The organism is Clostridium senegalense JC122, assembly GCF_000285575.1.
Lineage (GTDB): Bacteria > Bacillota > Clostridia > Clostridiales > Clostridiaceae > Clostridium_J > Clostridium_J senegalense.
This window is the reverse complement of record NZ_HE611050.1, coordinates 57,672-104,394: the sequence shown is the minus strand read 5'-3', so window position 1 is coordinate 104,394 and position 46,723 is coordinate 57,672. Positions and strand designations below refer to the sequence as shown.

Genomic DNA, 46,723 nt, shown 5'->3' with positions numbered 1-46,723 from the left:
CTAGTAACTGTTCACTATTAACTCTTAACTAAAATAATCTGTTAGTTTTAGTTATTGATAAAATATTAATTTGAGTTTTCTTATTTGATAAATGAATAAGTTTAAAATTTAATTTGGAACCCTATAAAATTAACAAGGAACCTTTAAAATAATTATTGAAAGGTTCCCTGTTATTAAAAAATTATTAAATTAAAATAACAAAAATTTTCCTTTACCATAGTTCTTCCCAACTGAAAGAACAATCGAGTTGAGTACTATTACTAGATGTTACCTGAAGAGTTAAAGTTTCACCAGGAGCGAGAGTAATATTTAATGAATTTAAAAATAGTTGAGAACCCGAATTTATTGGACTTTCAAAAGAAAATATTTGTATTCCACCAGTGGCAGAAGTTTGAGTTGTAGAATATTGAATAACACTAGTATTTGCATTGATTGGAGTATAGGAAAGTGTAGTTCCAAAAGTAGCATTTCTAACTAACTTGAATAGAACAGCTCTTTCTCCTTGAACACTAGTAGAAACAAAATCTAAACGTATGCGAGTTCTATTAACTTTACTAGCAAAAGTGGAGGTGTTTAAAATAGTCAATCCATTTTGGTTTGTCGGTGTGCTTAAAGAAACTGAATTAGCAGCAGAATTTCTAGTAATTATTGCTTGAGAATAACCATCACCTTCACAAAATGCCATTGCAGATGGTGTTTTTAATACTACATTAGACGTATTACCACTATTAACAACTTTAGCTGTTAAAGGAAAACTAGGATTATAAACAGATGGTACTATAGCTGTGTTAGGGTACTGAATTCTATGGACTAATATAGGTTGACCAGTTGTAGTGGAAGTAACGTAATAGTTTATTACGCCAAATCCAAGCCATTGAAATTGAATTGTATATACATTACCCTTTGTAGGATCAAGTGTCATACCAGAAGGTCCAGTACCATTCATTTTATCTACATTCCAATTAGCTTGTGAAATCCAATTTGAGGTACCATTTTGTATACGTAGAATTGAAAAGTCAGTACCATTATATCCAAAATAAAAACCGTCTGTATCATCGCCTAAACCTATAATTTGTTGGCTATTAGTAACACCAGTTGTAAATACTGCAGTAAAACGTGCTAACCCACCTAATCCAGGAGAGTATCGTAGTACTCTTCTAGTTGCTATTTTGGAAGAACCATTATTGGCAGTACTTGTACTTAATATTGCCATAGAGTCTCCTTGAGTTGCAGTTCCTCCATTAGCAGTAGTAGTTATTATATAATCAGAATTAATGTTGTAATTAAAAGTCCAACCAGCCATAGGTGTCAATGCTATTGTTCTTAAGTCACTAAATGCTGTCAAGGGTATGCTGTAAGGATTATTAGTTCCATCAGTATTTGATAATTGAGTAATCAAATTACCATCTGAGTCAGTTTGAATAGCTACAGGTTGGTTTGAGTTAATTCCATATATTTGTGTTTTTAATTCTTGTGGAACATTGGAAGAAACCAATGAGTTTACCATATATATCAACTCCGTATTTATACTATATAATTTAATATTATTATCTCATTATTTTATAGTATATTTATATAGAATATGTAGTGTTACATAATTCAGATTTAAGAACAATTAATTTAAGATACAAATTCTATTTTAAGACTAAAGAATATTATATTCACAATATATGGAAAATAATTCATGATAACATTACATTTGTTCATCAATGTGAAGTATGTTTCATGACATAATCTTGTTGAAGTGGGAATTAAAATGTTCTTTGAAATTTTAATTAATATACGACTTCAATTAAAAAAGAGGTAAAATAATTATATTTATATTGAAATTTTAAATATGATAAAAATAAAATAATAACTTCGTAAATTTAACAAGGAATCTTTAAAATAATAATAAAAGATTCCTTGTTATTAAAAGTTATTAAATTAAAATTTAAACAATAAAAATCTTGTTTACCATAGCTCTTCCCAACTAAAAGAGCAATCAATTTGAGTAAGCAAACCAGAGGTAGCCCTAAGACTTAAGGTTTCACCTGGAGCAAGAAGAATATTTAATGAATTCAAAAATAATTGAGAGCCTGAATTTGCTGGAACTTCAAAAGTGAATATTTGAAGCCCACCAGTAACAGATGTTTGAGTTGTAGAATATTGAATAACACTGGTATTAGCATTGATTGAAGTATATGTCAATGGAAGTCCAAAAGTACCATTTCTAATTAAATCAAATCTTACATCACCAGTACCTTGAATGCTAGTGGAAACAAAATCTAAACGTATACGAGTTCTATTAGTTTTACCGACAAAAGTAGAAGTGTTTAACAAAGTTAGTACATTTAGTTGTGTTGGTATCAGTGAACCAGTGGAACTAGAAATAGAATTTCTAGTGATTATTGCTTGAGAATAGCCATCACCTTCACAAAATGCCATTGCAGATGGTGTTTTTAATACTACATTAGACGTATTACCATTATTAACAACTTTAGCTGTTAAAGGGAAACTAGGATTATAAACAGATGGTACTATAGCAGTATTAGGATATTCAATTCTATGGACTAATATAGGTTGACCAGTTGTTGTGGAAGTAACATAGTAATTTATTATGCCAAATCCAAGCCATTGAAATTGAATTGTATATACATTACCCTTGGTAGGATCAAGTGTCATCCCAGAAGGACCAGTACCATCCATTGTATCTACATTCCAGTTAGCTTGTGAAGTCCAGTTTGAGGTACCATTTTGTATACGTAGAATTGAAAAGTTAGTACCGTTATATCCAAAATAAAAGCCATCTGTATCATCGCCTAGACCTATAATTTGTTGACTATTATTAACACCAGCTGTAAATGCTGCAGTAAAGCGCGCTAAAGCCCCTAATCCAGGAGAATATCGTAATACTTTTCTAGTTGCTATTCTTGCAGAACCATTATTGGCAGTGCTAGTACTTAATATTGCCATAGAGTCTCCTTGGGTTGCAGTTCCTCCATTAGCAGTAGTAGTTATTATATAATCAGAATTAATGTTGTAATTAAAAGTCCAACCAGCCATAGGTGTCAAAATTATTGTTCTTAAGTCATTAAATGCTGTCAAAGGTACACTATAAGGGTTATTAGTTCCATCAGTATTTGATAATTGAGTAAGTAAATTACCATTTGAGTCAGTTTGAACAGCTATCGGTTGATTTAAGTTACTTCCATAGATTTGTGTTTTTAATGCTTGTGGAACATCGGAAAAGACCAGTGAATTTGCCATATATATCAACTCCGTATTTATACTATATAATTTAATATTATTATCTCGTTATTTTATATTATATTGATATAGAATATAGAGTGTTACATAATTAAGATTTTAGAAAATGTAGAGTAAATATAGGGAAACAAGCTCCAATTTAAATTTATTCAATAACTTTAAAATATTTTTATACAAGATGCAGTGTTGAATTCTAAGTGATTCAGAGCATGTCTCACTATTTTAGGTATCCAAGTTTTGGAATAGATAACTTTAAGAGTCAACTTGGAACCCTATAACAAAACTAAAGTATAAAATATGTTAATTTAATTTTAAACTTTAATTTAGAAAATTGAATTATATTTTTATTATAAAGCGGGTTACAACCAATATATGTCCTTAAAAAATATAGTGTGATATTTCAAAATATGTTACAATATGGATAATATATATTTCATTAAATTTTATTTATATATTATGTAAGGATTATCTATATGAGGTGGTGCAGAATAAAAATGAAAACTCAAAATAAAAAACTTATATATCAGTGTTTATTTTAGTAGCAATAGATCAGATTATTAAAATAATAATCAACAACAAGTTTTTTGATAAAAAATTCCCTATATTACCGCCCTTATTATATTTTAAACCTATGTTCAATAGGGACTATTCATGGTTTAATTCTATGTTACAATTAGGTGTTGGTAAATATATACACATTTTAATAGTAGTAATTATGAGTATATTAATATATCAGCTTTATCAATATTTAAATAAACAATTTGGAAATAACAAAATTATTAATATTATGTATGCATTTATATTTTCTGGTGCTATATGTTCATTGATTGACAAGGTTTTTTGGAATGGAAGTTTAGATTACATATCATTAAATGTTTTTTTACCTTCGATTTAAAAGATGTATATATTAATGTTTTTATAGGATTAGTAATTTTATCATTAATTTTAAAAAATAAGGTTTTAAGCCAAATTGATGATGATATAGTAAAAGATTTTACTAAATATGTTTTAAGAAAATTATAAGCAGAAGTTTCATAATTTTTATTTAATGTAGTAAGAGAAAATTTTATAGCCATTTCATCCTAGGTGTAAAACTAAGCCTAAAAATTCCAAAATTATAGTGTCGAAAAGTAATAATGAAAAAATTAAAATGCTAGTCTGTGAAAATTTTAAAGAAACTCTAAATATATTTTTATCTGATTTTTATGACTACCCGGAGAAGCGACGTCCTTGTCTGATGCACCGGCTAATCCGTCCTTGGATTAGGTCAGAAAAATCAAACAAAAATCTATAAGGGTTTCTAAATCGATTTTCAATGAATAGCTTATTTCAATTTTTTATTATTAAATAATGTAGTAATAAGTTAAAAGAAAGATATTTTATTGGAATAAAATGGCTTAGCTTTACGAATATGACTATTTCATAGTGATATTTCTTAGATAATGATAATGCTGGATTAAAAGAAAAATTTACCGTTTTTGGTGGAGAAGTATTAAGTAACAATACAATGGTTAAATGTTTTAGGTGTATAAAGTGCGGTAAAATAATAATCGATTTATATGATTGTAAATTATAAAACGTAGTATTATAAAAAAAGAATATGCGTATTTTTATGTGGTGTTTTAGTGGAAATGTGAAAAGAAAACAATCCATATAATGAATAGGGGGGGAGTATGGAAGAGCAAGATTTAACATTTAAAACTAGTGAAGGAATATTCAATTACAGGGTTGGCGCAATTATAATAAGAGATAAAAAAATACTTATGGTTAAAAATGATAATGCGCCTTATTATTATTCAGTTGGTGGAAGAGTAAAATTAAATGAAACATCTGAAGAAGCTGTTGTTCGTGAGACATTTGAAGAAACTGGTATTAAATTTCAAATTGATAGGCTGGTATTTGTTCATGAACACTTTTTTCATGAAGAAATGACAAAGGAACGTTATCATGAAATTGCCTTTTTCTATTTGATGAAAGAAAACACTAATATGGATTTTGTTTGTAAAAGCTATGGAGGACAAGGTGAAAAAGAATATTTGTATTGGCTTCCGATTGAAGATTTAGAGCAATATCACCTGTTTCCTGAGTTTTTTAAAATAAAATTATCAGGAAATATGACTGGTATTGAACATATTGTTTCAAAGGAATAACATTGCATGTTACAAGAATAAACTTAAATAAAGGATTTTTATATTTAACAACTAAAAATAGAGTAATTTTACTAAGTAACATATTATTCAGAAGTGGATTTTACCATATTTTTACGTTATAATAAGAAAAAGGATGGAGTAGGTGTTGAAATTTACTTTAGATTTGATTTACCATTTACATAATAAATTAGACGAAATAAAGAGGAGAGAAAAATGAAAAAATTTGATATTAAAAGCATAGTTGTAGGCTTAGCGATTGGTATAATAGGAGCTTCAGTTGTTTTTACAGTAGGAAAAATAAAAACAAATACTAAGGCTTCTGATGTTTTTGTAACAGAAGAAAAGAAATCAACAACTATTACCAATGATCAGCTTTCTACTATTCCTGTAGCAGAAGGTATAAAATCAGCAGCTATTACTAATGATAAGGTTTATTTTAATAAAAATGAGATAAAGCTAAAAGATCCATTAATTACAATTGTAAAAGATGGAAGTTCTGAAGCTAAATTATATATTCCTATGAGCGAATTTCTAGAATATATGAATTTTAAAGTTGAACAGAATAGTAAAGATAGTTCTGTAAATTTGACTATGAACGGTGAGAATAGCCCAAAAGACATGGAGGTTGCATCTGATATTTCAAAAAATGAAGCAGATGCAAAAGCTATAGAAATCATACAGAAAACAGGAAATTGGGGGTATATTGAGACATATTTGCCACATATGACTGCTGATGGTATCGAAAGAGTTGTAGAAATATATAACTCAAAGCATATAAATTCATCTGAACATAAAAAAGCATCTGATTACATAAAGAAGTAAATTTCTTGTTGTGAAAAATTGAGATTTGAACTAATATAACTTGAATAGATTTATATGATAAAAAGTATCAATAATAAAAATTAAATATAAAAATAATAAATTAAAATATCGCATTATTCAAAGTTATATATTCTCATTAAGGGAGAGATATTAAGATGAATTTACGATATTTTTTATGTCTCAATTTAAATAAAGTGTAAATGTGATAAATCAATGAAAGGGATTATTAAAGTATGATTGATAGGAAAGATTTAGAATTGATAGAGGAAGCAAGAAAAGTTATTAATAAGAATTTTGACGAAGTTAATGAAAACCATACGGTAGGTGCGGCGTTACGTTGCAAAAATGGTAATATATATGTTGGAGTAAATGTATACGCAATTCATGGTTCATGTGCTGAATATATAGCAATTGGTTCGGCAATTACATCAGGCGAAAGGGAATTTGATACTATTGTTGCAGTAAGGTCTCCAAAGAAAAATAATGCTTTAATTCCTCCATGTGGGAATTGTAGGCAGTTACTTATGCAATATGCTCCTGATATTAAAGTTTTATTGCAAACTTCAAATGGCATAGAAAAAGTATCTATAGAAGAATTATTACCACATTCTTCATATTAATATTTTATTTATTAAAAGGAAAAATAAAAATATGCAAGATAACTATTTTCTATTACGAGAAATTTTATTATAATGCAGTTTATATAAGTTGCGAATTTGAGGTGAAATGTTATGAATCAATATACAAAAGAAGAATTAAAGGAAGCACTAAGAGTTGTATCATCAACTATTAGTAGGTGTGAAAAAATACAACCAAAATTTGAGAAGGGAACATCTCAACATACACTTCTTAAGAATAGGATAAAAGCTATGTATATTTCAAAATCATTAATAACAGATGAAAATGTTATAGAGAAATATACAAAAGAAGAATTAATAGAAGCATTACGTCCAGTGTCTTCAGTTATAAGTAAATGTGAAAAAGCACAGATGAAATTTGATGAGGGTACTTCTAACTATAAGCGTTTTAATAATATAATAAATGCTATGTATATTTCAAAAGCATTTATAACAAGTGAAATCAAAGAAAGAGATTAGCTTTTAAATTTGTAGTAAAAGTATGAGTGACTATAAGTTGGATAGTATAGAACAAAATCGTTAATATTAGAAAGTGCAGAGTAAGTTACAAAGATAAAGGAGTATATAAAGTTGAAATATAATTAAGGCAAAATAATTGCAGTTGTGAGATGTATAAATATATGTAAAATACACTAAATCTAAAACTGAGGGGTGGGAAAGATGGATAAATTTCAAAGAGGCATTGTTATAATTACCTTTGCTTTTTTGGCAATATATATAGTTTTTTCAATAGTGAATGTTGAAAAATCCTCTAAGTGGATAAAGTGGTATTCACAAATGGATGTGGAGGAACAGAAAAAATATGATCCTCGAATAGCTATATACCGTTTAAAAAAAATGCTTGCTATAATGTCAGCAGTGGGTATATGTGGATTTTTGCTGTCTTGGTTTATTAAACCTGTAATCTCAATTGTAACGTTTGGAGTAATTGTGGTTATGCTTGTTTTTACTATTGGTTATATTGGACGAAAGAATTGCTTACTGGTAGAAAAAAAATAAGATTATAGTAGCAAAAATTCAATTTGTTAAGGAGCTTAAAAATAAATATAAAACAATATATTAAAATACCGTATTATTTAGAAATGAATATACGGTATTTTTAATGCAAGAATTTTATAAAGTGTTAAGTAAAATGTTCTTTGAAAATTGATTAATAGGGCATGAAAAATAAAACTACCTTAAAGGTATAGGAAATCAATGCAATAAGATGGTAAATATGATAAACTTTTCTTGTGAGTTAAGACAAGATTGTAATTAACTATGAAGCAAAGTTTATGAATATCATTGGGGGATGTATATGAGGAGTAGTATAGAAATTGTAAAAAAATTATACTCTGAGGAACCTGCAATAAGGGATATGGAAGATTACACTAATAAGAAATTGAAAATTTGGGAAAACGAAGTAGTTTCTCATTTTCCGATTAAATCACAAATTCTTGATATAGGTTGTGGAATGGGGAGAGAAGCATTTTGTTTGTATGATAGGGGATTTAAAATTACGGCTATCGATATTTCTGAAAAGGTTATAGAACCTGCAAAAAAAATTGCTTTAGAAAGTAAAAGAGATATTGAATTTTTGTTAACCAATGGATTAGACTTACCTTTTGAAAGTAATACTTTTGATGTTGTAATAATATGGTCACAGACTTTCGGTCTTTTTTACGATGAGGATAATAAAATACATATTTTAAAAGAATGCAGTAGGGTTTTGAAAAGTAATGGAATACTTAGTTTTTCTGGACATGATAAAGAATTTTTAAAAGCAAAATGTCCACAATATCTTAATGGAAAGAAGTTTTTTCCCTATGCAAATACAGATTGTTATTGGGAAGCATTTACCACTGATGAAATGATAGATTTGGCTCAAAAGGCAGGATTTTCAATTATAGAGTGTAAAAGAGGTATAGTTTATAAAGAAGAGGATGGTCCTATACTTCATTGCGTTTGTAGAAAATGAGCAGAATAAAGTGTTAAGTTAATTCACGTTATGAAAATAAAGCGAAATAAGTATTAAAATTTGTTCTTTTAAAATTGAATAATGCGGTATTTACAAAATATGTTATAATTAATTCGTAATAATAAAATAAAGTTAAGTAAAGAAGGTGAATTCATGAAGATATTTTTATGTATGCATCCAAAGAATCGCTTATCCTCTGTGCAACTATAAAATTAATATTGTACAGAGGAGTGTATACTAAATGAATAGATTAAATAAACCAGTTATTACAAAAGAAACAATTAAAGCAATGGAGGATATGTCATTTTTTATCCATGCTAAGATTTTTGATGATTTGTTAATTGTCGCACAAAAACAAACAAATTGTTTTGTATTAAATACAAGTGATGGGTTGATAATAATAGATGCTATTTGGCCATCAGAAAAAGCTTTTAAAGCAATAGTAGATGCGATTAAAGATGTAGGGTGGAATCCTGATACAATAAAAAAACTGGTTTTGACACATGGTCATGTTGATCATACAGGATGTGGGAAATGGTTTGTTGAAAAATATCATGCTGATACATATCTTTCTAAAGCAGATGATATTTTTTGGAGAGAACATCCAACAAAACATGATAGGCCGGAAACGTGGAAAGATTACAAAATTGATGTTTATGTTCAGGATGGTGATATCATAACATTAGGTGATAAAACAATATATGTTTACGGTACTCCTGGTCATACTCCTGGAGGATTAAGCTACATATTCCCTGTAAAGGAAAATGGAGAGACATATATGGCAGCTTTATGGGGAGGTACGACGCCACCATGGACAAAAAATGAAGTAAAACAATATCTCAAGTCATTGGATTACTTTATCAGTGAAGCAATGCTTAAAAAAGTTGATGTGGCTTTAAGCAATCATACAGCTGTAGACAATGGATTGGAACGTATTATGTATTCAAAAGCAAGAATGGACTATATGCCCAATATTTATATTATTGGGCAGGATGGATTTCAAAATTATTGTCAGGTATTTCGTACATTGAGTTATGATATGCTTGAAAAATTATAATCATAACACGAAATCGACAAATCTCAATTTGTTAATGAACTTAAAAAGTAAATATAAATAATATATTAAAATACCGTATTATTCAAATGAATTCTACGGTGTTTTTACATGGCGATTTAAATATAAAATAAAGTAAAAATAGAATATATTTTTGAATTTTGAAAACTGATATATTTACAAAATATGTTATGATTTATTTGTAACAATAAGATAATCTTAGGTGAAAATTATATATAGATATATAATTCATAATTTGGAGGTGAATATTATGGATAACTTGCTTTTTATTGGATATGAGTTTTTAACAGGGTTTGTTCCATTTATTGTGATATTATTCATATTGAATAATATGAATAAACGTAAGGGTATAGTAACATCAAAAATTCATAATGGAATTATTATTGCTTTTGCAATTTATATAATTTCAGTATTTTATTTTACAGGAACAGGAACTTTATATGATATACTTTATCATCACTTTAAAAGAAAGCCAAACCTAAATTTTATCCCATTTTCTAATGAAATTGATATAATTGGATATTTACAAAATATATTACTTTTTATACCGTTTGGTATTCTAGTTCCTTTTTTATGGAGAAAATATGATAAAGTATTTTATATTTTTATATCAGCATTTTCATTTTCAATGTTTATAGAAATTACTCAATTATTAAATAATAGAAGTACTGATGTTGATGATTTAATATTGAATACTATAGGTGGACTCATTGGATATGGTATATATAAAATATCTGTTCGTATAATAAAAAGTAAAAATGAGTCATTTCATTACTTTAAATGGGAGCCTATCATATATATAACTGCAATTTTTATGGGACGTTTTCTTTTATTTAATGAATTTGGGTTTGCGAAGTTACTTTATGGATTTTAAATTATTAGATAAAATTCAATTAAAATTGACTTAATTATAGGGAAACAAGCTCTAGTTTAAATTTGTTGAATAACTTTAAAATATTTTTATGAAAAATATAGTGTTCATTCTAAATGATTCGGAGCATGTCTCACTATTTTATGCATCCAAGTTTTGGAATAGATAATTTAAAAGGTTAACTTGGAACACCATAGGCATAAAGCTAAGCCTAGGGTGTTCCAAATGCATAGTGTTAAAAAGTAATAATGAAAAAATTTAAAATGCTAGTCTGTGAAAATTTCAAAAAAACTCTAAATATATTTTCTAAATCAATTTTCAATGAATAGCGTATTTAAATTCTTTATTATTACATAATGTATTAAAAGATTAAAAGAAAAATATTTTATTGGAATAAAGTGGCTTAGCTTTACGCACAGCTTGGAACACTATAGAAAAAATATATAATATATGGAGGTGGGAAATATGACTATTAAAATGCAACGTTATATTTTTGTAATAGTGTTATTGATAGGAACAATATTAAATATTTTTTGTTTAGTTAATATAATTCCTACAAATTATTATAAAATTTCATTTATGATAGTAAGTTTTGTTTTAGCGATTATCATTATAACTAATTTATTCACAACTTTACCACCAAAGGAAAAATCTACATATATTAAAGATTTGGCTAGAGCAGAAAAAATACAAGCAATTATTACTGCAGTGTTGATATTTTCATGGATAATAACAATTGTTTGCGTTATGAAGTTTTAAACATAATATTTTTTTCTTATAAAACACCGTAAAATTTTATTTTTAATAACGGTGTTTTTTTGTTTTGTTTTAATTATAAGATAAAAATATAAAGGAAAAAGTTAAAATAGAAGTGTATAAAATTAAATATTTTACATATTTACAAAAATTAAGTGAACCTTTTAGCACATATATACGTCTAATTAGTGTAAAGCAAAAAAGTAGCGCTACAATTTGCGAGGAAAGGTAGGAAGTCAATTGAATAAACAGGAATTTATAGATAAAGTTCTTGAGGCTGAATCTACTTTATATCATGTATCTAAATCAATTTTGATTCATGACCAAGATTGTGAGGATGCAGTGCAAGGAGCAATTTTAAAAGCTTATAATAAGTTAAATAAATTAAAGGAAGAACAATATTTTAAAACATGGCTAGTTAAGATACTTATAAATGAATGTTATAGTTTAAAACGTAAGCAATGTTCAACAGTGTCTTATGAAGAGTATTTTGAATTTGACAAGGTTGATGATAAGAAGGACTATAGCGATTTATACTTAGCCATTCAAAACTTGCCAGAGCGTATTCGTATTACAATTGTTCTTTATTATGTAGAAGGATATTCTGTAAAAGAGATTAAGAAAATTTTGAAGATACCTGAAGGAACTGTAAAAAGTAGATTAGCAAAAGGGCGTAAATTATTAAAAATAAAATTAGAGTATATGGAGGAAATCTATGAATAATTATAATTGGAAGGATGCCTTTCCAAATACACCGAAAAGTTTTAAAAATAAGGTAAATACAACGTTAAATAGTTTATGCAATGAAGAGGAGATTGATGAAATGAAAGTTAAAACATTATATAAAAAGCCATCATTTAAAAGAAGGACAGTAGTTGCATTAGCAGCTGCTATGATAATAGGAACAACTGTATTTGCAGGAGGAAAAATATTTTCTATAAATTCACAGGGAAGTAATATACCAACTTATACTACTATGCCAACAGAAGAAAAAATACAAAATGATTTTGGTTTTAATCCTAAGTTAGTTAATGAATTTAGTAATGGATATACATTTAAAAATGGGTATACTACAACTGATGAAGGCTTAGACATAAAAGGTAATTCCGTGGCAAAGAGTAAATCGCTTGATTTTGATTATGAAAAAGATAATAATAAAGTAAGTCTTTCTATGCAAAATGTAATATTAGGAAAAGCTTTAGAGGATAAAACTGCTGTTGATAATTATAATAATATAGAGATATATTATAATTCATATACTAATAAGTTTGTTCCAGAAGATTATAAAATGACAGAACAAGATAAACAGGATGAAAAATCAGGTAAATATGTATTTAGTTATGGTTCTGATAAGGAAGAGATTTCTGAGGTTCAATATTTAGAGTGGAAACAAGATGGTATTTATTATTCTTTCTTAGCAATGGACTGTGATATATCACAAGATGAATTAGTTGAAATGGCTCACGAGATTATAGATGCAAAATAGGAAACCATTTATAAATTTTGAAAAGTAGCTAAATTTTCTGTATAAGGTAGAAGCTATAATGAATTTAAATATCATTATAGCTTCTTTTTTATATGAAGATAGTAGGAATAAAAATACGTTGTATGATTGATTTAAGTAAGCATATTCTAATAAAACAAGTAGTTATGCATTATAAAAATATGTTATTATTAATTAATAATGTTAAAATATTATAGGAAGGTAGGGGTGAAATATGACATGTAAAGAATGCTATAGTAATAATTCAAGGGTAACACCACTTTTAAAGCCACAGCATTGTTTAGAAAATCATACTCAATATATATGTTCAACATGTGGAAGATGCATATGTATTCATAAAGATGATAAAAGAGATGTTTATAGATGGAGTTTTCCATTTAAAACATTAGAAATTGCTAAACTATATTTGAAAACAGCTGAAGTAATTTGTAAAGATGTCTGTGGAATATATGAAATTATAGGAAAAAATAATAGGATTTTTTATAAAATATTTCATACTAAGAAAGATTTAGAAAAATATTTATTAAAAAACAGGGACAAAGTATGTAATGATAATAATCCTATTTATATATCCAAAGAATACATGGAAAATTCCAATGCTCAAATTCGTAAGTTAAATAATTATGAAATAAAAGCTTATCTTAAAGAACAAGAACAATTTAAAAAGAAATAAATATATAATTAACATAGTATAAAGAAAAGATTGCATTTTATAGTGCAATCTTTTCTTTATATTAATCATTACAGTACTGCAATGGAAGAGCTGACTTAGTTATGTTTAATAGAGTTTGCAGAGCAGGGGATATCCATTTGTCTTCATGGTAGATTACCTGGGTGAAAAATTCAAAAGCAGGACCATGCCAGTTTAATTCAACAAGTTCACCTTTAAATAGTTCTTCTTTAACTGTAATTTTAGGTAAAAGTATTATTCCCAAGCCACTGATTGCAAGTTGTTTCATTGCTTGAATGCTACCAATTTCCATAATTGATTTAGGTTTTAAATTAAGATTATTAAGTATGGCTAATATAGTTCTTCGATAGCTACACTCTTCTTCAGCTAAGATAAAAAGGTGGTCAGCAATATCTTCAGGATATACTTTAAAAAGTTTTGTAAGAGGATGATTTGGGCTTGTAAGTAATACTAAAGACTCAGGTATGGCAAGGTCAACAATAAAGTCTGAAGTTTTTATTAAGCGATCTAGACAAAAGGCTACATCAATTTGATTATCCAGTAAAAGCTCCTCATATTCTGTAGATTTAATAGTTTTTAATATAATTTCAATATCAGGAAACTTTTCATGAAAATCTTTAAGAAGGATATGTAAACGGGTTGTGCATAATGATTCTAATGCACCTATTGTTACTACACCTTTTGGAATTGGTTGCTTTTTTACTGTATTTTTAGCTTCTTCACACATAGCAACTATTTCTTTTGCGTAAACAAGAAATTTTTTTCCTTCATAAGTGAGAGAAATATTTTTTTTAATACGTTCAAATAAACGAACACCTAGTTCACTTTCAAGTAATTGTATTTGAGAGGTAACAGTAGGTTGGGTATATCCAAGTACATCTGCTGCTCGAGTGAAATTATTTAAATCCGCTACAGTAATGAATGTATTAAGTTGGCGAAGTTCCATAGCAATATCCTTTCTATCCATAAATTTTTTATATGACTATCATTTATTATATCAATTTTTATTTTTGATTGCTATGAGTTATTATCTTATCAAAGGCATAACATATTATAAAATGTAGGGGGAATTAAACATGAAACTAAATGCAGTAGTAAAATGGCTTGGAGAAGGAGTGGTATTTGAAGGTACAACTCCAGAAGGAGCAAAGTTTGTAATGGCAGGTCCAAAGGAAATGAATAATGGAAAAGTTCTAGGACCAAAACCAATTGAAGTACTTCTTCATGCAGTTGCAGCATGTACAAGTGTAGATACAGTTGCAATGTTACAAGCTAAAGGTGCACAGATTTCAGAGTATGAAGTAATTGTTAATGGAGAAAGAGGAGCAGAGGCTCCAAAACCTATAGAAGAAATTAACCTTCTATATAACATAAAAGGAAAGGGTATGACACCAGAGATGATAAAAGATATACTTGAAATTGCATTTAATGTGGAAAGTGGAGTTGCTAATACTTATAAGTCTAATATAACTTGGGATTTTAATCTTATTGAAGAGTAATATTACTTTTAGTTAAGAAAATTTAAAATTAAAATGGCAATCAAAAAGCGAACAATTCATAAGAGTACCGTATTATTTAGAGATAAATACTACGGTATTTTTATATTATTTTCAATAATTTTAGACATATAAATTATACAATATTAGGTGGATTTACAAAAATATGATATAATTTTCTTAAAATTTAATCTAATCAGAAAAGTCGTGGAGGAGTAATGAATATGAAAATTAAGCTTAAAAAAATCCTAAATGGACATATATCGAATTCTTCTAAATTTGAAGTTGAAAATTTAGATTTATATGGAGATGAATTTAAAGAAAGTTTAAATAAATATTTAGTAGAATTCACAGTAGGAATATTAGACCCTGATGTTAGAGGAAAGAAACCAGATAAATTTATTGAAAAACTTTTTAATGGAAGATTAGGAGACTTTTCTAAAAGATATATAAAGTTAGCATATGATAATGATAAAGTAGTTGGGTTATTGATAGGTTTACCACAAGGAGAAAAAGAATTATATGTTTATTCACTGCATATAACACCAAATTATCGTAATAGGGGAGTAGGTTCTATTTTACTAGCTACATGTATAAATGATATGTATGCAAATAATATAAATTGTATTACTTTAGATGTTCATAGCAATAATAAGCCTGCTTATAATTTGTATAAAAAGTTTGGTTTTGAGGAATTTAATTAAAAATAAATTTTATAGTTCAATTTGTATGGGCATTGAAATAGATTAAGTTTTTAAACTGTATGGGGGAATATTATGTTGATAGATGAAAAAATTGTAGAGTGTGAAACTAAATATATACAATGTTTCTCAGATTCTTATGAAGATAAAAATAGAATTAGATTTCGTGATAATGAGTTGAAGGATATGTATTATCATAATTATACTTATATAAAAAATTCAATGAGTGAAAATGAACTAAGAAATATCATAAAAAATGAAATTTCATTAAGACTATGTGAAGAAGAGAATTATTGCAATATTCTTTCAAATTATAATATTAATAGTTCACTGATTTCTAGTTTGAAATATGATTCAGAAGTATCTATAAATGGATATTATATTTTTGATAATGAATATTTTTCAAAATTGAAAGCTATACCAGATTGTATAGTAAAAAAAGTTAGTAATGAAAAAATGGTAAATGATATTTTGTATTGTGATTTACAACATGATGAGAAAACACTTGGAAAAGACTTTTGTACAAGGAGAAGTTATAGACGTGGAAAAGTATACATTTCTGATAAAGGAGTTAATTCTTATCTTTGTTATCATAATGGACAAGTAATAGGCAATTGTGATTTATTCATATATAAAGGAATTGCCAAAATTGAAGATTTTGCTGTTATTCCTAGATATCAACGTAAGGGATATGGAACAACAATTTTAAAGAGCTTAATTAATACAGCTATAAAGGAAAAATGTCATACTATATATCTTATTACTGATGAGGAGGATACTGCAAAAGAAATGTACAAAAAAATTGGTTTTAGCAAAATAGGCGAAAGAATAGATTTGTTTCTTAAGTTGCATTAAGAAGTGAGCTATGGTAAAAAAAGTTAATAGATTTTAAAAAACTGATTAATATTATATTTTTATTAGTTTTATAGGGAGTTGACATTGAAAAAATGAACTATTTAATTAGAAGAGTAGAAAATAAAGAATTGGATAAAGCATTTTCATTAATTTGGAATGTATTTTCAGAATTTGTTGCACCAGATTATAGTAAAGAGGCCGTAGATAATTTTAAAAATAATTTTATTGAAAGTGAAGAATTTAAAGAACGTTTTAAAAATGGTAAACAATTTATGTATGGAGCATATTTAGAACAAGAAATTACTGGGATTATATCAGTAAGTGAAAATAATCATGTATCATGTGTTTTTGTAGACAAAGAGTTTCATAGAAAGGGTATTGCAACAAATTTGTTCAATTATATGATTACAGAACTAAGAAAAAAGAAAGTTGAAAAAATAACATTGAATGCTTCGCCTTATGCAGTGCCTTTTTATCATGAAATAGGATTCAAAGATTTAAGCAAGGAACAAAATTTTCAAGGGATTGTATTTACACCAATGGAATTTATATTATAAGGATGTGTTTAGTTACAAAATGTAAATTAATTAGTTTAATATAATAAAAAATAATTATAAAAATGGGGGTAATTTAATATGAAGAAAAAGTTTGCATTTTTACTTATGGGAGGTCACTATAATCCAACAGAACATAAAGCTTGTTTTGAGACTGAAAAACAAATCACTTATATTTTTACTGTTAGAAATTTTAAAGAGGCATGCGAGAAGCTTATTCTTTTAGAAAAAGAAGGAGTTGGAGCAATTGAATTATGCGGTGCCTTTGGAGCGGAAAAAGTTGAAAAGATGATAGAACTTACAAATAATAAAATAGCTATTGGTTATATTACGCATAAGGCTGAGCAAGATAATTTATTTGAGAAGTTTTTTGGAGAATAAAAGATAAGAATTATATAATTGTTGAATTTGAATTTTATAGAGCAAGTTAAAATATTGTAGTTAAATAGGGGGCATTTACGTGGATATTTTATCATTAAAAGATATTCAGAATATTCAAAAAGAGTTGCAAGATAAACATAAAGAAAAATGGCATGCTCTTACACCAGAGTATGGGAGAAGTTGTTTATTGTGGATGATGGAAGAATTCGGCGAAATTGTTTCTGTTATAAAAAAGTGTGGAGAGAATGATATTATGAATAATGCAACTGTCAGAAATGCATTTATCGAGGAGTTTGTTGACGTTATGATGTTTATGAATGATGCATTATTATGTTATGGTATATCAGCAGAAGAATTATCATCTGCATATATTAAAAAATATCATAAGAATATGGGACGTAACTGGAATGAAGAACATGCTAATTATTTACAAGAAATCAAATAGAATTGCGAGTGAGGCTATTATAAGATTTATATAGAAAATATATTAATTATAGATATAATTTAGTACAAATTTTAACACTCATAGATTAATGTACTTATTCAAAATTCTACAAGTTAAAATAGATTTATGGTCTTAACTTAAGAAAATATTAAATGAGAGGTTGTGGGATACTTATGACAGGGAATGTAATGATTATAATTACAGGTGCACCTGCAACAGGAAAAACAACTTTAAGTAATGAATTAGCTAAAAAATATGGTTTGCCTAAAATAAATAAAGATGAAATTAAAGAGTTATTATTTAAAAGCTTAGAAGTAAAAGATTCAAAATGGACGACAGAATTAGGTATTGCTAGCTTTGAATTAACATATTTTTTTTAGTGAAAAGTTAGCTCAAACAGGTAAAGTGTTTATTGTTGAAGGAAATTTTGATAATAAATATGCTAGCAACATTTTCAATTCTATAAAATCAAAATATATGTATAAAGTAGTGCAATTATATTGTTATGCTAATTGTGAAATTTTATATGAAAGATTTATAAATCGCAATTTATCAGGTGATAGACATCCTGGTCATATAAGAGTTATAAATGGAATAGATGATTTTAAAGATAAAATAATTAATAGAAATTTCAAGTTAGATATTGAAAATAGCATTAACTTAGATATAGATACAACTAATTTTGCAGAGGTTGATTTTCAAGAAATTTTTCAAGTAGTTGATATAAATATAAGATAAGGTTTTAGAAGTTATTTGATTCAATATCACATTAATATATAACAATAAGGATATAAAAAATACACATTATTATTGGTATCATATTTGGGGAAATAGTTCACTAAGAGATTGTACGATAATATCTCATAAATCATGTAGCAAAATGAGAGAAGAAAAATTAATTGACTAATGTATAATTAGCAATTTAAGGGGGAAATAAATATATTTATTTGGGTAGGTGCATTATTGCCAAAAGAATATGAAAAAAAAGTTAGAGATAGATGTAATATCTATAATTGCAATATAGGATTAGATGATGTTACATTTTCTTTACCTCAACATATTTCATTGAAGATTTCATTCCAGTGTAAAGAATATTTAAATGCAATTAAAATAATAGAAAATACGCTAAGTGGAATGGGGCCACTAGCAGTTGATGTAATAGGAATTAATAGAATTCCATCGATTATTTGGTTAACTATTAAGGAAAATGAAAAGTTAAAAAGTATACATGATAATCTTGATGAAGCTTTGCTATATAACTTAAATATTTATCAGCATGAATTTGACAAGGATTTTAAATTTCATTCAACATTGTATTTAGATAAGAATGAGGAAAAATTAACAGAGATGTTTAATTTACTTAATGAAGAAGAATTTAATGATAAGTTGGTAATTAATAGTTATGCAATTGGTGTTTCCGAAGATGGAAAACCAGGTACTTTTAAGATTATAAAAATAATAAAATAAGACTTATGGAAGTACTATTTTCAATGAATAGCTTATTTAAATTATTTATTATCACATAATGTGGTAATAAATTTAAAAAAATATTTTATTAGAATAAAGTAGCTTAGCTTTACACTCATATTTAAGTGAAGAATATTTTTTATAAACAAAATTATATAAGCAAAAATCTAAATCTAAAAATTCTAAAATTATAGTGTTAAGGGGTAAATTTTAATGGATATGAAATGGAATTTAGATAGAATATATACTTTTTAAAACGCAGAGAAATTTTAACTAATAGATAGGTGGAGTTAGTGTGGATATAATTTATGTAACTGGCAATAATCTTAAATTTGAAATTGCAAAAAAGGTTTTTGAAGGCAGTAATATAAACTTAATTCAAAAAAAATTAGATACACCTGAGATACAAAGCTTTAATGTTTGTGATGTTGCTGCGTATTCAGCTAAATGGGCAAGTGAAAAACTAAACAGTTCAGTTATAGTAACTGATGCAGGATTTTACGTCAATTCATTAAGAGGCTTTCCAGGACCTTATATAAAATATATTAATAATTGGTTAAGTGCAGAAGATATTTTAAGAATGTTAGAGAATAAAGAAGATAGAAGTATTTGTATTAGAGAATGTTTAGCATATTGTTCAAAAGACGGTGAAATTAAAGTTTTTGAACATGAAACTAAAGGAGAAATTATAAAGAAAATTACATGTGAAAGGGGATCTAGCATTGACAAAATTGTTATACCAGAAGGATTAAATTGTACATTGTCAGAATTAACAGAAGAGGAATCAATAGCATTTTGGAGTAGAAATAGCAATGATAAAGATTTTAAAAAATGGATTGAGACATATTAAAATTAAAAAGTAATATACAAATATGATAGATTAGTAATTTAAAAGACACAACTTAAATATATATATAATAAAACTAAATATAAGAGTTGTGGAGTGAGTTTATGAAAAAAAAGGCGGGGCTAGCATTTATTTTATTAATAATAGTATCAACATTTATTTTTGTAAATGCAAAAAAACAAGATTATGGAGTAGGCTCAAATGTTTCAAATGCAAAGTTAGAATTAAAACTTAAAGGTTTAAAAGGTGCAAAAGATTTTGTTAAAGATAATTTAGATAATTATTACATAGCCTTTAAAAAAAGAATTATAGTAGTTGAAAAAGATGGTAAGAGCTATACGGTGGTTTCAAATAAAGATTTTGATATTAAAAGTATGGATTATAAGGATAATATATTATATTTTTCTTCTGGTAATAAGATTTACTCTTATAATTTGCAAAGTGAAAAATTAAAAGAATGTATTGATGATATTCCTAATTTTGGTGATTATAAAGATGTCTTTATAAAAGTAAGTGGCAATTGTCTAATAGCTTCTGTTGGTGCTGCTACTAATTCTGGAGTTGTTGGAGAAGATAATCATTGGACAAAGGAATTTCCGTTGGAGAAAGACCATAGTGCAAAAGAACTAATTTTGAAAGAAGTTAATTTTGGGAAAGATAATACAGGTGCTTTTAAAGAAAAAGGAAAAGAAAGTTTTGATGGACAAGTAATACCAGGAGAGAAAATAGGAAATTCCACTTTGATTATGTATAATTTAGAAAATGAGCAATATGAAACCTTTGCTTGGGGAATAAGGAATATAACAGGATTAGATTTTAGCAGCAAAGGTAAGATTTATGCATCAGTTGGAGGAATGGAGTACAGAGGGGTAAGACCTATTTGTAATGATAAAGATTATATATATGAAATAAAAAAAGATGAATGGTATGGTTTTCCAGATTTTTCAGGCGGAGATCCTGTAACTTCACCTAAATTTATGGATGAAGATGAAAAAACGGAAAGTTTTTTACTTAGTAAACATCCCAATCCTACTCCTCAAGGACCAGGATATGAGCATGATAAGGTATCTGCAATAAAATCATTAGCTGTAGACTCAAAAGGAATTTTAGGAGAAACTGATGATATATATTTTTATGATGATATAGAAAAATGTATATTTGTATGCAGTAGTGAAAAAACAGCAAAAGAATTTATTTCTTTAGGGAAAAAATCTAATGTTAAATCTATAAAAACAACAAATAGTGGTATTGGAATTCTAGAAACATCTCAAGGATGCTTATATGAGGCAAATATTAATGATGCTGAGAAAAGTATGTTTAATTCAGCAGAATTATTTACCTATGTTATAGCTATTTTACTTACAGCTGTAATTGTAACAACTTTTTTTGTAATAAAGTAATTTATATTGTAAAATAGATAGTAAATTATTATTTAAGGCTTAGTTAACAATACTAAGTCTTAAATTTTTATATAAATATTTTAATTTTAAATGATAAAATATATTACAAGAATCAAATTACATAAAATGGAAGGAAATGCAATGCTGTTATAGAAATATTACTTATATATGAAATTTATTTTTATGAGGTGATATTTAATGGAACAGTCTGTTTTTATAAATTTAGAAGAAACCATTTTAGCAGGAGATATTTTAGACATAGGTCGTGACAATTATGGTATAATATATAATCTATTCAAGAGTTATGATAAAAATGGCGATGTGGAATATATAGAAAAGGGTAAGAAAAGTAATATAAAAGAAAAGAAATATGATAATTGTGTTTTGTTTTTTTCATTAAGCTCTATAATAAACAATATAGAAAAACAAAAAATAATAGACGAAATACACTGTTGTTTAAAGAATGATGGATTATTATATATATGGGATATAGATAAAGAAGGGTTAAAACCTTATGAAAATCATATAAAAGTTTATATGCCAGATAAAAGTTTAAAAGAGTTTGATATAAAAGATAATAATCCTTTAAAACAAAGTTCAGGAGAAAAAACATTAGCTCTTTTAGAGAAAGAATTTCAAATTTTAGACTTTAAAAGTGGCGCTCAAATATACTATATAATGTGCAAAAAAAGGAGAAAAAATTAATGAAGGTTTTATTAGTAGGTGTAAATGCAAAATATATTCATAGTAATTTAGCTATAAGATATTTAAAAGCATATACAGAAGAATTAAATTATGACTGCGAAACTATAGAGTTTTCTATCAATGATAATATAGAAAGAGTTGTAGCAGATATTATAGAGAAAAAACCTAGTGTTCTAGGTTTTTCGTGCTATATATGGAATTTGGAATATGTGGAAAGAATTGCAAATAATGTTAAAAAAATAGATGAAAACATCACTATTTTTTACGGTGGTCCAGAAGTAAGTTATGATGGTAAAGGATTTTTAGAAAATAATGTAGGTGAGTTTTTGATTGAGGGTGAAGGTGAAGAAACCTATAAGGAATTCATAATTAATAAACTAAGAGAAGATAATGGAGAAACTATAGATTGGTCTAATATTAATGGATTATATTTTAAAGAAGAAAATAAAGTTAAATATAGTGGAAGAAGAAACCTTATGAATATGGAACAAATAGTGTTTCCTTATAAAGAAGATGAAGATTTAGAAAATAAGATTGTTTATTATGAAGCATCAAGAGGATGTCCTTTTAATTGTAAGTATTGCCTTTCTTCAACATTTCACGGTGTTAGATTTCTAGACATAGAAAGAGTAAAAAAAGAATTAAAGTATTTTATTGATAAAAAAGTTCGTCTTGTAAAATTTGTTGATAGAACATTTAATTGTAATGAAGAATTTGCTAATCAAATTTGGAACTTTCTTATAGAAAATCCTTGTGATACAAGATTTCATTTTGAAATATCAGCAGATTTATTAAGAGAAAAATCTATAAGAACATTATCAAGGGCTAAAGTTGGTTTATTTCAATTTGAAGTAGGTGTTCAAACAACTAATGATAATGTTTTGGCTAACATAAACAGACATGTAAACTTTTCTGAAATAAAAGAGAAAGTTGAAGAATTAAAAGGTTTAAAAAATATAATGCAGCATTTAGATTTAATAGCAGGACTTCCAGGTGAAGATTTTCAGTCTTTCAAAAAATCTTTTAATGATGTTTATAAAATAGGTCCAGATGAATTGCAATTAGGTTTTTTAAAATTGCTTAAGGGCTCACCTATGACATTAGAGGCAGAAAAGTGGGGCATGAAATATAGTCAGTATCCACCTTATGAAGTTTTATCAACAAAGGATATTAGCTATGAAGAACTAAGGATTTTGAAAAAAATTGAACATATGGTTGATAAATATTTAAATAGTGGGAAATTTAATAACATAGTTAAATATTTTGATAACATAAATAAATTTGAAAGTCCTTTTGATTTTTATTATGAGTTATCTAGATTTTATGATAACAAAGGATATTTTAAAAGAAAAATTTCTTCTCAAGATTATTATAAAGTATTCCTTGAATTTAACGAGGAATATCTAAAGGAAAATAGTGAGTTTTTAAAAGAACTAATAAAATTTGATTACTTGTATTTTAATAAGAAAAGAGGGCTACCTAATTTCTTATCAGCAGAAAATGATAAAGTTATGGAACGTAAAATTAAAGATTTATTAGTGAAAGATGAGAAAATTAAAAATGGAAATGAAATACATATAATTAAATTTAAATATAACATGCAAGAATATTTAAATTTAGGGAATATTAAAAGGGAAGATTTTTATTTAGCTTTCTATAATGAAAAAGATGGATATATGACAGTGGAAAATTACTATTAAGAGAAAATAATTGTAAAAACTTTGTTAAAAAATATACTAAATAATATGTGAATTTACAACGTTTTCAGTGTGCTCTTTGATCTTATTATTTTTAATATTGTATATAAAAAAGTAGATTTTTATGATAAAATTAGTTTTATATCAATAATAAAAGAAAAAAATAAGTAAAAAGAGCATTTTTTTATGCAGAAATATGTATAATATAATTAATAAGATTAATAATTTTTTAATTTTAAATTAAATTAAATTAAAAAAATATTCACTCAAATAAATTTAACACATTAAAAAACTTTGTTAAAAATATGTTAAAATTTATAATATTTTTAATATAAGGCTTGTTTAATTTGTAAAAATTACTTATAATATGTGGTAAATAAAAACTCTTTAAAAGTAATTCGATATGTTTTATAAGATATATGACGTTTATTTAAAATAATTAAATTTACAAAGCATATATTCTTATAATTAATATATAAAGGTGGTGATATTTTGGCATTAGAAGCAATTAACAAAGTTAAACTAGCAGAGGAAGAAGCTATAAAAGTTATTGATGAAGCAAAAGTTGAAGGCAAAACATTAATAATGAATGCAGAAAAAAAAGCTAAAAATCAATATGATGAAATTCTTTCAAAAGCAACTAAAGAAGGCGAAGTTATAAAAGCTAAATTCTTAGAAGATAGCAATGAAAAATGCAAGCCGATTTTAGAAAGAGGGAAAAAAGAAGTACAAGAAATTTTAAATTCAGAAAGTGACAACTTCCCAAAAGCAGTTAAATCAGTAATTGAGAGGATAGTGAATTTCAATGGCAATAGTTAAAATGAAGAAATTTACTCTTTTAGCCTTTCAGTCACAGAAAAAAGAACTTTTACAAAATCTGCAAAGGTTACAAGCTGTTCAGTTTACAGAATTTAATGTTGAAGATGAACAGTATAAAGAGTATTTAAAGCAAGATTCCGCTTATGTTGAAATATCTGAAGTTGAAGATAAGCAGGCCCAAGTAAAATTTGCTATTGATTTTTTAAGCAAGTATGAAGAAAAAAAGGGAATGCTTAATGAGCTTAAGCAAGGAAAAGATTCTTTAACTTATGAAGAACTTGAAAAAAGAGTTGAGAATATAAGTTGGAAAAACGAATATGTTGCATTAAAACAGTTAGAAAATAATATAACTGAAAAAAATCAACATATAAGCAAACTTAAAGGCGACATTGAAGAGTTAAGTAAATGGATTAATTTAGATATGCCTATGAGTGATGTAAAAGGTTTTAAAAATACTATTGCTTATTTAGGAACTATTCCTAAAAATTTCTTAGAAAATTTAAGAGAAGAAATAGGCAATAGCTTTGATACTTCTTATATTGAGACTATAGGCGAAGATAGTAGAGAAGCAAATATCTTAATGATTTTCCATAAAGAAAATTTGAAAGATATAGATATCATTTTAAAAAGATATAGCTTTACAAGAGTACAGTATGAATATCAATCAGTACCAGGTGAAGTTATAAAAGAATTTAAAGACAAAATACAAGAAATTAAAAATGAATTAAAAGAGATAAATGAAGAAATAAGACAACACCTTATGCATTTGCAAGAATTTAAATTAGTTTTTGAACATTGTGAAAGTGAACTTGCAAGATTAAAAAGTTATGAGAAGTTTTTAGCAAGTAGCAATATATTCGTTGTTGAAGGATATGTGCCTTGTGAAGATTCAAATGACTTTGAAAAAATGCTTAAAGATACACTAAGCGATAATTATTATTTAGAAATTGAAGATGCAGAAGGTGATGAAACACCGGTATTGCTTAGAAATGGTAAGCTAACAGAAGCTTTTGAACCAATTACAGAGATGTATAGTTTGCCAAGGTATACAGAAATAGATCCAACGGTATTCCTTATGCCATTTTATATATTATTCTTTGGTATGATGCTATCAGATGCAGCCTATGGAATAATACTTTTCTTAGGTACATTAATTGGATTAAAATTATTCAACCTAGAAGATGATATGAGAAAATCATTTAAAATGTTTTGCTATTTAGGATTATCTACAACTTTCTGGGGAATAATGTATGGAAGTTACTTTGGAGATGCTATTTCACTTCCAGCACTTTGGATGAAACCAGATAGTGATGTAATGATGCTTATGATAGTATCAGTAGCATTAGGATTAGTGCAAATTACTGTAGGTCTTGCGATAAAAGCATATATGTATATAAGAGATGGAAAGATTTTAGATGCATTATGGGATGTAGGACTTTGGTATGGAATACTTGGAGGATTAATACTTTGGGGCTTAAGTGCTTTTGGAGTAATTAATAATCCAACTTTAACTACAGTTTGTAAATACTTAGCTTTAGTTTCTGCAATATTAATCATATTGACAAACGGAAGAGAAGAAAAAGGAATAGCAGGTAAGTTAGGCCAAGGTTTCTATGCTTTATACGGTATTACAGGTTATGTTGGAGATTTAGTATCTTACACAAGACTTGCAGCATTAGGACTTGCAACAGGATTTATAAGTATGGCATTTAATATGATGATAGGAATGTTTGGAAACCCTATAGCTAAAATTTTAGCAGGTGGATTAATATTCGTAGTAGGACATATATTTAACTTATTTATAAATGCATTAGGAGCATATGTTCATACTTGTAGATTGCAATATTTAGAGTATTTTGGCAAATTCTATGAAGGCGGTGGAACTGCTTTCAAACCATTAAAATATAGTTCAAAATATGTGAATATCACGAAGAAATAAGGAGGAATTTTTCATGACAACAATAACAGAATTTTTATTACAAAACTCAGGAATATTTTTTGCAGCAATGGGTATTGCTTTAGCAGCTATACTTCCAGGAATAGGATCAGCTAAAGGTGTTGGTATGGTTGGAGAAGCAGCAACAGGATTAATAACAGAGGAGCCAGAAAAATTCGGTAAAGTTCTTATATTAGAGTTACTACCAGGTACACAAGGTTTATATGGTTTCGTTATAGCACTTATGGTTTCATTCCAAGTTAGTACAGATATGTCTCTTGCAAACGGATTATATTTATTTGCAGCATGTTTACCAATAGCATTTGCAGGTTGGAAATCAGCTATATCTCAGGCTAGAACAGCAGCAGCAGCAGTTCAAATATTAGCTAAAAAACCAGAGCATAACACAAAAGGTATCATATTAACAGTTATGGTTGAGACATATGCACTTTTAGGATTCGTTATGTCACTACTTCTAATCTTAAATGCTCAGTTCTAAGTATAAAAAAGAATTTAGTATTAAGGACGTGATTTTTAAATGTCAAATTTAGATAATTTAACTTCTAAGATTATAGAAGATGCTAAAAAAAAGGCAGATAATATAATTGCAGAGGCTAAAGAAAAAGAATCTCAAATAATTGAGAAAAAGAAAAAAGAAGCAGAAAAATCAGCACAAAATGTTATAGAAAAGGCAAAGTTAGAAGGAAAAAACCTTTTTGATAGAGCTATTTCTAAAACTGAGTTAAAAGTTAGAAATGAAAAACTTGTTGCAAAGCAAACAGTTATAAATAAAGTTTTTAGCGAAGCAGTAAAAAAACTTAATGCTATGAATAAAGAACAATTCTTATCATATGTTAAGGATCAAATAAAATCACTGCCTATAAGTGGGGAACAAAACATAATAGTTGCTTCTAAAGATAAAGAAAAAATAACTTCTGAATTCTTAAATGAGTTAAACAAAGAGTTAAAGAATGTAAAAATTATCTTAAGTGAAGAAACAAGAGAAATAAATGGCGGATTTATACTATCTAAGGATGGTATAGAAATCAACTGTTCTTTTGCAGATGTTATAGATTCTTTAAGATATGATTTAGAGAATGAAGTAGCAAATATGTTATTTAATTAATTTTAAGGAGGATAGCCATATGGATAGAATGGAATTTACTCATGCTGTGGCTAGGCTAAGAGTTATTGAAACTAAACTCCTTGATAAGATGAAGCTTGAAAGAATGATAGAAAGTGCTTCATTAGAAGAAGCAATAAGGGTTTTATCAGAAACTCAGTATAATGAAAGTATTTCATTATTAAAAAGAGTTGAGGATTATGAAGTTGCATTAAATGAGGAGTTAAAAAAATTATACTCTCTTATGTATGAGGTTTCTCCTGATAAATTAATTGTTGATATCATGAATTTAAAATATGATTATCATAACATTAAAGTTTTAGAGAAGGAAAAAATCTTAGATAAAGATTTATCTTCCTTACTAATTCCAGTTGGATCAATAGATGTCGAAAAATTAAAGACATCTATTGTAACTGGTGATTTAAAAGGACTAGAGCCTATAATGAGAGAGGCCATAAAAAAAGCTGAGAATGATTATGAAGAAAATAAAGATTCTCAAAGAATAGATATAATTTTAGATAGATACCTTTATGAAGATATGCTTAAAAGAGCTAAAGAAAGCAAATTTGAGTTTATAGAAGGTTATATAAGAAGAACTATAGATTTAACTAATATAAAAATAATGCTTAGAGTAAAAGCTCAAGATAAAGACATGAAGTTTTTAGAAGGAGTTTTAATAGAAGGTGGATACATACCACAATCTACACTTATAGAAGGATTAAGTATTAGTTTTGAAAACTTTATAGAAATAGTATCAAAATATGGATATGATAAAGTTTTAAAATTAGTAGTTGAAGATTATGCTTCAACTAAGAAGTATACTTCAATAGAAGTTCATTCTGATAATTATCTAATGGATTATATAAAAGGTGCAAAAGGAGTAAACTTTGGACCAGAGCCTATAATTGCATATATAATGGCTAAAGAAACGGAACTGAAAGTTGTAAGAATAATACTTGCAGGTAAGCTTAATAAAGTGGAAAGCAATATTATAAGAGAAAGGTTGCGTGATATATATGCATAAGATAGGTGTTATAGGAGATAAGGATTCTGTATTAGCTTTTAAGGCTATAGGAGTTGATGTATTTCCAGTTGTTGAAGTAGAAGAAGCTAGAAAAGCAATAGATAGATTAGCACGTAATGAATATGCAGTTATATTTATTACTGAGCAATTAGCGCAGCATTTAGAAGAGACTATTGAAAGATATACTAGAGAATTACTTCCATCTATTATATTAATTCCAAGTAACCAAGGTAGTTTAAACATTGGTAAGAAAAGAATTAGTGATAATGTTGAGAAGGCTGTAGGTGTAAATATCTTATAGAAAGGTAGGTATGTAGCTTGAAGATCGGAAGAATAGTTAAAGTTTCAGGACCCTTAGTAGTTGCTAAGGATATGGATGAAGCTAATATATATGACGTTGTAAAAGTTGGAGAAAGTGGTCTTATAGGTGAAATCATAGAAATGAGAGGCGATAATGCTTCAATTCAGGTTTATGAGGAAACTTCAGGAATCGGACCAGGAGACCCAGTTGTAACTACTGGAGAAACACTAAGTGTTGAACTTGGACCAGGACTTATGGAGTCTATGTTTGATGGAATACAAAGACCTCTAGATGCATTTATGGAGGCTGCAAAATCTGCATTCCTAACAAAAGGAGTATCTGTTAAATCATTAAACAGAACTAGAAAATGGGATTTTAAACCAACTGCAAAAGTTGGAGATAAAGTAGTTGCAGGAGACATTGTAGGTACAGTTCAAGAAACTCCAGTTGTACTTCATAAAATAATGGTACCTTATGGAATAGAAGGAACTATAAAAGAAATAAAAGCTGGTGAATTTACAGTTGAAGAAACAGTTTATGTAGTTGAAACTGCAAATGGAGATAAAGAATTAACATTAATGCAAAAGTGGCCTGTAAGAAAAGGTAGACCATTTGCAAGAAAGTTAAATCCATTAGAGCCAATGACAACAGGACAAAGGGTTATAGATACATTTTTCCCAGTAGCAAAAGGTGGAGCTGCAGCAGTTCCAGGACCATTCGGAGCAGGAAAAACAGTTGTTCAACACCAAGTAGCTAAATGGGGAGATGCAGAAATAGTTATTTATGTTGGATGTGGAGAGCGTGGAAATGAGATGACAGACGTTCTTAATGAATTCCCAGAACTTAAAGACCCAAAAACTGGTGAAAGCTTAATGAAAAGAACAGTTCTTATAGCTAACACATCAAACATGCCAGTTGCAGCAAGAGAAGCTTGTATATATACTGGAATAACAATAGCTGAGTACTTTAGAGATATGGGATATTCAGTATCAATAATGGCTGATTCAACATCTCGTTGGGCAGAGGCATTAAGAGAAATGTCAGGAAGACTTGAAGAGATGCCTGGAGACGAAGGTTATCCAGCATACCTTGGATCAAGACTTGCTGATTATTATGAGAGAGCTGGTAAAGTTATAGCACTTGGATCAGACGGAAGAGAAGGTGCAGTAACTGCAATTGGTGCGGTATCACCTCCAGGAGGAGACTTATCAGAGCCAGTTACTCAAGGTACTTTAAGAATAGTTAAAGTTTTCTGGGGACTAGATGCACAACTTGCATATCAAAGACACTTCCCAGCAATCAACTGGTTAAATTCTTATTCACTATACTTAGATAAGATAGGCGGATGGATGGATGAGCAAATAGCTAGCGATTGGTCTGAAATTAGAACAAAAGCTATGGCATTATTACAAGAAGAATCTAGCCTTCAAGAAATCGTAAGACTTATCGGTATGGATGCATTATCAGAAAAAGATAGATTAAAATTAGAGGTTGCAAAATCTATAAGAGAAGACTATCTACAACAAAATGCATTCCACGAAGTTGATACTTATGCTTCACTTGATAAACAATATAAAATGTTAAAACTTGTTTTAGAGTTTGGCGTTCAAGCTGATAAGGCTCTAGAAGCAGGAGTTTATTTAGATAAGATATTAAAAATGCCAGTAAGAGATAAGATTGCTAGAAGCAAATATATCCCTGAAGAAGAAATAGACAGAATGGACGATATAGCTAAAGAATTAGCTATAGAAGTAGATAAATTAATCGTGGAAGGAGGTGTCCTAGATGCTTAAAGAATACAGAACAGTTACTGAAGTTGTTGGACCTTTAATGGTTGTTGAAGGTGTTGAAGGTGTAAAATACGATGAACTAGTTGAAATCGAATTACAGACTGGAGAAAAAAGAAGAGGTAAGGTTCTAGAAGTTAACGGAAGCAACGCTATGGTTCAGCTTTTTGAAGGATCATCAGGAATAAACTTAAAAGGAACAAAAGTTAAGTTTTTAGGAAGACCTCTAGAAATCGGCGTATCTGAAGATATGTTAGGTAGAGTATTCGATGGTATGGGAAGACCAAAAGATAATGGTCCAGACATAATACCAGAAAAAAGATTAGATATAAATGGAGAAGCTATAAACCCAGTAGCTAGAAACTATCCATCTGAGTTTATACAAACAGGTATATCTGCAATAGATGGATTAAACACTCTAGTTAGAGGACAAAAGCTTCCAGTTTTCTCAGGATCAGGACTTCCACACGCAGAACTTGCAGCTCAAATTGCAAGACAAGCAAAAGTTTTAAACTCTGATTCAAAATTTGCCGTTGTTTTCGCAGCAATAGGTATAACTTTTGAGGAAGCAGAATTCTTCGTAGAAGAGTTTACAAAAACAGGAGCTATAGACAGATCAGTTCTATTTATGAACTTAGCATCTGACCCAGCTATCGAGAGAATAGCTACTCCAAGAATGGCTCTTACAACAGCTGAATACTTAGCGTATGAAAAAGGAATGCACGTACTTGTTATCATGACAGATATAACAAACTATGCAGAAGCTCTTCGTGAAGTTTCAGCAGCAAGAAAAGAGGTTCCAGGAAGAAGAGGATATCCAGGATATCTATATACTGACCTTTCTACATTATATGAAAGAGCTGGAAGAATTAAAGGTAAGGAAGGTTCAATAACACAAATACCAATACTTACAATGCCAGAGGATGACAAGACTCACCCAATCCCTGACCTTACAGGATATATAACAGAGGGACAGATAATTCTTTCAAGAGAATTATACAAAAAAGGTATAATGCCTCCAATAGATGTTCTTCCATCATTATCAAGACTTAAGGATAAAGGTATAGGTAAAGGTAAAACTAGAGAAGACCATGCAGATACAATGAACCAATTATTCTCAGCTTATGCACAAGGAAAGCAAGCAAAAGAACTTGCTGCTATCCTAGGAGAAGCTGCACTTTCAGATACAGATAAGAGTTTTGCTAAATTTGCTGAAGCATTTGAAGAGCAGTATGTATCTCAAGGCTTTAATGCTAATAGACCAATAGAAGACACTTTAAAATTAGGTTGGGACTTATTAACTATACTACCTAGAACGGAGCTTAAGAGAATCAGGGACGAATATTTAGAGAAGTATTTACCTCTAAGAGAGGATGATTAAATATGGCAAAACTAAATGTTAATCCAACGAGAATGGAGCTTAGTAAACTTAAAAAAAGACTTACTACAGCTACAAGAGGACATAAGCTTTTAAAAGATAAGCAAGATGAACTTATGAGAAGGTTCATAGATCTTGTTAAATATAATAATAAGTTAAGAGCAGAAGTTGAAGATAATCTTCAAGATGTATTTAAAAATTTCTTTATGGCAAGTGCAGCAATGCCGCCAGAAATGCTAGAAACATCATTAGCATGTCCAAAAGAAAGTATATCAGTAGATGTTTCAACTAAAAACGTAATGAGTGTTAATGTTCCAGTGATGGAATTTATAAGAAAGTTAGAAGGAGACAATGGAAGCATATATCCATATGGTTTCGCTTCTACAACAATAGAACTTGATGAATCTTTAGAAAAATTATACTTAATTCTTCCAAAGCTTTTAGAACTTGCGGAAGTTGAAAAATCAACTCAGCTTATGGCAGATGAAATTGAAAAGACTAGAAGAAGAGTTAATGCTCTTGAATACATGACAATACCTCAACTTCAAGAAACAATCAAATACATTAAAATGAAGCTTGATGAAAATGAAAGAGGTGCCTTAACAAGACTTATGAAAGTTAAGAGCATGATGGAAGAGCAAAAAGCTAAGGCTTCAAATAGTTAAAAAAAGGAACTTTGGGTTCCTTTTTTTTATGAAAAGTAATATTATAAACTAGGCATAATTATACTTTTATGTCTTTTCATATGCCTTATTAAAATTATTCATAGAAATATATAGAAATATATTATATAATATATTAGGATTTAACGGGAAAAGACAATTTATAGATTAATTATAAAATATATCTATTTATATATATTTGGAAGGAGAAACTATGGCAATAAGAGAAATTTTACAAGTTGGAGATAAAAGATTAGAATCAGTATGTGAACCAATAAAAAAAATAGATAAAGAGGTTTTAGAATTAGCTAAAGATTTAAGAGATACTTTATATAACTGTGATGGTGTTGGGCTTGCAGCGCCACAAATAGGAGTACTAAAAAAAGCAATTCTTATAAATCTTAGAAATGGATCAGATGAAATATTATTATTCAATCCTAAAATAATAAAGCAATCTGGAAGTGAGAAGGATTATGAAGGATGCTTAAGTTATGTAATGCATGAAGGAGAGGTTGTAAGGCCTACAAGTGTTACAGTTGAAGGAATGACTATTGAGGGACAAAGAGTAAGATACGAAGCAAAAGGATTCTTAGCAAGAGCATTTTGTCATGAAATAGATCACTTAGATGGTATAATGTATATGTCAAAAGCAGAGGCAATGTACGAATTAGTAGAAGAATAAAATATGGTATATTAAAAAACTGTCTTAAAATAAAAGTTATTTTAGACAGTTTTTATTATATAGAATTATAAATGTATATTAATTTTGAAAAAATAAGATTAAAAATACCTTTATAAATGATAAATTTTTGATATAATGTTAATACAGTTTATAAATAAAAATGCTTTCTAATAAAATCCTATGGATATTATAAGAGAGTATTTTTATAATGTTTTAATTTTCAAAGCCAAATCAAAATATATCTTGAATCTAAATTTGAAAGATAGTAGGTGATTAACATGGCAATAAAAAATGATGAAATGATTTTAGAAAAGAATCGTTTTTATAAAACAAAAGAATGGATAATAAAAAAGACTGGACAGATTAAGAATGAGTATACTCAATATGAGGAAAAAGTAGCTAATTTGAAAAAGGCTAGTGGAGGTACCTACAGCAATGATTTACTTGTTTATGAAAAACTTTTTAAATTTACTTCTGAAAATCTAAAGAAATATGAAGAATCTAGTGTTTCACCATATTTTGCACGTATTGATTTTAAAGAAAAAAGAAGGGATACAGAAAGTTTTTATATTGGTAAATTTGGAATAAATGATAATAATAATAATGAAGAAGTTGTAATCGATTGGAGGGCACCAATTGCCAATCTTTATTACAGTGGAACTTATGGAGCATCCTATTATGTAGCACCTTCAGGAGTTATAGAAGGAGACTTAAAACTAAAAAGAAAATTTCTGTTAAAGGACGGAAATCTTGTAGACGCTTATGATGAAGGGGTCAATGAAATAATATTAAAAAATAGTATGGAAGGTGAACAGCTTACTGATGAATTTTTAAAAGTTACTTTAGAGCAAAATGTAACTAGTAAGCTTAAAGACGTAGTAGCAACAATTCAAAATGAACAGAATCAAATAATTAGAGCATATAAAAACAAACCTATTATAATACAGGGGTCAGCTGGGTCTGGGAAAACCACTGTAGCACTCCATAGACTTGCATATCTTGTTTATGAATACGATGAAGATGTAAAAAATGAAGAAATTTTAGTTGTAGCACCTAATAAAATATTTTTAGATTACATATCTGAAGTCCTTCCGAATTTGGGTGTATTTAATATGTGTCAAAAAACTTTTGAAGATGTATGTAAAGAAAGTTTAGGATATAAGGGCAAGATTTATACTAAAGATGAAAAATTAGCATTATTAATAGAAAATAAAGGTAAGGAAAAAGAAAAATATATAAAAGCTGTTAGTAAACTAAAAGGATCTCTATCGTTTAAGATGCTTTTAGACAAATATATAAGATACTTAGAAAAACAAGATATAGATGTGGAAGATATAAAAATAGATAAGTATGTGTTGTTTTCTAAAAAAGAAATAAAAAGGCTTTATGCTAGAGATATGATTCATTTGCCAATTAAGAAAAGAAAAGAAGAGATAGAAATATATTTTAAGAAAAAATTGAAGGATAAAATTCAAATTATTAAAGAAAATATAGAAGAAGATTATTTTTTCAAGATTAAAGATGTTAAATCTTTAAAAATTCAAGAGGAAGAAAAGAGAAAACAAATAATTTCCTTATATGATGAAAGGGATTTAAAAATTTCAAAACTTAAAGAGAATGGAACCTTACAGTTAAAGGAATTCTTTAAAAAGTGGAAACAAAAGAATATAAATGAAATATATAAAGATTTATGTTTATCAAAGGAATTATTTAATCATATAACTAACAATCAAATTCCAGAGAATATAGTTAATTTTATTGTAGAAAGTTCAAAACAAAATTTTGAAAACAAAGTTATAGATATTGAAGATTTAGCACACATGGTATATTTGAAACTAAAATTAGAAGGTTTAAGCAAGAAATATGTTCATATCATAATTGATGAAGCTCAGGATTATAGTTACTTTGAAATGTATATACTAAATTTATTAAGTAAACAAAATTCATTAACAATAGTAGGAGATTTAGGGCAAGGTATATATAGCTATAAAGGAATTAATGATTGGCAAAAACTCATTAAAACTGTATTTGATGATGATGCTACTTATATAAATTTAACTCAAAGTTATAGGTCTACTATAGAAATAATAGATTTTGCAAATAAGGTTTTAAGTCATCAAAATTTAAATATAAAACCAGCTAAACCGGTTTTAAGACATGGAGATGTGCCTAAAATAGTTGAGTTTTTAGATAATAAGGATTTTGCCCAAAAATTAAATATTGTATGTGATGATTTAGAAAAAAATAATAAAGAGAGCATTGCTATAATATGTAAGACTATAGATGAGTGTAAAATGCTTGAAAAAGAAATTAATAAGTTAACTCAATATAAGTGGACTATCATAGGAAATAATAGTAGTGAATTAAAAAATAAAAAAATAATTATACCAAGTTATATGACAAAAGGCTTAGAGTTTGATGCTACTATTATTTATAATTGTAATGAAGAAAATTATAATAATGATGAGATTGATAAAAAGTTGTTATATGTAAATTTAACTAGAGCATTGCATAAAGAATATATATTTTATAAAGGGAAAAAATCTAATCTTATAGTGTAAAAAATAATAATTATTAGTTGAAAATGATTGTTATATATGTTAAAATATTATCATAAAGAGAATATTTATATATTAAATAATATATCGTTTATATTTATCAAATTAGAAAACTTAAGGATAATACTCACATCAATAGTTAATAGATTATAAATCTTAACTATTATGTTAAAGGTAAATTTATATCCATACAATTATTTTTTGATTGTATGGATAATCATGTTAAAAGAGTTATAATTTCTATAATTATTACACATATTAATTTATAAAATAGTTTAATCATGATGAATTATTGTATTAAAAACTTATTTGACTTTTATACTTTTAATTCTATAGGGAAACAAGCTCAAATTTAAATTTATTCAATAACTTCAAAATATTTTTATACAAAATATAGTGTTGAATTCTAAGGGATTCAGAGCATGTCTCACTATTTTGGGTATCAAAGTTTTGGAATGGATAATTTTAAAAGTCAACTTGGAACCCTATAAGTCAATGTAATATAAAATAAGAATATTGTTTTAAATGGAGGAGTAGAAAATGAAACCAGCTGAATTAAAAAAAGACTTATATTGGGTTGGAGCAAATGACCCAGAGCTTAAAATTTTCGATATAATAATGGAGACAAAACGAGGTACTACTTACAATTCTTATTTAATAAATGATGAAAAAGTTGTATTATTTGATTCTGTAAAAGACAAGTTTTCAGATGTATTTTTAAATAATATAAAAGAAGTTATCGGTGACAAAGATATAGACTATATAGTAGTTCATCATACAGAGTTAGACCATAGTGGGTCATTAATAAAGGTTTTAGAAGCTTATCCTAATGCGACTGTAATTGCATCAAAAGCTGCATTAAGATACTTAGAAGGAATATTAAACAAACCATTTAATGGGTTAGCTGCATCAGAACCTTTAAACATAGGAAAAAGAACACTTAAGTTTATATCAGCACCTAATTTACATTGGCCAGATACTATGTTCACATATGATGAATATGATAAAGTTCTATTTACATGTGATGTTATGGGATGTCATTATTCTCCAAAGGGATGTATAACAGGAGATTGTGGTGGAGATTATGTAGATGAAATGAAGTATTATTTTGATTGCATAATGGGACCATTTAAAAAATTTGTAAATATGGGATTAGATAGAATAGATGGCTTAGAATTAGATATGATTGCTCCAAGTCATGGTCCAGTTCATATTAAGGAAGATATAGAGAAATTTAAAAGATTATATAGAGAATGGGCTAAAGAAGAACCGATAAATGAAAAGAATATACAAATATTCTATGTTTCAGCTTATGGGAATACAGGGAAGATTGCAGAGTTTATAGGAGATACTATAAATAAAAAAGGTATTAAAGCAGAAGTTCATGAAATAACAGGTGAAAATCTATGTGAATTAATAGGAAAGGTTGAAAAGGCTAGTGGGATTTTGATAGGTTCACCAACTATAAATCAAGATGCTGTTGCACCAAGTTGGAATTTACTAACTGGGGTTAGTGCTATAGTAAATAGAGGAAAAGCAGCAGAATCTTTTGGATCTTATGGCTGGAGTGGAGAAAGTGTTCCTATGCTTCATAATAGATTAAAAGAACTTAAATTTAAAACTTTAGATTTTGGATTTAAATTTAACTTTGTTCCAGGGGAAGAAGATTTTAAAGCATGTGAAGAATTTGTAGAAAAATATTTAGAGTTAGTTAAATAATATTTATTAAAGACTGTTTTAAAGTGGAATTTTAATTTTATTTTAAAACAGTCTTTTTATGATGAGTTTTATATAAAGATAATATTTTAATGTTTTCTTTAAAGGAATTATCATAAGCTTAATAATTTCAAATAAAGAGGTTGATTTTTAAACTTATCCGTTTACTTTTAACTACTTATAATTATATTTATTTCTATTAATTGATACCCAATAATTGATACCCAAAAATTGATTAATAAATTTTAATATATGATTAAGTAATTTAGAATTTTCTTTTTAATGAAGTTTTAAAGCTTACAAAAAATAAAAAGTAGATGAATATTTTCTTATAGGTATATAATTCTAACTTTATTTTAGAGGCATTTTGTCGAAAAAGTTTTTATAGCTAAAAAAAGATTAATAAAAATTTAAAAGATTTTATTACTTCGACAAGAATTACTTTTTTCCACGGTATTGATAATATATAATTATATTGAGGTTGAAAAATATGGGTGAATTTATAATTAATAGAATAAAATATTATAGAAATTTACTAAGGATAACTCAAAAAGAATTAGCAGAGGGATTATCTAGCTCTAATTATATTTATATGCTAGAAAATGGTAAGAAAAAGTTATCTATGGCTATGGCTGTGAAACTAGCTAATAGATTTAATGAATTATCACAGGAAAAAGGAATAATTTTAAATATAACAGCGAAAGATTTGCTAAGGACATCAGAAGAAATAATAGAAGAACATTATACGGAAGAGTTTGAAAATTTAAAAAAAGAAAATATGATTTTGAAAAATTTAAAAAGTTATTAGACAAAGTAACTGAAAATAAAGTTATAAATTTAATGATAAAGATAAATAGAGAAATTGGAGAAAATGAGTATAAAGAGAATAATTGTAATTTGGCACTAAAATATTTACAAATTGTTTTAGATTTTATATTAGAACATCCATTTTCAGAGGAATTTAAATTTATAGAAGTAGAAGTTCTAAATAGAATAGGTTCATGTTATTATAAGCTTGAAAATTTTGAAATTTGTATGGATTATTTTAAGAGGGCTTATGAAAGATATGAAGTTTATCATATAAATGATGAAGAGTTGTTAGGAAGAATTTTATATAATATAGGACTTACAATTTATATAATTGGAAGATATGATGAAGCTATTTATTATTTAAATGAAGCATTAAAATTAAAAAACATAAATAATCAAGAAAAAACTAAAATAAATATAATAAAAGCTAATATTTATCATAATACAGAGCGATATCTTGAAGCTTTAGAAGTATATGAAGAAATAGAAAAATATGAAAAAAGTTATTTAGTATATTATAATATGTCTATCATTTCAGGGAAATTGGGTTTAGAAGATAAAAGTGGAGAATATCTTAATAAATCTATGAATTTACAACTAGATGATAATTCAGAATTGACCACTAATACTTTGTTGCAACTTAGTTATATGTATAGTCAAAATAAAAAGTTAAGAGAAGCCTTAATTTGTTCTGAAAAGGCGCTTATAAATGCTAGAAAGTTTTATCAAGTAGATAAATATGTAGAATGTTATCAAAGTATTTTTGAAATTTTAAAATCAATGAAGAAAATAGAAAGATTCGAAGAATATGTGGAAGATATACTTTATGAGATTGATATATACCATGAAAATTATAAAATTTTATATAATATAACATTGTTATTATTTCAATATACCAGTGAAATATCTAAATTAGATATTGGATTAAATATTATTAATAAAATAAAGGGAGGAATATAAGTTATGAAAAATGTTAAAAAATTTTTAGTAGGTGGTATGTTAATTATTGGATTATTTGGCATTATAGGAAATACCCAATTAGTAGATACAGCATTAAAATCTCAGGAGATAGCAAATCCAGGACCAAGTAGAATAGTAGTAAGAGCATAATAATATTATTAAAACTTAAAATAAAAGCTACATTGTTAAATACAATGTAGCTTTTGAGGTTATATATTTTTAGAAATAAAATCTATAAGATTTAAACATAAGTCTATAGTTTTGTCCCCATCTTCAAGTTCTGTGTTTAATTCTACAAAGTCCATAGATTTTATCTTACCACTATTAAAAAGTAGTTGTAAGGACGATTTAGCTTCATCTGTAGACATACCATGTGGAACAGGTGTTCCAGTACCAGGTACAAATTCTGAGTCTATACAGTCTATATCAAAGCTTAAATGTACGTTGTCTATATTTTTATCTTTTAGATTTGATAAAATTTCGTTAATTATAAAATTAATTCCTTTTTCTTTTACATCGACAGTAGAATAAAGATTAATTCCTTCCTCTTCAATTAAAAGAGTTTCACCTTTATCTAAATCTCTAGCACCGATTAGATAAACATTTTTAGGATTAACTTTCTTACCATCAAAGTATAAATTAGTAAGAGATGAATCTCCAAATCCCATAGCAGCACCAAGAGGCATACCATGTACATTTCCAGAAGGTGATGTTTCAGGTGTATTTATATCACCGTGAGCATCAATCCAAATAACAGCAAGATTATCAAAGTATTTACTAGCACCACAAATACTACCTAATCCTAGTGAATGATCACCACCTATTACTAATGGAAAAGAGTCAGAGCTTAATGAATTATATACTGATTGAGCTAAATTTTTATTAACCCCTAATATTGTATCAATATATTTCATATTACTATGACAAGAGAATTTATCACATTCTTTAACTTTAGGAACATATAAGTTTCCAAGGTCAAATACATCATGATTTTGTTTTTCTAAAATTTGTAATAAGCCTTTTTCTCTAAGTTTATTTGGTGCTAAATCAACACCTTTTCTATCACAACCTAAAAATAAAGGCACTCCGATAACATTTATTTTCATAAAAAATTCCCCCTTTGCGATTTTAAATTATATAATAAAATGGAGTAAAATATAAGGGGTTTTTGAAAAAGAATTTAAATTTAAATATTATAAAAATTATAAAAATTATAAAAAATGTTAAGATTATAATAAAAGCCCTTGATATTTAGTTATATAATATAATAGATTTATAATAATAAAAGGAGGAAATAATTTGGATAATAAGAAAATAATAAACTTTTTAGAAGAATGTGACTTAGAGGATGTAAAGGATAAATCTTTTGATAAGTCTAAAAGTATATTTAATTTTACATATTACTTTGATGACTTAGAATTAGAATCAGCGTCAGAATATGCTAATGATGAATGTGAAGAGGAAAAACAAAGTGAAAGTTGGTATTATGATTATTTATTGCCATATTTAACTGATTTTGCAATGGATAATGTAGAAGACGTAATCAATGATTGTAGTGAAGAAATGGATTTAAATTATGAATTAATATGTTATGAGCCAAGTGAAGATAATTTTGAACATATTAATTTTTTAGTAATATTTTCTAAAGAAGAAATAGAAAATATAGATGATATAGTATTTAGTGTACAATAAAAAAATAAAGCAAGCTTTAATGAATAATAAATTTTAGTTTTAAAGCTTGCACAACTTAACTATGTACAAGTGAGTACTAAATAAGGTATTTTTGGTACTCAACTATATATTTATCTAATTTTTGAGAATAATTAACTACTTTTGAGTCGGTTATACAATTTTCCACTAAAAGTAAGTTTAAAATTTTTTTGTAACATTTAATCTTCTCTTCTAAAATTTGTGTATCTATCCCCATAATAATCCTCCAAGTAATTATTTTTTACTATTTTTTACAAATAAATTGTAACAAAAATAAGAAGGAAAGTTAAGCATTTTATTTTGTCAAATTAGTACAAAATATCCTAATAAATGTCAAATGTTACAAGTAAAAGCAAAAATAATTATCGAAATTTAAATTTATATCTTTAAAGTCTTGGGGATTTAAAGTAGAATATAAACAGTTAAATGTAAAAAAAAATCGAAGAAAAGAGAGGTAATAAGTAATGGATCATGATGAAATGGTTAAACGTATAAATGAATTATACAAAAAAAGTCAAGAAGAAGGTTTAACAGATGCTGAAAAAGAAGAGCAACAAACCTTAAGACAAAAGTACATAAATAATGTAAAAAGAAATTTTAGAGCACAATTAGAGGGTATAGAAAGAATACCTCCTAAAGGAAATAAGAATTAAAAAGGAGATTTACTATGGTTACAGTAAGAAACCTAGTTGAAAATTTTAATTTGGAAATTCTTGTGCAAGGAGATAATCAAAAGGAAATACAGGCCTGTGATATAAATAGGCCTGGACTTCAACTAGCAGGATACTATGAAGATTTTGATAATAATAGATTGCAGATTTTGGGGAAAACAGAATATGGATATTTTAAATCATTACCAGAGGAAGTAAGAAAAAAAAGAATAGAGAGTTTTTTTTCTTTAGATGTCCCATGTATAATAATCACTAGATCTTTAAATATAGATAGTGAACTTATAGAAGCTGCAAAGAAAAATAATATTTGGATGCTTAGAACAAGCATGAATGCTACCAAATTTATAGGAAAAATAACTAATTATTTAGAATTAAAATTAGCCCCAGAGACTAGACTTCATGGAGTACTAGTTGATGTTTATGGTATCGGTATTTTAATTACTGGAGAAAGTGGAATAGGAAAAAGTGAAACCGCACTTGAATTAATAAAAAGAGGACATAGGTTGGTGGCAGATGATGCTGTAGACATAAAACAGGTTGATGGTGCACTACATGGTACATGTCCATATGTTACAAAAGGTATGCTAGAGGTAAGAGGCATGGGTATTATAGATATATCCGCAGTATATGGACTAAGTGCAATAATTCCTAAAAAAATTGTAAAAATGGTTATAAATATAGAAAATTGGGATGCAGATAAATATTATGAAAGATTAGGAATTGATAAAGAAGAAATAGAAATCTTGAATGTGAAGATTCCTAAGGTAACATTGCCAATAAGACCGGGAAGAAACTTGGCGGTTATAATAGAGGCTGCAGCAGTAAATTTTAGATATACAGTAACTCAAAAGATAACAGCTGTAGACACCATAGAAAAAAGGATTAATGAGCTGAATAATATAGAAAAGTAAAGAAAATGTTAAAAAAATTTGAACAAATTATAAATTTATAATTGAAAAATGTTTGAAATTTTTAGAAAAGTCTAGTAAAATATAAATTGAAATTAAGAGAAAGTTAAAATTATTTAAACTTTTCTTAATATTTATTATAAAAGGGGGAGCAGGCAATGGCAGATTTAACAAAAAAATATGAATTAGCTTGGGACAAATACACAAAAGAGGACTTAGAAAAAGTATTTTCACTATCAGATGAGTATATAGACTTTATGTCTAAATGTAAAACAGAAAGAGAATGTGTTAAAGAATTTATAGAATTAGCAGAAGCTCAAGGATATAAAGATATAAATACATACATTGCAAATGGAACTAACTTAAAAGCTGGTGACAAAGTATATGCTAATTGTATGGGAAAAACTTTAGCTTTATTTTTAATAGGTTCTGAATCAGTAGAAAAAGGATTCAATATTTTAGGAGCTCATATAGACTCTCCAAGATTAGATTTAAAACAAAATCCACTATATGAAGATTCAGATTTAGCACTTTTAAAAACTCATTACTATGGTGGAATTAAAAAATATCAATGGACAACATTACCATTAGCAATACATGGTGTAGTTTGTAAAAAAGATGGTTCAGTTGTTGATGTAGTAATCGGAGAAGATGAGAAGGAACCAGTAGTTGGAATATCTGATTTATTAATTCACTTAGCAGGAGATCAAATGGCTAAAACTTTAGCTAAAGGTGTTGAAGGTGAAGCTTTAAATGTTTGTATAGGAAGTATTCCAGTTGAAGATAAAGAAGCTAAAGATAGAGTTAAATTAAATGTATTAAGATTATTAAATGAAAAATATGGAATAGATGAAGAAGATTTTGTTTCAGCAGAATTAGAAGTAGTTCCAGCTGGAAGAGCAAGAAGTTATGGATTAGATAGCTCAATGGTTATGGCTTATGGACATGATGATAGAGTATGTTCTTATACTTCATTCGAAGCAATGATGAAAATAAAAGAAACTAAGAAAACTTGTATAACATTATTAGTTGATAAAGAAGAAGTTGGAAGCCAAGGTGCTACAGGAATGCAATCAAGATTCTTTGAAAACACTGTTGCTGAAGTTATAAACTTAATGGGTGATTATAGTGATCTTAAAGTAAGAAGAGCATTAGCTAATTCAAAAATGTTATCTTCAGATGTTAGTGCTGCATTCGATCCAAACTATGCATCAGTAAGTGAAAAACAAAACAATGCATTTTTCGGAAAAGGTATTGTTTTCAATAAATATACAGGTGCTAGAGGAAAAGGTGGATGTAATGATGCTAACCCAGAATTTATAGCACAATTAAGAGCTATAATGGAAAAACACAATGTTTCTTGGCAAACATCAGAACTTGGAAAAGTTGACCAAGGTGGCGGTGGAACAATCGCTTACATCTTAGCTGAATATGGAATGGAAGTTATAGATTCAGGTGTTGCACTACACAATATGCATGCTCCATATGAAATAGCAAGTAAAGCTGATATATACGAAGCATTCAGAGCATATGAAGCATTCTTAATAGAAGCATAATATAGGATAAAAATATAATTTATAACTCTAGATTAAAATCCCTATAGAGTAATAAAATTTAAAAAAGAGTGTCTCAAATGATTTTAATCATTAAAAGGGACACTCTTTATTTATTTATTTATTTATTTATACCATAGGAATTAACACAAATTACCTTTAATTTCATAATATAAAACTATGTAACAAATACAAAAAATGTTAAACATTATAAAATATGTTGTATTGAGATTTGAACTTTAATTTTAATAAGTTAATGTTCAGTCTTAAACCCTATATATAAGCTAAGCAAGTTGAGGAAGTGTTTGTTGTGAGTTTTATAACAAAATCTATGTACTTAACAATGATAACTTTAGGAGGTAGTGTTAAGAGACATTTTGAGAAAAATACAATAAATTCTTATGAGAAAAGTATGAGTACTTTAAAATGTATAATAAGAAGAAGTAGCAAAAGCGATTTTGGCAAGAAACATGATTTTATAAGTATTAAAAATTTAAAAGAATATAAGGAAAAAGTACCTATATCAACATATGATGACTATGAAAAGTACATTATGAAAATGTGTAGAGGGGAAAAAAACATTTTAGTTTGTGATAATATAAAGTATTTTGCATTAACTTCAGGAACTACAGGTAAACAAAAGTTAATTCCAACAACTAGAAAAGGAATTAAAGTTGGGGCAAAATACATGGGTATTTTAACAGAAAGAATATTATATGAAAATTTAAAGGAACAATGGAACTATGGAAAAGGAATTATGCTTACGGATATAGTAAATACTAGATATACTATATCAGGGATACCTATAAGTTCGGCTACATCAGGTGGAATGAAATCTATAAAGTCTATAATACCTTTTATATGGACTTCACCTATAGAAGTTATGAGTATGAATGATAAAGAAAGTGCACTATATCTTCATATTCTTTTTGCATTAAGAGATGAAAATTTAAGTTATATAAGTGGAATTTTTATATCTAGTATATTAGATTTTTTTAGAACTATGGAAAAACATTGGGAAAATTTAGTTTATGATATTTATCATGGAACTTTAAATGAAAATTTAAAAATAGAACCAGAATTTAGAAAAGTACTTTTAGAGAAAAATTATCCACTAAAAAAAAGAGCAAGTGAAATTGAAGGTGAATTTAAAAGAGGTTTTAAAGGCATAGCGAAAAGGATTTGGAAATCTATTGTTTATATAGCAACTGTTACTGGTGGAAGCTTTTCAGTATATGATGATAAGGTTAATTATTATAGTGGTAACTTAATTATATATTCTAATGCATATGCTGCATCAGAGGCTGTTATTGGGATGAATCCCAATGTTGGTAAAATAAGTTATGTAGTTCTTTCAGATACCGCTTTTTATGAGTTTATACCTATAGAGTGTAGTGAAAATAATATTATAACTAAGACTATAAATGAACTTGAAATAGGAAAAGTGTATGAGATTGTAGTTACTAATTTTTCAGGTCTTTATAGATATAGAATTGGAGATGTTGTCAAAGTTATAGGATATTATAACAATAGCCCTGAAATAAAATTTTTATATAGAAAAAATCAACTTTTAAATATGGCTTCAGAAAAAACAACAGAAGCACATGTGACAGAGGCATTAAGAAGAACTTCACAAAAATTAAAATTAGATATAGTGGATTATTCAACTATGGAAGATAATAATGTTACTCCAGGAAGATATATTTTTTATATGGAAATTAGAGACTCTAAAGAAAGTAAAATTATAGCTGAAACTTTAGATAAAGAACTAGGCAAAACCAATTTTGCCTATGGAAGATTTAGAAAAAATAAAAAATTAGGAGAAATTAAAGTTATACTATTAAGAGAAAATACTTTTTCAAAA

At 27.3% G+C, this 46,723-nt stretch carries 51 protein-coding genes and 1 pseudogene (1 of these 52 running past the window's edge); 47 read left to right on the top strand and 5 right to left on the bottom strand.

All coding sequences use genetic code 11. The features are described 5' to 3' along the window. Window positions 1-211: 211 nt before the first annotated feature. Both CSGHG_RS00855 and CSGHG_RS00850 read right to left on the bottom strand, forming a co-directional pair. Complete coding sequence (locus CSGHG_RS00855) at window positions 212-1,507, bottom strand: hypothetical protein (protein ID WP_010291791.1); 1,296 nt, start codon at window positions 1,505-1,507, stop codon at window positions 212-214. A 446-nt stretch (window positions 1,508-1,953) separates the two neighbouring features. Further along, the gene (locus CSGHG_RS00850) at window positions 1,954-3,249 is read right to left on the bottom strand and encodes a hypothetical protein (RefSeq protein WP_010291790.1); all 1,296 of its coding nucleotides are present in this window, start codon (window positions 3,247-3,249) and stop codon (window positions 1,954-1,956) included. Between the two features lie 526 nt (window positions 3,250-3,775). Here CSGHG_RS00850 and CSGHG_RS22405 point away from each other — a divergent pair. The 14 genes and pseudogenes from CSGHG_RS22405 to CSGHG_RS00785 all read left to right on the top strand — a co-directional run bounded on the left by CSGHG_RS22405 (window position 3,776) and on the right by CSGHG_RS00785 (window position 13,695). Then, window positions 3,776-4,144 (top strand): signal peptidase II, encoded by a 369-nt coding sequence (locus CSGHG_RS22405; protein WP_162130903.1) that lies wholly within the window; start codon window positions 3,776-3,778, stop codon window positions 4,142-4,144. 573 nt (window positions 4,145-4,717) lie between these two features. After that, window positions 4,718-4,825 (top strand): annotated as a pseudogene (locus CSGHG_RS24995) (hypothetical protein); the annotation flags it as partial. Between the two features lie 97 nt (window positions 4,826-4,922). Then, window positions 4,923-5,399: an NUDIX hydrolase gene (locus CSGHG_RS00840; protein ID WP_010291787.1), complete on the top strand. Its 477-nt coding sequence runs from the start codon at window positions 4,923-4,925 to the stop codon at window positions 5,397-5,399. Window positions 5,400-5,612: 213 nt separating this feature from the next. Further along, window positions 5,613-6,221, top strand: a complete 609-nt coding sequence (locus tag CSGHG_RS00835) for a hypothetical protein (protein WP_010291785.1) — start codon at window positions 5,613-5,615, stop codon at window positions 6,219-6,221. A gap of 233 nt (window positions 6,222-6,454) precedes the next feature. Beyond that, window positions 6,455-6,841 (top strand): cytidine/deoxycytidylate deaminase family protein, encoded by a 387-nt coding sequence (locus CSGHG_RS00830; protein WP_010291784.1) that lies wholly within the window; start codon window positions 6,455-6,457, stop codon window positions 6,839-6,841. A gap of 111 nt (window positions 6,842-6,952) precedes the next feature. Beyond that, window positions 6,953-7,318: a hypothetical protein gene (locus CSGHG_RS00825; RefSeq protein ID WP_010291783.1), complete on the top strand. Its 366-nt coding sequence runs from the start codon at window positions 6,953-6,955 to the stop codon at window positions 7,316-7,318. A 201-nt stretch (window positions 7,319-7,519) separates the two neighbouring features. Then, a complete protein-coding gene (locus CSGHG_RS00820) occupies window positions 7,520-7,858 on the top strand; it encodes a DUF3784 domain-containing protein (protein ID WP_010291781.1) in 339 nt (112 codons plus the stop codon). A gap of 298 nt (window positions 7,859-8,156) precedes the next feature. Further along, window positions 8,157-8,816: a class I SAM-dependent methyltransferase gene (locus tag CSGHG_RS00815; protein WP_010291774.1), complete on the top strand. Its 660-nt coding sequence runs from the start codon at window positions 8,157-8,159 to the stop codon at window positions 8,814-8,816. Between the two features lie 241 nt (window positions 8,817-9,057). Continuing rightward, window positions 9,058-9,873, top strand: coding sequence for an MBL fold metallo-hydrolase (locus tag CSGHG_RS00810; RefSeq protein WP_010291773.1), 816 nt, complete (start codon window positions 9,058-9,060; stop codon window positions 9,871-9,873). Window positions 9,874-10,141: 268 nt separating this feature from the next. Next, window positions 10,142-10,765: a VanZ family protein gene (locus tag CSGHG_RS00805; RefSeq protein ID WP_010291770.1), complete on the top strand. Its 624-nt coding sequence runs from the start codon at window positions 10,142-10,144 to the stop codon at window positions 10,763-10,765. Window positions 10,766-11,227: 462 nt separating this feature from the next. Beyond that, complete coding sequence (locus tag CSGHG_RS00800; protein ID WP_010291767.1) at window positions 11,228-11,521, top strand: hypothetical protein; 294 nt, start codon at window positions 11,228-11,230, stop codon at window positions 11,519-11,521. Between the two features lie 237 nt (window positions 11,522-11,758). Beyond that, window positions 11,759-12,241: an RNA polymerase sigma factor gene (locus CSGHG_RS00795; RefSeq protein ID WP_010291766.1), complete on the top strand. Its 483-nt coding sequence runs from the start codon at window positions 11,759-11,761 to the stop codon at window positions 12,239-12,241. Then, a complete protein-coding gene (locus CSGHG_RS00790) occupies window positions 12,234-13,004 on the top strand; it encodes a hypothetical protein (RefSeq protein ID WP_010291764.1) in 771 nt (256 codons plus the stop codon). The genes CSGHG_RS00795 and CSGHG_RS00790 overlap by 8 nt, the downstream gene beginning before the upstream one ends. Before the next feature lie 232 nt (window positions 13,005-13,236). Continuing rightward, the gene (locus CSGHG_RS00785; RefSeq protein WP_010291760.1) at window positions 13,237-13,695 is read left to right on the top strand and encodes a hypothetical protein; all 459 of its coding nucleotides are present in this window, start codon (window positions 13,237-13,239) and stop codon (window positions 13,693-13,695) included. A 61-nt stretch (window positions 13,696-13,756) separates the two neighbouring features. Here CSGHG_RS00785 and CSGHG_RS00780 read toward each other — a convergent pair whose 3' ends face one another. Further along, the gene (locus CSGHG_RS00780) at window positions 13,757-14,680 is read right to left on the bottom strand and encodes a LysR family transcriptional regulator (protein WP_235700096.1); all 924 of its coding nucleotides are present in this window, start codon (window positions 14,678-14,680) and stop codon (window positions 13,757-13,759) included. Between the two features lie 109 nt (window positions 14,681-14,789). On the opposite strand from CSGHG_RS00780, the gene CSGHG_RS00775 reads away from it, so the two are divergent. The 28 genes from CSGHG_RS00775 to CSGHG_RS22945 all read left to right on the top strand — a co-directional run bounded on the left by CSGHG_RS00775 (window position 14,790) and on the right by CSGHG_RS22945 (window position 40,167). Next, window positions 14,790-15,212, top strand: coding sequence for an OsmC family protein (locus CSGHG_RS00775; RefSeq protein ID WP_010291756.1), 423 nt, complete (start codon window positions 14,790-14,792; stop codon window positions 15,210-15,212). Window positions 15,213-15,427: 215 nt separating this feature from the next. Next, the gene (locus tag CSGHG_RS00770) at window positions 15,428-15,913 is read left to right on the top strand and encodes a GNAT family N-acetyltransferase (RefSeq protein WP_235700095.1); all 486 of its coding nucleotides are present in this window, start codon (window positions 15,428-15,430) and stop codon (window positions 15,911-15,913) included. A gap of 72 nt (window positions 15,914-15,985) precedes the next feature. Next, a complete protein-coding gene (locus CSGHG_RS00765) occupies window positions 15,986-16,765 on the top strand; it encodes a GNAT family N-acetyltransferase (RefSeq protein ID WP_010291752.1) in 780 nt (259 codons plus the stop codon). A gap of 92 nt (window positions 16,766-16,857) precedes the next feature. Further along, window positions 16,858-17,322, top strand: coding sequence for a GNAT family N-acetyltransferase (locus tag CSGHG_RS00760; protein WP_010291751.1), 465 nt, complete (start codon window positions 16,858-16,860; stop codon window positions 17,320-17,322). A gap of 78 nt (window positions 17,323-17,400) precedes the next feature. Beyond that, window positions 17,401-17,700 carry a DUF6506 family protein gene (locus CSGHG_RS00755; RefSeq protein WP_010291750.1) on the top strand — a complete coding sequence of 100 codons (300 nt, stop codon included), beginning with the start codon at window positions 17,401-17,403 and terminating at the stop codon, window positions 17,698-17,700. A gap of 79 nt (window positions 17,701-17,779) precedes the next feature. Beyond that, on the top strand, window positions 17,780-18,145 hold the full coding sequence (locus tag CSGHG_RS00750) for a dATP/dGTP pyrophosphohydrolase domain-containing protein (RefSeq protein WP_010291749.1): 366 nt from the start codon (window positions 17,780-17,782) through the stop codon (window positions 18,143-18,145). A gap of 173 nt (window positions 18,146-18,318) precedes the next feature. Beyond that, a complete protein-coding gene (locus tag CSGHG_RS00745) occupies window positions 18,319-18,525 on the top strand; it encodes an AAA family ATPase (RefSeq protein ID WP_010291748.1) in 207 nt (68 codons plus the stop codon). Window positions 18,526-18,550: 25 nt separating this feature from the next. Beyond that, window positions 18,551-18,883: a hypothetical protein gene (locus CSGHG_RS00740; protein ID WP_010291747.1), complete on the top strand. Its 333-nt coding sequence runs from the start codon at window positions 18,551-18,553 to the stop codon at window positions 18,881-18,883. A gap of 225 nt (window positions 18,884-19,108) precedes the next feature. Then, a complete protein-coding gene (locus CSGHG_RS00735) occupies window positions 19,109-19,612 on the top strand; it encodes a 2'-5' RNA ligase family protein (protein WP_010291745.1) in 504 nt (167 codons plus the stop codon). Between the two features lie 295 nt (window positions 19,613-19,907). Next, window positions 19,908-20,462, top strand: coding sequence for a non-canonical purine NTP pyrophosphatase (locus CSGHG_RS00730; protein WP_010291744.1), 555 nt, complete (start codon window positions 19,908-19,910; stop codon window positions 20,460-20,462). Window positions 20,463-20,563: 101 nt separating this feature from the next. Beyond that, window positions 20,564-21,859: a hypothetical protein gene (locus CSGHG_RS00725; protein ID WP_010291743.1), complete on the top strand. Its 1,296-nt coding sequence runs from the start codon at window positions 20,564-20,566 to the stop codon at window positions 21,857-21,859. A 198-nt stretch (window positions 21,860-22,057) separates the two neighbouring features. Then, window positions 22,058-22,564: a hypothetical protein gene (locus CSGHG_RS19460; RefSeq protein ID WP_010291742.1), complete on the top strand. Its 507-nt coding sequence runs from the start codon at window positions 22,058-22,060 to the stop codon at window positions 22,562-22,564. Beyond that, on the top strand, window positions 22,564-24,264 hold the full coding sequence (locus CSGHG_RS00715; protein ID WP_010291741.1) for a B12-binding domain-containing radical SAM protein: 1,701 nt from the start codon (window positions 22,564-22,566) through the stop codon (window positions 24,262-24,264). The genes CSGHG_RS19460 and CSGHG_RS00715 overlap by 1 nt, the downstream gene beginning before the upstream one ends. A gap of 489 nt (window positions 24,265-24,753) precedes the next feature. Next, window positions 24,754-25,080 (top strand): V-type sodium ATP synthase subunit G, encoded by a 327-nt coding sequence (locus tag CSGHG_RS00710; protein WP_010291740.1) that lies wholly within the window; start codon window positions 24,754-24,756, stop codon window positions 25,078-25,080. Window position 25,081: 1 nt separating this feature from the next. Then, a complete protein-coding gene (locus tag CSGHG_RS00705) occupies window positions 25,082-27,019 on the top strand; it encodes a V-type ATP synthase subunit I (RefSeq protein ID WP_235700094.1) in 1,938 nt (645 codons plus the stop codon). Between the two features lie 13 nt (window positions 27,020-27,032). Beyond that, window positions 27,033-27,515: a V-type ATP synthase subunit K gene (locus tag CSGHG_RS00700; protein WP_010291738.1), complete on the top strand. Its 483-nt coding sequence runs from the start codon at window positions 27,033-27,035 to the stop codon at window positions 27,513-27,515. A gap of 39 nt (window positions 27,516-27,554) precedes the next feature. Next, window positions 27,555-28,142, top strand: coding sequence for a V-type ATP synthase subunit E (locus CSGHG_RS00695; RefSeq protein WP_010291737.1), 588 nt, complete (start codon window positions 27,555-27,557; stop codon window positions 28,140-28,142). 19 nt (window positions 28,143-28,161) lie between these two features. Continuing rightward, entirely contained in the window at window positions 28,162-29,163 is a 1,002-nt protein-coding gene (locus tag CSGHG_RS00690; protein ID WP_010291735.1) for a V-type ATP synthase subunit C, read from the top strand. Continuing rightward, the gene (locus tag CSGHG_RS00685) at window positions 29,156-29,464 is read left to right on the top strand and encodes a V-type ATP synthase subunit F (RefSeq protein ID WP_010291733.1); all 309 of its coding nucleotides are present in this window, start codon (window positions 29,156-29,158) and stop codon (window positions 29,462-29,464) included. Before CSGHG_RS00690 ends, CSGHG_RS00685 begins: the two co-directional genes overlap by 8 nt. A 17-nt stretch (window positions 29,465-29,481) precedes the next feature. After that, entirely contained in the window at window positions 29,482-31,257 is a 1,776-nt protein-coding gene (locus CSGHG_RS00680; protein ID WP_010291731.1) for a V-type ATP synthase subunit A, read from the top strand. Then, window positions 31,250-32,632, top strand: a complete 1,383-nt coding sequence (locus CSGHG_RS00675) for a V-type ATP synthase subunit B (protein ID WP_010291727.1) — start codon at window positions 31,250-31,252, stop codon at window positions 32,630-32,632. The genes CSGHG_RS00680 and CSGHG_RS00675 overlap by 8 nt, the downstream gene beginning before the upstream one ends. Window positions 32,633-32,634: 2 nt before the next feature. Next, window positions 32,635-33,294, top strand: a complete 660-nt coding sequence (locus CSGHG_RS00670; RefSeq protein ID WP_010291725.1) for a V-type ATP synthase subunit D — start codon at window positions 32,635-32,637, stop codon at window positions 33,292-33,294. Window positions 33,295-33,505: 211 nt separating this feature from the next. Next, window positions 33,506-33,973 carry a peptide deformylase gene (gene def, locus CSGHG_RS00665; RefSeq protein WP_010291723.1) on the top strand — a complete coding sequence of 156 codons (468 nt, stop codon included), beginning with the start codon at window positions 33,506-33,508 and terminating at the stop codon, window positions 33,971-33,973. A 278-nt stretch (window positions 33,974-34,251) separates the two neighbouring features. Further along, a complete protein-coding gene (gene helD, locus CSGHG_RS00660; protein WP_010291719.1) occupies window positions 34,252-36,534 on the top strand; it encodes an RNA polymerase recycling motor HelD in 2,283 nt (760 codons plus the stop codon). A 537-nt stretch (window positions 36,535-37,071) separates the two neighbouring features. Beyond that, the gene (locus CSGHG_RS00655) at window positions 37,072-38,250 is read left to right on the top strand and encodes an FprA family A-type flavoprotein (RefSeq protein ID WP_010291713.1); all 1,179 of its coding nucleotides are present in this window, start codon (window positions 37,072-37,074) and stop codon (window positions 38,248-38,250) included. Window positions 38,251-38,737: 487 nt separating this feature from the next. Then, on the top strand, window positions 38,738-39,055 hold the full coding sequence (locus CSGHG_RS00650; protein ID WP_010291712.1) for a helix-turn-helix transcriptional regulator: 318 nt from the start codon (window positions 38,738-38,740) through the stop codon (window positions 39,053-39,055). Window positions 39,056-39,087: 32 nt separating this feature from the next. Further along, the gene (locus tag CSGHG_RS00645) at window positions 39,088-40,017 is read left to right on the top strand and encodes a tetratricopeptide repeat protein (protein ID WP_010291709.1); all 930 of its coding nucleotides are present in this window, start codon (window positions 39,088-39,090) and stop codon (window positions 40,015-40,017) included. A 3-nt stretch (window positions 40,018-40,020) separates the two neighbouring features. After that, window positions 40,021-40,167 (top strand): hypothetical protein, encoded by a 147-nt coding sequence (locus CSGHG_RS22945; protein ID WP_155844717.1) that lies wholly within the window; start codon window positions 40,021-40,023, stop codon window positions 40,165-40,167. 59 nt (window positions 40,168-40,226) lie between these two features. Here CSGHG_RS22945 and rocF read toward each other — a convergent pair whose 3' ends face one another. After that, window positions 40,227-41,123, bottom strand: a complete 897-nt coding sequence (rocF, locus tag CSGHG_RS00635; protein ID WP_010291707.1) for an arginase — start codon at window positions 41,121-41,123, stop codon at window positions 40,227-40,229. A gap of 193 nt (window positions 41,124-41,316) precedes the next feature. On the opposite strand from rocF, the gene CSGHG_RS00625 reads away from it, so the two are divergent. After that, window positions 41,317-41,709 (top strand): hypothetical protein, encoded by a 393-nt coding sequence (locus CSGHG_RS00625; protein ID WP_010291706.1) that lies wholly within the window; start codon window positions 41,317-41,319, stop codon window positions 41,707-41,709. Window positions 41,710-41,785: 76 nt separating this feature from the next. Here the strand turns inward: CSGHG_RS00625 and CSGHG_RS22400 are convergent, their stop codons facing one another. Beyond that, a complete protein-coding gene (locus tag CSGHG_RS22400; protein WP_010291705.1) occupies window positions 41,786-41,944 on the bottom strand; it encodes an aspartyl-phosphate phosphatase Spo0E family protein in 159 nt (52 codons plus the stop codon). 247 nt (window positions 41,945-42,191) lie between these two features. Here CSGHG_RS22400 and CSGHG_RS00615 point away from each other — a divergent pair, with 247 nt between their 5' ends. From CSGHG_RS00615 to CSGHG_RS00600, 4 genes are all read left to right on the top strand, one after another. Further along, a complete protein-coding gene (locus CSGHG_RS00615; protein WP_010291704.1) occupies window positions 42,192-42,380 on the top strand; it encodes a DUF896 domain-containing protein in 189 nt (62 codons plus the stop codon). 14 nt (window positions 42,381-42,394) lie between these two features. Next, window positions 42,395-43,309 (top strand): HPr(Ser) kinase/phosphatase, encoded by a 915-nt coding sequence (gene hprK, locus CSGHG_RS00610; RefSeq protein WP_010291703.1) that lies wholly within the window; start codon window positions 42,395-42,397, stop codon window positions 43,307-43,309. A gap of 155 nt (window positions 43,310-43,464) precedes the next feature. After that, window positions 43,465-44,862: an aminopeptidase gene (locus CSGHG_RS00605; protein WP_010291701.1), complete on the top strand. Its 1,398-nt coding sequence runs from the start codon at window positions 43,465-43,467 to the stop codon at window positions 44,860-44,862. A gap of 307 nt (window positions 44,863-45,169) precedes the next feature. After that, window positions 45,170-46,723, top strand: partial view of a GH3 auxin-responsive promoter family protein gene (locus CSGHG_RS00600; protein WP_010291699.1) — the 5' portion only. Its footprint extends 108 nt past the window's final position; 1,554 of the gene's 1,662 nt are visible here — the first part of the coding sequence; its start codon is at window positions 45,170-45,172; its stop codon lies off the right edge, out of view.

What these genes read in the sequence shown, in the direction of transcription:
- CSGHG_RS00855 (WP_010291791.1), bottom strand. Translation starts at nt 1,507, where the DNA reads ATGGTAAACTCATTGGTTTCTTCCAATGTTCCACAAGAATTAAAAACA.
- CSGHG_RS00850 (WP_010291790.1), bottom strand. Translation starts at nt 3,249, where the DNA reads ATGGCAAATTCACTGGTCTTTTCCGATGTTCCACAAGCATTAAAAACA.
- CSGHG_RS00840 (WP_010291787.1), top strand. Translation starts at nt 4,923, where the DNA reads ATGGAAGAGCAAGATTTAACATTTAAAACTAGTGAAGGAATATTCAAT.
- CSGHG_RS00835 (WP_010291785.1), top strand. Translation starts at nt 5,613, where the DNA reads ATGAAAAAATTTGATATTAAAAGCATAGTTGTAGGCTTAGCGATTGGT.
- CSGHG_RS00830 (WP_010291784.1), top strand. Translation starts at nt 6,455, where the DNA reads ATGATTGATAGGAAAGATTTAGAATTGATAGAGGAAGCAAGAAAAGTT.
- CSGHG_RS00825 (WP_010291783.1), top strand. Translation starts at nt 6,953, where the DNA reads ATGAATCAATATACAAAAGAAGAATTAAAGGAAGCACTAAGAGTTGTA.
- CSGHG_RS00820 (WP_010291781.1), top strand. Translation starts at nt 7,520, where the DNA reads ATGGATAAATTTCAAAGAGGCATTGTTATAATTACCTTTGCTTTTTTG.
- CSGHG_RS00815 (WP_010291774.1), top strand. Translation starts at nt 8,157, where the DNA reads ATGAGGAGTAGTATAGAAATTGTAAAAAAATTATACTCTGAGGAACCT.
- CSGHG_RS00810 (WP_010291773.1), top strand. Translation starts at nt 9,058, where the DNA reads ATGAATAGATTAAATAAACCAGTTATTACAAAAGAAACAATTAAAGCA.
- CSGHG_RS00805 (WP_010291770.1), top strand. Translation starts at nt 10,142, where the DNA reads ATGGATAACTTGCTTTTTATTGGATATGAGTTTTTAACAGGGTTTGTT.
- CSGHG_RS00800 (WP_010291767.1), top strand. Translation starts at nt 11,228, where the DNA reads ATGACTATTAAAATGCAACGTTATATTTTTGTAATAGTGTTATTGATA.
- CSGHG_RS00790 (WP_010291764.1), top strand. Translation starts at nt 12,234, where the DNA reads ATGAATAATTATAATTGGAAGGATGCCTTTCCAAATACACCGAAAAGT.
- CSGHG_RS00785 (WP_010291760.1), top strand. Translation starts at nt 13,237, where the DNA reads ATGACATGTAAAGAATGCTATAGTAATAATTCAAGGGTAACACCACTT.
- CSGHG_RS00780 (WP_235700096.1), bottom strand. Translation starts at nt 14,680, where the DNA reads ATGGATAGAAAGGATATTGCTATGGAACTTCGCCAACTTAATACATTC.
- CSGHG_RS00775 (WP_010291756.1), top strand. Translation starts at nt 14,790, where the DNA reads ATGAAACTAAATGCAGTAGTAAAATGGCTTGGAGAAGGAGTGGTATTT.
- CSGHG_RS00770 (WP_235700095.1), top strand. Translation starts at nt 15,428, where the DNA reads ATGAATATGAAAATTAAGCTTAAAAAAATCCTAAATGGACATATATCG.
- CSGHG_RS00765 (WP_010291752.1), top strand. Translation starts at nt 15,986, where the DNA reads ATGTTGATAGATGAAAAAATTGTAGAGTGTGAAACTAAATATATACAA.
- CSGHG_RS00760 (WP_010291751.1), top strand. Translation starts at nt 16,858, where the DNA reads ATGAACTATTTAATTAGAAGAGTAGAAAATAAAGAATTGGATAAAGCA.
- CSGHG_RS00755 (WP_010291750.1), top strand. Translation starts at nt 17,401, where the DNA reads ATGAAGAAAAAGTTTGCATTTTTACTTATGGGAGGTCACTATAATCCA.
- CSGHG_RS00745 (WP_010291748.1), top strand. Translation starts at nt 18,319, where the DNA reads ATGACAGGGAATGTAATGATTATAATTACAGGTGCACCTGCAACAGGA.
- CSGHG_RS00725 (WP_010291743.1), top strand. Translation starts at nt 20,564, where the DNA reads ATGAAAAAAAAGGCGGGGCTAGCATTTATTTTATTAATAATAGTATCA.
- CSGHG_RS19460 (WP_010291742.1), top strand. Translation starts at nt 22,058, where the DNA reads ATGGAACAGTCTGTTTTTATAAATTTAGAAGAAACCATTTTAGCAGGA.
- CSGHG_RS00715 (WP_010291741.1), top strand. Translation starts at nt 22,564, where the DNA reads ATGAAGGTTTTATTAGTAGGTGTAAATGCAAAATATATTCATAGTAAT.
- CSGHG_RS00705 (WP_235700094.1), top strand. Translation starts at nt 25,082, where the DNA reads ATGAAGAAATTTACTCTTTTAGCCTTTCAGTCACAGAAAAAAGAACTT.
- CSGHG_RS00700 (WP_010291738.1), top strand. Translation starts at nt 27,033, where the DNA reads ATGACAACAATAACAGAATTTTTATTACAAAACTCAGGAATATTTTTT.
- CSGHG_RS00695 (WP_010291737.1), top strand. Translation starts at nt 27,555, where the DNA reads ATGTCAAATTTAGATAATTTAACTTCTAAGATTATAGAAGATGCTAAA.
- CSGHG_RS00690 (WP_010291735.1), top strand. Translation starts at nt 28,162, where the DNA reads ATGGATAGAATGGAATTTACTCATGCTGTGGCTAGGCTAAGAGTTATT.
- CSGHG_RS00685 (WP_010291733.1), top strand. Translation starts at nt 29,156, where the DNA reads ATGCATAAGATAGGTGTTATAGGAGATAAGGATTCTGTATTAGCTTTT.
- CSGHG_RS00675 (WP_010291727.1), top strand. Translation starts at nt 31,250, where the DNA reads ATGCTTAAAGAATACAGAACAGTTACTGAAGTTGTTGGACCTTTAATG.
- CSGHG_RS00670 (WP_010291725.1), top strand. Translation starts at nt 32,635, where the DNA reads ATGGCAAAACTAAATGTTAATCCAACGAGAATGGAGCTTAGTAAACTT.
- def (WP_010291723.1), top strand. Translation starts at nt 33,506, where the DNA reads ATGGCAATAAGAGAAATTTTACAAGTTGGAGATAAAAGATTAGAATCA.
- helD (WP_010291719.1), top strand. Translation starts at nt 34,252, where the DNA reads ATGGCAATAAAAAATGATGAAATGATTTTAGAAAAGAATCGTTTTTAT.
- CSGHG_RS00655 (WP_010291713.1), top strand. Translation starts at nt 37,072, where the DNA reads ATGAAACCAGCTGAATTAAAAAAAGACTTATATTGGGTTGGAGCAAAT.
- CSGHG_RS00650 (WP_010291712.1), top strand. Translation starts at nt 38,738, where the DNA reads ATGGGTGAATTTATAATTAATAGAATAAAATATTATAGAAATTTACTA.
- CSGHG_RS00645 (WP_010291709.1), top strand. Translation starts at nt 39,088, where the DNA reads ATGATAAAGATAAATAGAGAAATTGGAGAAAATGAGTATAAAGAGAAT.
- CSGHG_RS22945 (WP_155844717.1), top strand. Translation starts at nt 40,021, where the DNA reads ATGAAAAATGTTAAAAAATTTTTAGTAGGTGGTATGTTAATTATTGGA.
- rocF (WP_010291707.1), bottom strand. Translation starts at nt 41,123, where the DNA reads ATGAAAATAAATGTTATCGGAGTGCCTTTATTTTTAGGTTGTGATAGA.
- CSGHG_RS22400 (WP_010291705.1), bottom strand. Translation starts at nt 41,944, where the DNA reads ATGGGGATAGATACACAAATTTTAGAAGAGAAGATTAAATGTTACAAA.
- CSGHG_RS00615 (WP_010291704.1), top strand. Translation starts at nt 42,192, where the DNA reads ATGGATCATGATGAAATGGTTAAACGTATAAATGAATTATACAAAAAA.
- hprK (WP_010291703.1), top strand. Translation starts at nt 42,395, where the DNA reads ATGGTTACAGTAAGAAACCTAGTTGAAAATTTTAATTTGGAAATTCTT.
- CSGHG_RS00605 (WP_010291701.1), top strand. Translation starts at nt 43,465, where the DNA reads ATGGCAGATTTAACAAAAAAATATGAATTAGCTTGGGACAAATACACA.